The sequence below is a fragment of the Nonomuraea maheshkhaliensis genome, assembly GCF_039529435.1.
Lineage (GTDB): Bacteria > Actinomycetota > Actinomycetes > Streptosporangiales > Streptosporangiaceae > Nonomuraea > Nonomuraea maheshkhaliensis.
Genome location: NZ_BAAAMU010000005.1, coordinates 120,268 through 177,938, shown reverse-complemented (window position 1 = coordinate 177,938; position 57,671 = coordinate 120,268). Strand labels below are relative to the sequence as shown.

General features: G+C 72.4%; 48 protein-coding genes (1 of these 48 running past the window's edge). 19 read left to right on the top strand and 29 right to left on the bottom strand.

Annotated elements, in window-relative coordinates; genetic code table 11:
- Both ABFX54_RS05870 and ABFX54_RS05865 read right to left on the bottom strand, forming a co-directional pair.
- Nucleotides 1–1,223 carry the 5' portion of an ArsB/NhaD family transporter gene (locus ABFX54_RS05870; RefSeq protein ID WP_346102039.1) on the bottom strand. 64 nt of this gene lie to the left of the window's left edge, so the window shows 1,223 of its 1,287 coding nt (coding positions 1–1,223); it begins with the start codon at nucleotides 1,221–1,223; the stop codon falls past the left edge of the window.
- Between the two features lie 418 nt (nucleotides 1,224–1,641).
- Nucleotides 1,642–2,130 (bottom strand): cupin domain-containing protein, encoded by a 489-nt coding sequence (locus ABFX54_RS05865; RefSeq protein WP_346102037.1) that lies wholly within the window; start codon nucleotides 2,128–2,130, stop codon nucleotides 1,642–1,644.
- Nucleotides 2,131–2,193: 63 nt separating this feature from the next.
- Between ABFX54_RS05865 and ABFX54_RS05860 the strand changes: the two genes are divergently transcribed.
- The gene (locus ABFX54_RS05860; RefSeq protein ID WP_346102035.1) at nucleotides 2,194–2,775 is read left to right on the top strand and encodes a TetR/AcrR family transcriptional regulator; all 582 of its coding nucleotides are present in this window, start codon (nucleotides 2,194–2,196) and stop codon (nucleotides 2,773–2,775) included.
- A 15-nt stretch (nucleotides 2,776–2,790) separates the two neighbouring features.
- On the opposite strand, the gene ABFX54_RS05855 is transcribed toward ABFX54_RS05860, so the two are convergent.
- Nucleotides 2,791–3,837: a tyrosine-type recombinase/integrase gene (locus ABFX54_RS05855; protein WP_346102033.1), complete on the bottom strand. Its 1,047-nt coding sequence runs from the start codon at nucleotides 3,835–3,837 to the stop codon at nucleotides 2,791–2,793.
- Between the two features lie 97 nt (nucleotides 3,838–3,934).
- A complete protein-coding gene (locus ABFX54_RS05850) occupies nucleotides 3,935–5,134 on the bottom strand; it encodes an RNA-guided endonuclease InsQ/TnpB family protein (RefSeq protein ID WP_346102032.1) in 1,200 nt (399 codons plus the stop codon).
- Nucleotides 5,135–5,156: 22 nt separating this feature from the next.
- On the opposite strand from ABFX54_RS05850, the gene tnpA reads away from it, so the two are divergent.
- Nucleotides 5,157–5,573 carry an IS200/IS605 family transposase gene (gene tnpA, locus ABFX54_RS05845; protein WP_346102030.1) on the top strand — a complete coding sequence of 139 codons (417 nt, stop codon included), beginning with the start codon at nucleotides 5,157–5,159 and terminating at the stop codon, nucleotides 5,571–5,573.
- 135 nt (nucleotides 5,574–5,708) lie between these two features.
- Here tnpA and ABFX54_RS05840 read toward each other — a convergent pair whose 3' ends face one another.
- From ABFX54_RS05840 to ABFX54_RS05825, 4 genes are all read right to left on the bottom strand, one after another.
- Nucleotides 5,709–7,238 (bottom strand): helix-turn-helix domain-containing protein, encoded by a 1,530-nt coding sequence (locus ABFX54_RS05840; protein WP_346102029.1) that lies wholly within the window; start codon nucleotides 7,236–7,238, stop codon nucleotides 5,709–5,711.
- Between the two features lie 16 nt (nucleotides 7,239–7,254).
- Complete coding sequence (locus ABFX54_RS05835) at nucleotides 7,255–8,958, bottom strand: enoyl-CoA hydratase-related protein (RefSeq protein WP_346102027.1); 1,704 nt, start codon at nucleotides 8,956–8,958, stop codon at nucleotides 7,255–7,257.
- A gap of 682 nt (nucleotides 8,959–9,640) precedes the next feature.
- Entirely contained in the window at nucleotides 9,641–10,249 is a 609-nt protein-coding gene (locus ABFX54_RS05830; protein WP_346102025.1) for a TetR/AcrR family transcriptional regulator, read from the bottom strand.
- A gap of 37 nt (nucleotides 10,250–10,286) precedes the next feature.
- Nucleotides 10,287–10,463 carry an alpha/beta fold hydrolase gene (locus ABFX54_RS05825; protein ID WP_346102023.1) on the bottom strand — a complete coding sequence of 59 codons (177 nt, stop codon included), beginning with the start codon at nucleotides 10,461–10,463 and terminating at the stop codon, nucleotides 10,287–10,289.
- Nucleotides 10,464–10,928: 465 nt separating this feature from the next.
- Between ABFX54_RS05825 and ABFX54_RS05820 the strand changes: the two genes are divergently transcribed.
- The gene (locus tag ABFX54_RS05820; protein ID WP_346102021.1) at nucleotides 10,929–11,651 is read left to right on the top strand and encodes a fasciclin domain-containing protein; all 723 of its coding nucleotides are present in this window, start codon (nucleotides 10,929–10,931) and stop codon (nucleotides 11,649–11,651) included.
- Between the two features lie 114 nt (nucleotides 11,652–11,765).
- On the opposite strand, the gene ABFX54_RS05815 is transcribed toward ABFX54_RS05820, so the two are convergent.
- On the bottom strand, nucleotides 11,766–12,992 hold the full coding sequence (locus ABFX54_RS05815) for a GNAT family N-acetyltransferase (RefSeq protein ID WP_346102020.1): 1,227 nt from the start codon (nucleotides 12,990–12,992) through the stop codon (nucleotides 11,766–11,768).
- Between the two features lie 68 nt (nucleotides 12,993–13,060).
- Here ABFX54_RS05815 and ABFX54_RS05810 point away from each other — a divergent pair, with 68 nt between their 5' ends.
- From ABFX54_RS05810 to ABFX54_RS05800, 3 genes are all read left to right on the top strand, one after another.
- Nucleotides 13,061–15,952, top strand: coding sequence for a helix-turn-helix transcriptional regulator (locus ABFX54_RS05810; RefSeq protein ID WP_346102018.1), 2,892 nt, complete (start codon nucleotides 13,061–13,063; stop codon nucleotides 15,950–15,952).
- Between the two features lie 439 nt (nucleotides 15,953–16,391).
- The gene (locus ABFX54_RS05805; RefSeq protein ID WP_346102017.1) at nucleotides 16,392–17,240 is read left to right on the top strand and encodes an oxidoreductase; all 849 of its coding nucleotides are present in this window, start codon (nucleotides 16,392–16,394) and stop codon (nucleotides 17,238–17,240) included.
- Complete coding sequence (locus ABFX54_RS05800) at nucleotides 17,240–17,854, top strand: TetR/AcrR family transcriptional regulator (protein WP_346102016.1); 615 nt, start codon at nucleotides 17,240–17,242, stop codon at nucleotides 17,852–17,854. The genes ABFX54_RS05805 and ABFX54_RS05800 overlap by 1 nt, the downstream gene beginning before the upstream one ends.
- A 10-nt stretch (nucleotides 17,855–17,864) precedes the next feature.
- Here ABFX54_RS05800 and ABFX54_RS05795 read toward each other — a convergent pair whose 3' ends face one another.
- The 5 genes from ABFX54_RS05795 to ABFX54_RS05775 form a co-directional block, all read right to left on the bottom strand.
- A complete protein-coding gene (locus tag ABFX54_RS05795) occupies nucleotides 17,865–18,620 on the bottom strand; it encodes a VOC family protein (protein ID WP_346102056.1) in 756 nt (251 codons plus the stop codon).
- A 93-nt stretch (nucleotides 18,621–18,713) separates the two neighbouring features.
- Entirely contained in the window at nucleotides 18,714–19,526 is an 813-nt protein-coding gene (locus ABFX54_RS05790; protein ID WP_346102014.1) for a class I SAM-dependent methyltransferase, read from the bottom strand.
- Between the two features lie 9 nt (nucleotides 19,527–19,535).
- Complete coding sequence (locus ABFX54_RS05785) at nucleotides 19,536–19,991, bottom strand: GbsR/MarR family transcriptional regulator (protein ID WP_346102012.1); 456 nt, start codon at nucleotides 19,989–19,991, stop codon at nucleotides 19,536–19,538.
- 33 nt (nucleotides 19,992–20,024) lie between these two features.
- On the bottom strand, nucleotides 20,025–20,954 hold the full coding sequence (locus ABFX54_RS05780) for an alpha/beta hydrolase (RefSeq protein WP_346102011.1): 930 nt from the start codon (nucleotides 20,952–20,954) through the stop codon (nucleotides 20,025–20,027).
- Between the two features lie 507 nt (nucleotides 20,955–21,461).
- A complete protein-coding gene (locus ABFX54_RS05775) occupies nucleotides 21,462–21,716 on the bottom strand; it encodes a hypothetical protein (RefSeq protein WP_346102009.1) in 255 nt (84 codons plus the stop codon).
- Nucleotides 21,717–22,538: 822 nt separating this feature from the next.
- Here ABFX54_RS05775 and ABFX54_RS05770 point away from each other — a divergent pair.
- Nucleotides 22,539–22,898 (top strand): hypothetical protein, encoded by a 360-nt coding sequence (locus ABFX54_RS05770; protein ID WP_346102007.1) that lies wholly within the window; start codon nucleotides 22,539–22,541, stop codon nucleotides 22,896–22,898.
- An 81-nt stretch (nucleotides 22,899–22,979) separates the two neighbouring features.
- Here ABFX54_RS05770 and ABFX54_RS05765 read toward each other — a convergent pair whose 3' ends face one another.
- The 3 genes from ABFX54_RS05765 to ABFX54_RS05755 all read right to left on the bottom strand — a co-directional run bounded on the left by ABFX54_RS05765 (nucleotide 22,980) and on the right by ABFX54_RS05755 (nucleotide 24,117).
- The gene (locus ABFX54_RS05765; protein WP_346102005.1) at nucleotides 22,980–23,354 is read right to left on the bottom strand and encodes a nuclear transport factor 2 family protein; all 375 of its coding nucleotides are present in this window, start codon (nucleotides 23,352–23,354) and stop codon (nucleotides 22,980–22,982) included.
- Between the two features lie 62 nt (nucleotides 23,355–23,416).
- Entirely contained in the window at nucleotides 23,417–23,722 is a 306-nt protein-coding gene (locus ABFX54_RS05760; protein ID WP_346102004.1) for a DUF952 domain-containing protein, read from the bottom strand.
- Nucleotides 23,723–23,793: 71 nt separating this feature from the next.
- Nucleotides 23,794–24,117 (bottom strand): DMT family transporter, encoded by a 324-nt coding sequence (locus ABFX54_RS05755; RefSeq protein WP_346102002.1) that lies wholly within the window; start codon nucleotides 24,115–24,117, stop codon nucleotides 23,794–23,796.
- A 132-nt stretch (nucleotides 24,118–24,249) separates the two neighbouring features.
- Here ABFX54_RS05755 and ABFX54_RS05750 point away from each other — a divergent pair, with 132 nt between their 5' ends.
- Both ABFX54_RS05750 and ABFX54_RS05745 read left to right on the top strand, forming a co-directional pair.
- The gene (locus ABFX54_RS05750; protein ID WP_346102000.1) at nucleotides 24,250–25,203 is read left to right on the top strand and encodes a radical SAM protein; all 954 of its coding nucleotides are present in this window, start codon (nucleotides 24,250–24,252) and stop codon (nucleotides 25,201–25,203) included.
- A gap of 100 nt (nucleotides 25,204–25,303) precedes the next feature.
- A complete protein-coding gene (locus ABFX54_RS05745; protein ID WP_346101998.1) occupies nucleotides 25,304–25,711 on the top strand; it encodes a hypothetical protein in 408 nt (135 codons plus the stop codon).
- Between the two features lie 87 nt (nucleotides 25,712–25,798).
- On the opposite strand, the gene ABFX54_RS05740 is transcribed toward ABFX54_RS05745, so the two are convergent.
- Entirely contained in the window at nucleotides 25,799–26,053 is a 255-nt protein-coding gene (locus ABFX54_RS05740; RefSeq protein ID WP_346101996.1) for a helix-turn-helix domain-containing protein, read from the bottom strand.
- Between the two features lie 83 nt (nucleotides 26,054–26,136).
- Nucleotides 26,137–26,538: a hypothetical protein gene (locus ABFX54_RS05735; protein ID WP_346101994.1), complete on the bottom strand. Its 402-nt coding sequence runs from the start codon at nucleotides 26,536–26,538 to the stop codon at nucleotides 26,137–26,139.
- 100 nt (nucleotides 26,539–26,638) lie between these two features.
- On the opposite strand from ABFX54_RS05735, the gene ABFX54_RS05730 reads away from it, so the two are divergent.
- The 5 genes from ABFX54_RS05730 to ABFX54_RS05710 all read left to right on the top strand — a co-directional run bounded on the left by ABFX54_RS05730 (nucleotide 26,639) and on the right by ABFX54_RS05710 (nucleotide 31,366).
- A complete protein-coding gene (locus ABFX54_RS05730) occupies nucleotides 26,639–27,046 on the top strand; it encodes a VOC family protein (RefSeq protein ID WP_346101992.1) in 408 nt (135 codons plus the stop codon).
- 148 nt (nucleotides 27,047–27,194) lie between these two features.
- Nucleotides 27,195–28,529: an MFS transporter gene (locus ABFX54_RS05725; protein ID WP_346101990.1), complete on the top strand. Its 1,335-nt coding sequence runs from the start codon at nucleotides 27,195–27,197 to the stop codon at nucleotides 28,527–28,529.
- Between the two features lie 891 nt (nucleotides 28,530–29,420).
- Nucleotides 29,421–30,185 (top strand): MerR family transcriptional regulator, encoded by a 765-nt coding sequence (locus ABFX54_RS05720; protein WP_346101988.1) that lies wholly within the window; start codon nucleotides 29,421–29,423, stop codon nucleotides 30,183–30,185.
- A 51-nt stretch (nucleotides 30,186–30,236) separates the two neighbouring features.
- The gene (locus ABFX54_RS05715; protein ID WP_346101987.1) at nucleotides 30,237–30,560 is read left to right on the top strand and encodes an ArsR/SmtB family transcription factor; all 324 of its coding nucleotides are present in this window, start codon (nucleotides 30,237–30,239) and stop codon (nucleotides 30,558–30,560) included.
- Nucleotides 30,557–31,366 carry an SRPBCC domain-containing protein gene (locus ABFX54_RS05710; protein WP_346101986.1) on the top strand — a complete coding sequence of 270 codons (810 nt, stop codon included), beginning with the start codon at nucleotides 30,557–30,559 and terminating at the stop codon, nucleotides 31,364–31,366. Before ABFX54_RS05715 ends, ABFX54_RS05710 begins: the two co-directional genes overlap by 4 nt.
- 62 nt (nucleotides 31,367–31,428) lie before the next feature.
- On the opposite strand, the gene ABFX54_RS05705 is transcribed toward ABFX54_RS05710, so the two are convergent.
- The 3 genes from ABFX54_RS05705 to purB form a co-directional block, all read right to left on the bottom strand.
- A complete protein-coding gene (locus ABFX54_RS05705; protein ID WP_346101984.1) occupies nucleotides 31,429–32,469 on the bottom strand; it encodes a DUF4037 domain-containing protein in 1,041 nt (346 codons plus the stop codon).
- Nucleotides 32,470–32,657: 188 nt separating this feature from the next.
- Nucleotides 32,658–33,419 (bottom strand): GNAT family N-acetyltransferase, encoded by a 762-nt coding sequence (locus ABFX54_RS05700; protein WP_346101982.1) that lies wholly within the window; start codon nucleotides 33,417–33,419, stop codon nucleotides 32,658–32,660.
- Nucleotides 33,416–34,846, bottom strand: coding sequence for an adenylosuccinate lyase (purB, locus tag ABFX54_RS05695; protein ID WP_346101980.1), 1,431 nt, complete (start codon nucleotides 34,844–34,846; stop codon nucleotides 33,416–33,418). The genes ABFX54_RS05700 and purB overlap by 4 nt, the downstream gene beginning before the upstream one ends.
- 175 nt (nucleotides 34,847–35,021) lie before the next feature.
- Between purB and ABFX54_RS05690 the strand changes: the two genes are divergently transcribed.
- The 3 genes from ABFX54_RS05690 (at nucleotide 35,022) to ABFX54_RS05680 (ending at nucleotide 36,963) form a co-directional block, all read left to right on the top strand.
- Entirely contained in the window at nucleotides 35,022–35,225 is a 204-nt protein-coding gene (locus ABFX54_RS05690; RefSeq protein WP_346101978.1) for a hypothetical protein, read from the top strand.
- 92 nt (nucleotides 35,226–35,317) lie between these two features.
- Nucleotides 35,318–36,040: a class I SAM-dependent methyltransferase gene (locus ABFX54_RS05685; RefSeq protein ID WP_346101977.1), complete on the top strand. Its 723-nt coding sequence runs from the start codon at nucleotides 35,318–35,320 to the stop codon at nucleotides 36,038–36,040.
- Nucleotides 36,040–36,963 (top strand): NAD(P)/FAD-dependent oxidoreductase, encoded by a 924-nt coding sequence (locus ABFX54_RS05680; protein WP_346101975.1) that lies wholly within the window; start codon nucleotides 36,040–36,042, stop codon nucleotides 36,961–36,963. Before ABFX54_RS05685 ends, ABFX54_RS05680 begins: the two co-directional genes overlap by 1 nt.
- Nucleotides 36,964–36,991: 28 nt before the next feature.
- Here the strand turns inward: ABFX54_RS05680 and ABFX54_RS05675 are convergent, their stop codons facing one another.
- Genes ABFX54_RS05675 through ABFX54_RS05645 form a run of 7 tightly spaced genes read right to left on the bottom strand, consistent with a single transcriptional unit; the run spans nucleotide 36,992 to nucleotide 54,380 of the window.
- Nucleotides 36,992–39,484, bottom strand: coding sequence for a methyltransferase (locus ABFX54_RS05675; protein ID WP_346101973.1), 2,493 nt, complete (start codon nucleotides 39,482–39,484; stop codon nucleotides 36,992–36,994).
- Nucleotides 39,471–40,865 carry an ABC transporter ATP-binding protein gene (locus ABFX54_RS05670; protein ID WP_346101972.1) on the bottom strand — a complete coding sequence of 465 codons (1,395 nt, stop codon included), beginning with the start codon at nucleotides 40,863–40,865 and terminating at the stop codon, nucleotides 39,471–39,473. Before ABFX54_RS05670 ends, ABFX54_RS05675 begins: the two co-directional genes overlap by 14 nt.
- A gap of 26 nt (nucleotides 40,866–40,891) precedes the next feature.
- Nucleotides 40,892–41,683, bottom strand: a complete 792-nt coding sequence (locus tag ABFX54_RS05665) for an ABC transporter permease subunit (RefSeq protein WP_346101971.1) — start codon at nucleotides 41,681–41,683, stop codon at nucleotides 40,892–40,894.
- Nucleotides 41,680–42,615 (bottom strand): ABC transporter permease, encoded by a 936-nt coding sequence (locus ABFX54_RS05660; RefSeq protein ID WP_346101970.1) that lies wholly within the window; start codon nucleotides 42,613–42,615, stop codon nucleotides 41,680–41,682. Before ABFX54_RS05660 ends, ABFX54_RS05665 begins: the two co-directional genes overlap by 4 nt.
- A gap of 1 nt (nucleotide 42,616) precedes the next feature.
- A complete protein-coding gene (locus ABFX54_RS05655; RefSeq protein WP_346101968.1) occupies nucleotides 42,617–44,158 on the bottom strand; it encodes an ABC transporter substrate-binding protein in 1,542 nt (513 codons plus the stop codon).
- Nucleotides 44,159–44,160: 2 nt separating this feature from the next.
- Entirely contained in the window at nucleotides 44,161–50,595 is a 6,435-nt protein-coding gene (locus ABFX54_RS05650) for an SDR family NAD(P)-dependent oxidoreductase (protein ID WP_346101967.1), read from the bottom strand.
- A complete protein-coding gene (locus ABFX54_RS05645) occupies nucleotides 50,592–54,380 on the bottom strand; it encodes a non-ribosomal peptide synthetase (RefSeq protein WP_346101966.1) in 3,789 nt (1,262 codons plus the stop codon). The genes ABFX54_RS05650 and ABFX54_RS05645 overlap by 4 nt, the downstream gene beginning before the upstream one ends.
- A gap of 115 nt (nucleotides 54,381–54,495) precedes the next feature.
- On the opposite strand from ABFX54_RS05645, the gene ABFX54_RS05640 reads away from it, so the two are divergent.
- Both ABFX54_RS05640 and ABFX54_RS05635 read left to right on the top strand, forming a co-directional pair.
- The gene (locus ABFX54_RS05640) at nucleotides 54,496–55,620 is read left to right on the top strand and encodes a class I SAM-dependent methyltransferase (RefSeq protein ID WP_346101964.1); all 1,125 of its coding nucleotides are present in this window, start codon (nucleotides 54,496–54,498) and stop codon (nucleotides 55,618–55,620) included.
- A 14-nt stretch (nucleotides 55,621–55,634) separates the two neighbouring features.
- The gene (locus ABFX54_RS05635) at nucleotides 55,635–57,578 is read left to right on the top strand and encodes a phosphopantetheine-binding protein (RefSeq protein WP_346101963.1); all 1,944 of its coding nucleotides are present in this window, start codon (nucleotides 55,635–55,637) and stop codon (nucleotides 57,576–57,578) included.
- Nucleotides 57,579–57,671: the final 93 nt, after the last annotated feature.

Below are 57,671 nucleotides of genomic sequence, written 5' to 3'. Positions count from 1 at the left end.
AGCCCGTACCGGGTGAACTGCCAGAAGCTGATCGGGGTGCCGTTGCGGGCGGCGATGCCCAGGATGACCACGTTGGCGGCGGCGCCGACGGCGGTGGCGTTGCCGCCCAGGTCGGCGCCGAAGGCCAGCGCCCACCACAGCACCTGCCCGCCGTCACCGCCGGCCTGGACGAGCTGCTCGACGATCGGGCTCATCGTGGCCACGTACGGGATGTTGTCCACGATGGCCGACAGCACGGCCGAGACGCCGAGCAGCCCCATCGTGGCCAGCTCCGGCCGCCCGGCGGTGGCGGCGACCGCGGCCTCGGACAGCCCCGCGATGACGCCGGTCTCGACCAGGGCGCCCACCATGACGAACAGCCCGGCGAAGAACACCAGCGTGGGCCACTCCACCTCGGCGATGGCCTGCTCGGTGGTCACCCTGGTCGCCGCCACCAGCACGCCCGCGCCCAGCAGCGCGACGACGCTCGGCTCGTAGTGCAGCACGGGATGCAGGACGAACGCCGCCATCACCAGCGCCAGCACCGCCAGGCTCTGCCACAGCAGCCGCCGGTCCGCGATCGCCTCCCGCTCGTCCAGCGCCATGACCTCCGCCGCCCGCTTCGGGTCGTACCGGAACGAACGGCCGAACATCAGCCGGCACAGGCCGACGAACACCGCCATCAGCACGATCACCATCGGCGCCATGTGGATCAGGAAGTCGTTGAAGCTCAGGCCGGCGCGGCTGGCGATGATGATGTTCGGCGGGTCGCCGACCAGCGTGGCGGCGCCGCCGATGTTGGACGCCATCGCCTCGGCGATCAGGAACGGGACCGGGTTGACCGCGAGCCGCTCACACACCAGGAATGTCACCGGGGCGATCAGCAGCACGGTGGTCACGTTGTCCAGCAGCGCGGACGCCCCGGCGGTGATCAGCACCAGCAGCACCATGAGCCGGAACGGCCGGCCGCGGGCGCGTTTGGCCGCCCAGATGGCCAGGTATTCGAACACGCCGGTCCGCTTCAGCACTCCGACGATGATCATCATGCCGAGCAGCAGGAAGATGACGTTCCAGTCGATGCCGGTGTGCTCGGAGAAGAACGCGGCCTCGGCGCCGGTGGCGTGGACGGCCAGCATGATGCCCGCGCCGCCGAGCGCGGCGGCGACCCGGTGGATCTTCTCGGTGGCGATCAGCGCGTAGGAGGCCAGGAAGACCGCCACGCTGATCCAGGACAGGACGCTCATGCCGCGGACATCGGGGCCCGGGCCGCCGGCGCCGGGTGGCGGCGGTCGTCATCGGGCAGGGGAACACCGGCGGGCAGGTCAGGGGTGCGCATGTGAGCACATCCTTTAGGCGACGGGACGGGGACCTGCCGACCAGACTTCCCGGCGCACCTGCAGTGACCGTATCAGGACATCTCGTATCCTGCCGAACCGGAGCGCCCGGCCGGCCGCTGGGCTCAAGAGCCGGCGGGCTCAGGTGATGGCGGGCTCAGGTGATGGCGGGCTCAGGTGATGGCGGGTGAGGGCCCGTGGCGGCCGGTTGAGGCGTTCCGCTCCCTGCCCCTGTCCCGCCGAAAACAGCGGAGTCCCGCCCGCCCCGGCGGGGACGGACGGGACCGCGGCCGCCGGATCGTCGCCTGCCTCCCTGCACGCCGGGAGGTTACGGCGCGAATTCGGTGGACGGTTCGGTGGCGTAGTTCTTCCAGATCGGCGCCATGGTCTCGCGGGTCATGGGCCGGCCGGACTCGACCATGGCCTTGAGGTCGCGGAAGTACTGCACGTACAGGTCCGGGGTGAAGGTGGTGAGCATGACCGCCGGCTCGTCGCCCGGGTTGGCGAAGGTGTGCGGCGCGCCCGGCGGGACGGTGACCCACGTGCCGGGGCCGACGTCGTGGTCGTCCACCCCGATGGTGAAGCGCACGTTGCCCGACAGCACGTAGAAGCCTTCGTCGTGCTGGGCGTGGCGGTGCTGCGGCGGGCCGGGGGTGTGCGGGGGGATGACGACCTCACCGATTCCCAGGCGGTGACCGGTGTTGCTGCCGTCTTCGAGGATCCGGATGTGTGCTGGGCCGTTGGCGATGAGCTCGCCGTCGCCGGGGCCGACGATCGACACCTTGACCATGAGGAGACCTCCCAGAAGTGATTTCATCTTGTGCAATCATCACGCTAGCATCCATGAATGCACATTGTGAAGTCGCGTTAGACTCGTGGCATGCCGCGATGGAAACCGGGCGCCGTCGAGCGCCTGCAGACCGCCGCGCTCGAGCTCTTCGACGAACAGGGCTTCGAGCGCACGACGGTCGCCGAGATCGTCCAGCGAGCGGGGCTCACCCAGCGAACGTTCTTCAACCACTTCGGCGACAAACGCGAGGTGCTGTTCGGGCTGAGCTCGGAGCTGCAGCAGGAGATCATCGGCGAGATCGCGGCCGGCGACGAAGCCTTGCCGCCGCTCGACGTCGTCATGCGCGCGCTGGAGACCGTCGCCGACAAGATGTTCGAGCACCGCCGGGCCGTGGTGGCACACCGTTACGCCGTCATCGCCGCCAACCCGGAGCTGCTGGAACGCGAGCTCGGCAAGAACGCCGCACTCACCGAGGCCATCGCGGCCGCGCTGCGCGCACGGGGCGGCGACCCGCGAGCCGCCTACCTCGCCGCCGGCCTCGCCATGCTCGCCCAGCAGGTCGCCTTCCGGGCCTGGACGCGGCCGGGCGAGACCAGGGCCCTGCGCGACCTGCTCCCGCAGGCGCTGAGCTCCCTGCGCGCCACCCTCGCCCACGACCCGGAGGCAGGCTGAGGGGCTCGCCCGCGATCAGGTGGGCGGGCGGTCGCGGAGCAGGGGGTGGGTGCGCATGGCGACCTCCAGCTCGCCCGGCAGGTCGTCGCGGTAGCGGCCGAGCGTGGACAGGTCGCTGTGGCCGAGCACCCGCCGTACCGCGTCCATGTCGACGGCGTCGGCCAGCAGATGGGTGGCGGTGGTGTGGCGCAGGCCGTGGGGGGTGACCGTGCGCCGCTGATCGGGGTCCACCCGCCGCTGCACGCGGTCGATCACGGCCTGGACGTCGCCGCGGGCCAGGCGCCGGCCGCGCCAGGACAGCAGCAGCGCCTTGTCCTGCCCGTCCGGCCGCCCGCGCGCCAGGTATTCCTGCAGCACCAGGGCCACGTCGCCGGGCAGCGGCACGTCGCGGGTGCGGCCGCCCTTGCCGAAGATGCGCCAGTAGCGGACGCCGTCGTTGGTGAAGAAGTCTTCGACGTTGGCGCGCACCAGCTCCGACACGCGTGGCCCGACGGTGGTCAGCAGCAGCACGATCACCGCGTCGCGCAGCTCCGTGCGCTGGTCGCGGCGTTTGTTCTGGCCGGTCTGGGCCTGGGGGAGTTCGCGGGCGGCCCCGATCAGGCCCTGGGCCTGCTCGCGGGTCAGGGCCCGGCGTTCCGGCCGTAGCCCGCCGCGTTCCTTGGCGGTCACGGCCGAGCGGGTCATCGGGTTGAGCTGCACCCATCCGGCCAGGGCGGCGTGTTTGAACAGCGCGGAGATCGAGCGCCGGAAGCGTGCCTGCGACGACGGCGACTGCCCCGGTCCCACCCCTTTGGCAGCGGTGCCACTCGCCGATCGGCCAGCCGTGGTGCGGCCGTCGGGTTTGCGGGCGAAGGCCAGCAGGATCGCGTCCACGTCGGCGCCGGTCAGGTCGTCCAGCACGACGTCGGCCCCGGCCAGCTCCACCAGCGTGCCGACGTCACGCGCGTAGACCTCGGCCGTGGCGGGCGACAGCGCCCCCGTCAGCGTCCTGGCCCGCACCAGCTCCACATAGCGGTCCGCCGCCTCCGCCACCGTCAACCGGTCGAGCTCCGCAGGCCGCACCGGCAACCCCCTTCTCCTCGCGTCACGAAGATCCAAGGACGACGTTGACGCGCTCGCTGGGCTGAAGCCCGACGATTCTGGCCTGTGCCGCTGTCGTTCACGCGGCGGCACTTCCTTGGCTTCCTGCTTCGACGGGCCGTGCCGGGCTCGCGCCCGGTCTTACCGGCCCTCCACAGGCGTTTTGCCTCTCCGCCCGTCCGGTGGCGAGGATATCGAGCGCGGCGTTGATGTCCCGGTCGTGGGTCGCGCCGCGGGAGCAGGTCCACTCCCGCACCGACAGGGGTATGTCCTGCCGTACCGCTTCGCATACCGAGCACAGCCTGCTACTTGGGAACCAGCGGCCGACCTTGACGAAGGTCCTGCCGTACAGGCGCGCCTTGCACTCCAGCATGGCCACGAACGACGACCAGCCCGCATCATGCACGCTCCCGGCCAGCCGGGTGCGCGCCAAGCCCTTGACCGCCAGGCCTTCCAGGTACACCGCTTGGTTCTCGCGGATGATCTGGGTGGAGAGCCGGTGGTGGAACTCGCGGCGCGTGCCGGCGACCCTGGCGTGCCGCCGGACGACCACAAGCGGGGCCTTGGCCCGCTTCTTGGAACCTTTCTCCTTACGGGACAGGGCTTGCTGCGCCCGCTTGGGTTTCCTCTCCGCCCGGCGCAGGAACCGGGGCGAATCGATCTTCCGCCCGTCCGACAGGGCGGCGAAGCGTCCAAGACCCAGGTCGATCCCGCTCTCGATCCCGCTTTCCGGCAGGGGTGAGGCGCTGGCCTCCACGACAAAAGACGCGAGATAGCGGCCCGCCGCATCCTTGATCACGCTCACGCTGGACGGCTCGGAGGGCAGCTCCCGCGACCAGCGCACCGCCACGTCTCCGATCTTCGGCAGGCGCGGCTTTGCGCCCGGCGTGATCGAGAATCGGGAGTTGCGGGTGAACCGGATCATCTGCCGGTTGTCCTTGCGGGACCGGAACCGGGGAGCGCCCAGCTTCTGACCTTTCCGTTTGCCCGACAACGAGGCGAAGAAGTTGCCGAACGCCCTCATGCAGTCGGCCGGCGCCTGCTGGAGCACCACCGCCGACACCTCGCCCAGCCACACGCGGTCGGGACGCTTCTTCGCCTCGGTGATGACCTGGCGGGACGGGTCGGCGTCGGTGACGAACGGCAGGCCGGCCTCATGTGCGGCGTTACGTAGCCGCAGAGCGTCGTTGAACACGACACGCGTGCAACCGAACGCCTTGGCGAGCTCGATTCGCTGGCCCGGTGCCGGGTCGAGGCGGAAGCTGAAACGCAGCTGCACACGATCACCCTACTGTTGGTTTATGGCCGAGTACAGCGATATCAGGACCGGTAGGCACTGCGTTTTCGTCCTGCACGCTCACTTGGTTTTCGTGACCAAATTCCGCCACCGGGTCTTCGACGGCGAGCATTTGACACGGCTGGAAGAGATCATGGGGGATGTGTGCGCCGACTTCGAGACCGAACTACGTGAGTTCAACGGCGAGAGCAATCACGTCCACCTGCTGGTGAACTTCCCACCCAAGATCGCCGTGTCCAAGCTCGTCAACTCGTTGAAAGGGGTGTCCTCGCGGCGGATGCGCCAGGAGTTCCCCGAACTGGCCGCCCACTACTACCGGGCGAACAAGCTGTGGTCGGGCTCCTACTTCGCCGGGTCGGTAGACGGCGCTCCCATCAGTGTCCTGCACCAGTACATCGAGCAGCAGAACCGGCCGGTCTGAGCGGCAAGGACAGCCGGTCCGCCTGGCGGCGAACCGGCTGTCCTTGCCCCGCTGTGCGGGACGGTCGGCTTCACCCCCGGCCTGAAGACCGGAGCACTACCGACGATTCCGGTAGCGGTTTTGTGCCGCCGGAAGTCAGATGTCGCGGAAGGTCTCGATCCTGGCGCCCAGCGCGTTCAGCCGTTCGGCCAGGTCCTCGTAACCGCGGTTGATGACGTAGACGTTGCGCAGCACCGAGGTGCCCTCGGCCGCCATCATGGCCAGCAGCACCACCACGGCCGGCCGCAGCGCCGGCGGGCACATCATCTCCGCGCTGCGCCAGCGCGTCGGCCCCTCCACCAGCACCCGGTGCGGGTCCAGCAGCTTGACCGACGCGCCGAGCCGGGTCAGCTCGGTCAGGTAGATGGCCCGGTTGTCGTAGACCCAGTCGTGGATCAGCGTCGAGCCTTGCGCCGAGGCGGCGATGGCGGCGAAGAAGGGCACGTTGTCGATGTTCAGGCCGGGGAACGGCATGGGGTGGATCTTGTCGATGGGGGAGATGAGCTTCGAGGGCCGCACCGTCAGGTCGACCAGCCGGGTACGGCCGTTGGCCGCCGGGTATTCGCGCCCCCGGTCGTGGTCGAGCCCCATCTCCTCCAGCACCGCGAGCTCGATCTCCAGGAACTCCACCGGCACCCGGCAGATCGTCAGCTCCGAGGAGGTCACCACCGCGGCGGCCAGCAGGCTCATCGCCTCGACCGGGTCCTCCGACGGCGAGTAGTCGACGTCGCGCTCGATGGAGGCCAGCCCGTGCACCGTCAGCGTCGTGGTGCCGATGCCCTCGACCCGCACGCCGAGCTGCTCCAGGAAGAAGCACAGGTCCTGGACCATGTAGTTGGAGGAGGCGTTGCGGATGACCGTCACCCCGTCGTGGCGGGCCGCGGCCAGCAGCGCGTTCTCGGTGACGGTGTCGCCGCGCTCGGTCAGCACGATCGGCCGGGCCGGCGCCGCGCCGCGGTCGACCCGCGCGTGGTAGAAGCCCCCGGTCGCGGTGATGTCGAGCCCGAAGTGGCGCAGCGCCGACATGTGCGGCTGCACGGTACGGGTGCCGAGGTCACAGCCGCCCGCGTAGGGGATCTGGAACTGCTCGGTGCGGTGCATCAGCGGCCCCAGGAACATGATCACGCTCCTGGTGCGCCGGGCCGCCTCGGTGTCCATCGCCTCCAGCTCCAGCCGGGCCGGAGGCACGATCTCCAGGTCGCTGCCCTCGTTGATCCACCGCGCCCGCACCCCGATCGAGGCGAGCACCTCCAGGATGCGGTAGACCTCCTCGATCCGGGCGACCTTCCGCAAGATCGTACGGCCGGAGTTGAGCAGCGACGCGCACAGCAGCGCCACGCACGCGTTCTTGGACGTCTTGACGTCGATGCTGCCCGACAGCCGGCGCCCGCCCACCACCCGCAGATGCATCGGCCCGGCGTAGCCGAGCGAGACGATCTCGCTGTCGAGCGCCTCGCCGATACGGGCGATCATCTCAAGACTGATGTTCTGGTTGCCGCGCTCGATCCGGTTGACGGCGCTCTGACTCGTCGCCAGCGCGTCGGCCAGCTGCAGCTGTGTCCATCCGCGATGCTGGCGCGCGTCCCGGATCAGCCGCCCGATCCGCACAAGGTAATCATCTGCCACAACAGCAGACCATATCTCACATATGAGATGCCCCGGTGTCGCTGGGGGCCGACGCGCCGGACAACTCCCGATGACGCGCCAGATGCTCCGGCGTCGCCTGCGCCTTCACCTTGTGCACGAACGCCCGCCGGGCCTCACGGAACCCGCTGCGGTCGTCGAACATGTCGCGGCTCATCTCGGCCAGCTCCTCGGCGCGGTAGGCGTCGAGCGGCTTGCGGCGCTCGTCGACCTCGCGCACCGACCGCCGGCCGGCCAGCAACCGATCATAACCCGGATCGGCGGCCAGCCGCTCGGCGTACTCCAGCACCCGCCGCTCGAAGTCCAGCCGCGACCCGCTGAGCGCCCGGTCGGCCAGCCCGCACTCCACCGCCTCGGCCGCCCCGATCGGCAGCGCGTCCTGGGTCAGCCGGCGCGCCCGCTCGGCGCCCACCCGGCGCGGCAGCGTGTACGTCCACAGCTCCGACCCGAACAACCCCATCGTGCGGTAGTGCGGGTTCAGCACCACCGACTCGCGGATGATCACCCGGTCGGCGCCCAGCCCCATCATCACCCCGCCGGCGCCCGCGTTGCCCCCGATCGAGGCCACCACCAGCTGCGTCGTGCACGCCGCGATCTCCCGGCACACCGCGTTGATGGCGTTGATGTTCATCCACGCCTCCAGCTCCGGATGGCGGGCCGCGTCGATCACGTTCAGGTGGATGCCGTTGCTGAACACCTCCCCGCCGCGCACCACCAGCACCCGCGTGTCTTGCGCCACCGCGTAGCGCAGCGCCGAGGCCAGCCGCCGGCACTGATCGGTCGACATGGCCCCGTTGTAGAAGTCGAAGCTGACCACGCCGACGCCCTCGCTGCGGTCGTAGGTGATCTCGCTGTAGCCCGACCGCTTCGGCACCTGCGCCACTAGCTCGCCCAGCGCCATCGCCGCCGGCAGCTTGATCGCGCCCTCCTTCTCCAGCCTCAGGTGGCCGACCCACACCGTGCCGTCGCCGGTGTGCACGAGCACCGCGCCCTCACGCCGCGCCGCCACCTGACCGGGCGTGCCCTCCAGCTCGGGCCCGCGGTAGACGTCGAACACCCGTACCGGCAGGTCGCACAGCCGCGCCCGCCCGCCCGGCGCGCCGTCGGCCGCCCGCACCCGGCGCACGATGTCCTGCGTCGGCTCCTCCCAGGCGAACTCCCGGTCGGAGTGCCGCATCGCCCGCCGCAGCCGCCCGCGCACGTCGGGGGAGCGGTAGTCCAGCGGTTCCGGCACGAACGAGGCCTCGCTCGCCTTGGCCGCCACCTCGGCCACCAGTTCCACCGCGGCGTCGGCCACCGGCCCGTTGTACAGCGCCGACTTGCGCGGCGGCTCGGCCGGCATCGGGAACGTGCGGAACCCCCAGATCGGGCCCGCGTCCATCTCCTCCACCGCCTGCAGCGCCGTGACCCCCCACTCCGGCTCGGCGTCCGCGATCGCCCAGTCCAGCGAGGAGGGCCCCCGGTCCCCGGGAGGCCCCGGGTGGATGATCACCGTACGGTAGGCCCGCCACAACCCGTCCGGCACCCGCTCCTTCAGGAACGGGCAGATGATCAGGTCCGGCTTGGCCAGCTCGGCCGCCTCCACCATCGCCTCCTGCGAGACGGCCAGCTCGACGCTCACGTCATGACCGGCCCGGCGCAACTCCAGCCAGGCACGCTGGGTCAGGCCGTTGAAGGAGGAGCAGAGCAGCAAGATACGCAACGCGGGACTTCTTTCCAGGCAGGGGGAGCAGTGGCACCGGGGCGGGGACTACCGGGCGGACAGCCGGTGGTCCCACCGGTCACACCCATTTACGGCAATCCCATATGACCCATACATGCCATCGATGCTGACACGAATCCTCTACTGCTCGTGACGATTCACCGCAAAAAACCGCACCACGCGGACCCAAATGACCCACTTTGTCGGAAAAATCCCACAGGGTGGGTGCGGCCTCCGCACGTGCCCCGGCCGTCCCGCGGCCGAAAACCCCGGCCCGCGCGGGGCCGGACCCGCCGGTCGCCAGAGACCCCGCCGAAAGGAGCGCGCCGGCGGGCCCGCGAAGGGACTCCACCGTCAGGGACTCCACCGTGAGAGGCCCCGCCGAAGGAGCCCGGGCGGGGGAGCTGCCCGGGCCCCCAGCGATGACACGCCCCCTTGAGGAGCGCACCACCCGCGCCGGAGACCCGCCCGCTTCGTCACCCCGGCGATGCGGCGTGCCCCGGCACACCCCCAGCATCGCCCCGCGGCGCATCTTCACAGGTCACGACCAGGGAAGGAGTCGCCGTCAGGGCCTTGGAACAACCCCGCCCAACCGCGATCCAAACCCCCGCCCCCTCAACGACACCCCGCCCGCGCCACGATCCGCCCGCACCTCGTCGCCCAGCGTGACCGCCGCTCCCGGTCAGGACGACGGCTCGGGGCCGAACAGGTGGTCGAGCTGGTAGGCGACGATCTCCATGGCGGCCCGGTGATCGCGCTGCCCGCTGAGGACACTGGAGGTCAGGCCGTTGGCCAGGGCCAGCAGGGCGGCGACCTCGGTACGCGGGTCACGGCCCGGCGGGATCTGCCCGGCCCGCTGCGCGTCGGCCAGCCGTGCGGTGAGGACGTTCTCCAGCGCGCCGGGCAGGGCCAGCCCGGCCGCGGCGAGCGCCGGGTCGGTGAGCGCGGCGGTGAAGTAGGCGGTCCAGGCCGTGGAGTCCAGGCGGCTGTCCTCGTCGCAGGGCACGATCGCGGCCAGGACGGCGGCCAGCACGCCCCGAGCCGTCAGCTCGCCCGCGGCGGCGAGGCGCTGCCTGAGCCGGCGGTCCATGCGGGCGCCCAGCTCGGCGAGCCCGGATTCGAGCAGGGCCTGTTTGCCGGCGAAGTAGTACTGCACGACCCGCAGCGACACCCCGGCCTCGGCGGCGATCTCCCGCATCGACACCGCCCGCAGGCCGCGGGTGCCGGCGAGGCGCAGCAGCGCCACGGCCAGCCGGCGCCGCCGCGCCTCGTGATCCACCTGCCGGGGCATGCCCGTCCCCTTCCTACCGTGCCTCTCACGGCGTCTCTCACGGCGTCTCGTGCCGCGTCGCGGCGTCACCGTACCGGACGGGAAAGGCGAGGATCCGCTCGGCGATCAGGCCCGGAGCCTCGACGGGCGGCGAGTGCCCCGTGCCGGGCACGATCTCCACCCGCCACGACGGCGCGACGCGGGCCGGCCGCGCGGCCGGCTCACCGCGGCCCACACCGCGGTCCAGGCGCCGACGGAGCCGTGCCGGCTCAGCGCGTTTCCCGCCGGCGCCGGCCGCAGCTCGGCGCGGACCCGTCGTAGACGGCGTGGTAGCGGTCGCGGGCGGAGCCGGAGGAGAAGGCGGACGGCCGGTCGGGAGCACGCGTCGGGGCCTCGTCCCTGGTATGGATACAGTCGTATCCTAACCCGGCGCCGCCTGCCCGGCCAGGCCGCCTCGTCCCGCGGGCCTGGCCGCCGGACGTCTGTGGCGGGCCGCGAAGAAGGCCGCCGGAAGGGGGTTTGAACGGCGATCCCCGTCCGCGCATTAACCGACCATTACCTACTTTGTCGCCTCATAGCGGGCACCGTACTTGGGCTTCTCCTGCCAGCACGGACACTGGAAGCACTCGCACGATGAGTTCTGCGTCGATCGGAGCCGCAGCGGGCCCGCCCGCCGGCTCGAAAGATTCGGGGGACACCAGTGAAACGAGTGCTTCTCGCAGCGGCACTGGCGCTGACCACCGCCACCGCCGGGACCACGGCCGCCTCCGCCCTCACCCCAGAGCCGGAAGGCTCACCGGTGCCGGGCGAGACCACCACCATGCCGGGAGAGACCGAGACCTCACCCGAAGAGACCTCACCCGAAGAGACCTCACCTGAGGAGACCGCGCCCGAGGAGACGGCGACCGAGGAACCCGCCCCGGGCGAGACGACACCGGGGGAGAGCACACCCGGCGCCACCGCGAGCCCGTCCGGCCCCGGCTGCGCCCCGCTGGAGGAGAGCCTCACCGGCAGCGCCGACCAGCCCGTCGCCACCGCCCTGTCGAAGGTCACGGACCTGTCCATGCTGTCGGAGGCGATCAAGCAGGCCGGCCTGGAGGAGAAGCTCAACTCCGCCCAGGACATCACCGTCTTCGCACCCGACAACGCCGCCTTCGAGGCCATCCCGAAGGACACCCGCGACAAGATCATGGCCGACAAGACCATCCTGACCAAGGCCCTGTCCTACCACGTCGTCGAAGGCAAGCTCGGACCCGACGACCTGAAGGAAGGAGCCACGCTCAAGACACTCGAGGGCGGCGAGCTGACCGTCAAGGGCACCGGCGACGACCTGACCGTCAACGACGCCAAGATCGTCTGCGGCAACGTGCCGACCAGCAACGCCACCGTCTACATCGTCGACAAGGTCCTCATGCCCCAGTGAGGCGCCCGCGGACCTGACCACCCGTAAGAGGCACGGCCACCGTCACAGGCGGCCGTGCCTCTCCGGCTCCCGGCCGGACGTGCTCCCGGCCGGACGTGCTCCCGTCCGGACGTGTCAGAACGCGGGGAAGGCCGCGCCCGAGGGGTGGAACGGCTCCCGCTCCCCGCGAAAGGCCGCCGACGTCGCCGCCACCGCCCCGGGCCGCAGCTCCTCGACCCGGCCGGCCGCCGCCAGGGACGACAAGGTGGTGCCGCCCAGGTACGCCGCGCCCAGCTCGGCAGAGGTCAGCCGCAGATCGGCAGCGGCCCGCGTACGTTCACAGGTGACCGCCTCCCCACCGGCCCGCAGCCGGTAACGGCCCGCGTTCCACGGGCAGAACGCATCCCGCACCTCCACGACCACGTCCAGCGGCGCCGAGTAGCGGCGGACCGCCAGCGCCCGCGGCACGTCCACCAGCCGCACCCACAGATTGTCGACCACCGTGGTGTGAGCCGCGCGCGGATCGGCCAGCAGGTGCTTCAACGGCTCGTCCACCGCGCCGTCGTAGCTCAGGCCGGTGTGGGCGTCGAGGTCGATGAGGAAACGCCACAGCGCGGCGTACGCCTGCCGCGTGGTGGACACGAGCTCCACGACCCGCACCACCTTCTGCCGCGAGCGATAAAGGACATACCCGCTCACCTCCCCGCCCGGCTCGGTGTGCACGGCGAAACGCAACGCCGTCCCGCCGCCCTCACGCACCCGCTCCCCGTCGGCCAGCCGCGCCCGCCAGAACCGCTCCGTCCGGTCCACCCACCCGGCCCCGCCCCGCCGCGCGACGTCGTAGGTCTTCTCCAGCAGCGGCAGCGCCTCCTGCCGGCCCAGCAACCGGATCGTCCCGTCACCGAGATCGGCGCCGGGCCGCAGCGCCATGAACCTCTTGTCCCCCCGGATCTCGGCCACCTGGCTGGCCACCCCGTACCCGAACCGCCCGTAGATCGTCGCCTCGGCCGCGTTGAGCGCCGCCACCGGCTCGCCGCCCGACTCGTACAGGCCGGTGAGCTGCTCGCGCATCATCGCGGTGAGGATGCCGCGGCGCCGGTGCGTCGGCAGCACCGCCACCAGCGTGATCCCGGCGACGGGCACCGTCGCGCCGGGGACCGTCATGACGCGCCCGTAGACGGACGCGCCGCCGACGATGTCCCCGCCGTCGAAGGCGGCCAGCGTGCGGCCCGGATCGAGGGAGACGGCGGCGTTCCTGAGACCGCCCTCGATCCAGTCCTGGCCGTACGTCGTGGTGACCATGCGAGCCCACGCGTCGACCTGATCGGCGGTGATGACCCGCAGCGGGTAAGTCGTTGTCATGCCTCGCAGCCTGACCGGGTAAACAGGCGCCGCGCATCAGGCGATCTGCCTATTTATATGCTGGCGCGGTGGTGGCGGAACGCGTGGTCAGCCCGGTGTTCGTCGGCCGGGGCGAGGAGTCGGCCGCCCTGGCCGCGGCCCTGGAGGCCGCCGTCGGGCAGGGGCCGGCGGTGGCGCTGGTGGCGGGGGAGGCCGGGATCGGCAAGTCACGGCTGCTCGCCGAGTTCGCCCGCTCACTCGGGCCCGGCGTGCGCGTGGCGGAGGGCGCCTGCGCCGAGCTCGGCAGCGACGCCCTGCCGTACGCGCCGTTCGTCACCGTGCTGCGCCGCCTGATCCGCCTGGACGGCGTGCTTCCCGGCCCCTACCGGCAACTGGCCCGCTGGTTCCCCGAGCTCGGCGAGCCGGGCGAGGCGGAAGGCGGCAAGCACCGCCTGTACGAGGAGATCCTCACGCTCGTCGAACGGGTGGCCGCCGACCGGCCCCTCGTCGTCTTCATCGAGGACCTGCACTGGGCCGACGCCGCCACCCGCGAGCTGCTCGGCTTCCTGGCCAGGAACCTCACCCAGCCCGGCGTCCTGCTGGCGATCACCCACCGCCCGCCCGGCCCCGCCGACGGGCAGCTCGGCCCCCTGCTGGCCGAACTCTCCCGGCGCCCGCGCACCACCACGCTGCGCCTGGAACGCCTCGACCGCCACGACGTCGCCCGCCAGCTGGCCGCCATCCTCGGCACCGAACCCGCCGCGGACGCCGTACGCCGCGTCCACGCACGCAGCGACGGCAACCCCCTGTTCGTCGAGGCCCTGGCCCGCGCCGGCGAACGCACCCCCGACAGCCTGCGCGACCTGCTCCTGTACGGCCCCCGAACACTCCCCGGCCCGGCCCGCGACCTGCTCCGCGTCACCTCCGTCGCGGGAGGCCGCGTCGCCCACCGCCTGCTGGCGCGGGTGAGCGGCAAGGACGGCGCCGCACTCGACGCCCTGCTGCGCGAACTCGTCGACCGCAGCCTCCTGCTCACCGCAGGAGACGGCTACGACTTCCGCCACGCCCTCATCCGGCACGTGGTCTACGAGGACCTCCTGCCGGGCGAGCGGGCCCGCCTGCACGCCCGCTACGCCGAAGCCCTGCACGGCACCGGCGCCCACGCCGAACTGGCCGCGCACGCCCACGCCGCCGGCGACCACCGCACCGCCCTGACCGCCGCCTGCCACGCCGCCGACCAGGCCCGCGCCTCCTACGCCTACGAGGAGCAGGTCCGCATGCTGGAGCAGGTCCTGCGGCTGTGGGACCCGGACGTGCCCCTGGGCCGCGACAGGATCGACGTCCTGACCGACGCCGCGCAGGCGTGCATGCTCAGCGGCGACTACGCCCGCGGCATCGGCCACGCCACCGCCGGCCTCGCCGCCGTGGACGGGCGCGGCGATCCGGCGCGGGCGGCGCAGCTGCTGGAGCATCGTGGCAGGCTGCGCCACCGCCTGAACGGGACCGGGGTCAGCGACTGGGAACAGGCCCTGCGCCTGCTGCCCGCCGGCTCGGCCGGTCCCGGTGCGACCGCCGGTGTCCAGCGCGGGCAGTTGCTCGGCGTGCTCGCCATGGGCCTGTTGCCGGAGGAGGACAGGGCCCGCGCCTCGTTCGAGGAGGCGCTGGCCATCGGCGCGCTCACCGGCGACGCCACCGTCACGATCCGCGGCCTGCTCGGCGTCGCGTCCATGACCGGCGACCTCGGCATGCTGGCCGAGGCCCGCACCCTGGCCGGCCGCCTCGACGGCCACGACCTGCTCATGACCGTCCCCATGTACGAGGCCACCCTGCGCACCAAGGCCGGCGACCACCCGCGCGCGGCCGAGGCGGCCCGTGACGGCATCCGTCACGCCCGCCGGTACGGGCTGGGCCGCAGCCGCGGCGCCGAACTCGCCCGTTACGCCGGCCGCAGCCTGGTCCTGTCCGGCCGGTGGGAGGAGGCGGACACCGTCCTGCGTGAAAGCCTCCAGGAGGATCCGCCGCCGCTGTCGCGCCACGCCCTGCTCGTCCTGACCGGCTACCTGGCGCTGCTGCGCGGCGACGTTCCCGCCGCCGCCCGCGCCGCGACAGACGCCGCGACAGACGCCGGGGCCGCGTCCACGGCAGAACCCGCGCCGGGCATCGCCAGCGAGGCCGCGTCCGCCGTAGAAGCCTCGGCCGGTATCGAAGCGGACGCCGGTGCCGGGCACTGCGCCGAGCGCTCCGGCAGTGCGAGCCTGTTTCCCCGCCACCAGCTGCTCTGCCTGCTCGCCGTCGCCCAGGGCGACCCGGAGCGCGCCGACCTGCTCCTGGAGCGGGCCCTGGCCGATCCGGCCCTGTACCGCGTCTACAGCAGCGACGCCCGCCCGGTCCTCATCGCCGGCGCGCTCGTCCAGCGGGCCCGCCTCGCCCACGGTGCCGGCCAGGAGCTGCGGGAGCGGGTGGCGCCGCGCCAGGCCGATCTCGCCGCTGCCGACGCCGCGCTCGGCGTGGACGGGCGGCTCGACCGCGTCTGGCGGATCATGCTGCACGCCCTGATCGGCGACGACGGCTGGGACGACGCCGCACGCGCCTTCCGGGAGCTGCGCCAGCCGTACGAGCTGGCCCAGAGCCTCTACCACGGCGCACGGGCCGCACTGGAGGCCGGTGACCGGCCCGGCGCGACGGCCCGCCTCAGCGAGGCCGCGACGCTGGCCACAGACCTCGGCGCCGCGACGCTCACCCGCGACATCGCCCTACTCACCCGCCCCAGGCAGGCCGCCGACGGGCTCACCGAGCGCGAGCACGACGTCCTCAGGCTGCTCGCCGGAGGGCTGAGCAACCGGCAGATCGCCGCCCGCCTGCACATCTCACCGAGCACGGCGGGCGTGCACGTCTCCCACATCCTGGCCAAACTGGGCGCGGTCACCCGCACCGAGGCGGCGGCCATCGCCTTCCGCGACGGCCTGACCGGCCCCGCCTGACCCGCCGCGCCCTCGCCTGAAGGCGCTCCCGCCGGAAGGCGGCCCGAGCACCGCCCCGCACGCCTCCCCGGCATACCCGGACCCCATACCCGAGGCAGGAACAGGTACCCGAGATCGGCCTTGCCCACCGCGGCCGGGCTGTGGTGCTCGGCCGCCCACCTGAGCTGGACCAGCCCGATCATCTCCCCGCCGAGCTCGACGACGAAGCTCCCGGCCGAGCGCCCCGGCACGTCGGGCAGCTCCCGTTCCAGCTCCGCCCGAGGCCGCGCCCCGGCGAGGTAGGTGTGCACCCGCTGGGACACGAGCAGCTCGAGGAACGTCGTACGGTCGCGCGCCCGCACCCCCAAAATCGGCACTGTGATGACAAAAATCGACATGGTGTAGAATTTCATCGCAGGGGAGCAGCTCAGCCCCCTCGACACCCCGCACGGAGAAAGCGATGCACCACCAGAACTGGCTCATCACCGGCGTCAGCACCGGCCTCGGACGCGCCTTCGCCCAAGCCGCCCTGACCGCCGGCCACACCGTCACCGGCACCGTCCGCACCCATGACGACCTGCGCGCCTTCGAAGCACTCGACCCCGGCCACGCCCACGCCCGCATCCTCGACGTCACCGACGGCGACGCCGTCCCTGCCACCATCGACGACATCGAACACACCATCGGCCCGCTCGACGTCGTCATCGCCAACGCCGGCTACGGCCTGGAAGGCATCTTCGAAGAGACCCCGCTGACCGAGGTCCGGCGCCAGTTCGACGTCAACGTCTTCGGCGCCATGGCCACCCTCCAGGCGGCCCTGCCCCACATGCGCCGGCGCCGCCGCGGCCACCTCATGGCCGTCACCTCCATGGCCGGCCTCATGGCCGTGCCCGGCATGTCCGCCTACTGCGGCAGCAAGTTCGCCCTCGAAGGCGTCCTCGAAGCGCTCGGCAAGGAGGTCGCCCCGTTCGGCGTCCACGTCACCGCCATCGAGCCCGGCAGCTTCCGCACCGACTGGGCCGGGCGATCCATGACCCGCGCCGGCCGCTCCATCACCGACTACGACGAACTGTTCACCCCGATCCGCCAGGCCCGCCGCAAGGCCAGCGGCAACCAGCTCGGCGACCCGGCCAAGGCGGGCGAGGCCGTCGTCCGCATCGCCTCACTCGAACACCCGCCCGCCCACCTCGTCCTGGGCTCCGACGCGCTGCGGCTGATCGGCGCCGCCCGCACCGCCGTCGACGACGACATCCGTACATGGCAGACGCTCTCGCGCAGCACCGACTTCCCCGAAGGCGCCCAGCTCTGATGCCCGCCCAGCACCCCCCGCGCGGCCGCCGCGCCGGCGAGCGCAAAGGCGACCTGCGTGAACGCGCCATCCTCGACACCTGCGAAGCCCTCCTGGCCGGCAAGGGCTACGAGGCGATGACCGTCGGCGACATCGCCCAGGGCGCCGGCATCACCCGCGGCGCCCTGTACTTCTACTTCGGCTCCAAACAGGAAGTCGTCACCGCGCTCGTGGCCCGGACCGTCCAGCACCTGTGGGAACGCTCCCGCGCCACCGCCGCGAGCGACGACCCGCGCCAGGCCATCACCGCCGCCATGCGCCGCACCGTCGAACTGTGGAACGAGCACGGCCTCGTCATGCGCACCGCCATCGACCTGTCGCTGACCGTCCCGGAGATCGGCGACCTGTGGCGCCACACCGCCGACCTGTTCATCACCGCCATCACCGCCGTCCTCCAGAAAGCGGGCGTCCCGCCCGGCACCGGCCCCGGCCAGGCCGCCGCCATGGCCCGCGCCCTGTGCTGGATGATCGAACGCAGCTTCTACCACGCCTCACAGGAACCCGGCGACAGCCTCGAACGCGCGTCGGCGACGTGCGAGCACATCTGGCTGATCACCGCCGGCCTGACCCCCTGACAGCCCGCGATCACAACGGCGCGGAGGAACCCCGCCCCAGCACACAGAACTCGTTGCCCTCCGGGTCGGCCAGCACCACCCACGGCACCTCACCTTGACCCACATCAGCGCTCCTGGCGCCCAGCGCCCGCAACCGGGCCACCTCCGCGGCCTGCTCCTGCCCACCCTCCGGCAGCAGATCGACATGAATCCGGCTCCACACCGGCTCCGCCCCCGGCGCCTGCCGCACGAACTCCAGGAACGGCCCCACATCCCGGCCCGAACGCAGCACCGCCCGATCGTCACCCACCTCGCGCACGACCCAGCCGACCGCCTCACCCCAGAACCCGGCCATCACCCGCGGATCCGCACACCCCACCACCACCGCCGCGATCGGCCCCGTGTCCCGACACCCCTCCCGCGGCTCCCGCACACAGAACACGTTGCCCTCCGGGTCGGCCAGCACCACCCACGGCACCTCACCTTGACCCACGTCCACGGGCGTCGCCCCGAGCTCCCGCAACCGCGCCACCAGCTCCGCCTGATGCCGCGCCGAGACGGTCGCGAGATCGAGATGCACCCGGTACCGCACCGCCTCGGGATCCGCCACCCGTACCAGATCGACATAGAAGCCGTCAGGATCCGGCCACGAGACACCCTCCGGTTCGAGATTGCTCACCCCGGGACCCTCGCTCGACATGCGGTAACCGAGCGCCTGCGCCCAGAACCGGCCGAGCGCCACTTCATCACGGGCCTTGACATTCACCTGAACCAGCCGCAGCGCCATGGCGCCCCACCCTAAGCCCTCCCACCGGGCCACGACCAACCACACGCCCGCCTCCTCGCCCTGATGACACCCGCCACCGCCGCCCGCACGCGCTCAGAACCGGTAGCGGAGAACGCGTGCCCCTTGCCGGGACAAAGCCGTGCTGCGGGCAGTGAGACGGGTCAGCGTACGCAGGGGTTGCGGGAACCGGGCCACTTCCGGAGCGCGGGTGAGGATCTGCTCCTCGACCAGTTCGAGACCGGCGCCCCAGGACTCGGGTTCGCGGGGGTCGTCGAAGCCCTGGGCGGCCCTGATACCGAGCGCCTTGATGGTCGGGTGGTACTTCATGGCCCACGCGGCGAAGCGGGTGTAGCCGTTGAGCGCGAGTTCGCCAGAAGGGAAATGGCTGGTCAGCGCGCGGGTCATCGTGTGGAAGGAGTCGCCGGGCATGAAGGGGAGCAGCCCCTCGGCGACGATCACCGCCGGCCGGTCACCGGGGATGGCCGCGAGCCAGCCGGAGCCGGTGAGGTCGGCTCCGACCAGGTGGGAACGTCCGGGCAGGCACGCGGATCGCAGGCTCACCACTTCCGGGAAGTCGACGTCGAACCAGTCGACGCCGGGCGGGGGATCACAACGGAACATCCTGGTGTCCAGACCGCAGCCCAGATCCAGCACCACACATCCGGGATGAGCGGCGACGAAGGAACGCACGACGCCGTCGAGCTTCCTGGCGCGCAGTGCCGTGGTGACGACGAGGCTGGGCTTGACCTTCAGCTTGGCGAAGTCGTAGTCGATACGGCCCGCCAGATCGGCGGAGAGCCTGTCACCGAGAATCGGGCCGGGCCGGGCGGCGTCCAAGGCCCTGGCGTACAGAGTGAGCAGCAACGTTTCCTGAATCAGCCCGAGCTCGGGTTGCCAGCGGTCCATGGGGGTTCCTTAACGGCGTAGCGGATGACGGGCCGCGAGATTCTGCAGCCACGTCAGGGAGTCGTGGGCGGCCTTGATGCGCTCGGTGCGGTGTCCCTCGCCGCCCGCGATGCCGAGCCCTTCGTCGGCGATCTCGCCGAACGCGCTCAGGCTTTCGAGCTTGCGCTGGATGACCTTCTGCCAGGCGTCGTCCTCGATGCGGTAGTAGGAGACACGATCGCCGGGCCTTCTCACCTTCTTGACCAGGCCGATGGCCGTGAGGAAGCGCATGTTCGAGGTGAGCGAGGCCCGGCTGGCCTGGATCACGTCCGCGATCTGACCGGCGGACTGCTCGGCCGGATCGCAGATCATGAGCCAGCCGAGGATGCGCCCCGTGATGGGCGGCAGCCCCCACTCCTCGACGCAGAAGGCGGCCACCCGTTCCACCCAGCGGAGCAGCCGGTCCTGCTGTTCCTCACCGCTCATCGTCGCGTCCTCCGTTGTTGATCGTGTGCCGGTTCACTGTGTCATGGCGGCCACCGACTCGTAGGAGGGCGCCGGAGTGATGTCCGCGAGCCGTGTCCTACGCAGGTGCAGGTCGAACCAGTCGATCGCGAGCGCCATCGCCTCCTCCAAACCCGGGCCGGTGTAGAGGCCGAGCACGTCGTAGGGCAGCACCACCAGCCGCTTGGGCTCACCCGCCCTGGCGAAGGCGCTCTGCGCCTCCTCGAGCATGTGGTACGGATCCCAGCCACCGTTGGCGACCATCAGCAGCGGCGTCGGCGCGAGCCGGTGGATGAGGTTCTCCGGCGCGAAAGTGAGCAGATGCTCGGCCGAGTCGAGACTCTTCTCGTTGCGGTAGGCGGGAAACAGGCGCGCCGACATGTCCGGGGCGTCCTTCACACTGTCGCCCTCCAGCGTCAGGTGCGGCACCCGAGCGCTCTGCCCGCCCTCGTAGCGCCGCTCCCAATCCTGCTGCAGCCGCTCACGCAACGCGTGGACGCCGGCGCGGCCCAGGAGACGCTCCAGGTACCGCCACCCGTTCCACACACTGGGACTCTGCACCACGACGCACTTGATGCGCCGATCCAGCACGGCGGCCTGGACCGCCACCGAGCCGCCGATGCTCACCCCCCACACCCCGATCCGCTCCGGCCGCACTTCGGGACGGGCCCGCAGGTAGGACACAGCGCTGCGGAAGTCCTCCGCCTGCCGCTCCGGGTAGTCCAGGCCGCGCGGCTCGCCTTCGCTGGAACCGACCGTGCGGTAGTCGATGGCCAGCACCGCGAAACCGGCCTTGACGAAATACGGCGCGAAGAACGCCAGCGCCTCTTTGACCATCACCCCGCTGTGCCCGAGCACCAGCCCGGGGACCGGAGCGCTCGACTCGGGCAGGTAGAGGTCACCCGCGCAGCGGGTGCCGAGACTGTTGAAGGTCACGTGTTCCATCGCTTGCTCCGCAACTGTTGGCTAGTTATTTCAAATATGACTGAAATAACTAGCAATGTCAATCCAGAAGGCCGCACAGGGAAGAGGCGACGCCCCGCCGCGAGGCGGCCCGGGGGAGCCGCACATGACATCTCGCCGGCCTACAGCACCCAATGCGGGGCAAAAGGGACACGCGTTCGCGTGGCGGAGCCTGCCACCCAGCAGGGGAGCGGCCCAGCCCGGCCGCGACCGGAACGCCGTACGGAGCGGGGGAGACGCACACCCGCAACGCCTCGGCAGACCCGCCGATTTCCACAGGTCAAAGCACTGCGACGAGGAGTCACCACCCCAGAAACCGCCCACCCGGCGAGGGCCGGCGAACCGCTGCGGCCGGCGAACCGCAGGGCTCAGCGCATCGCCGCCACCGGGCCGCAAAAACGTGCATTCAGCATGAAATCTACCCATACCATACAGAAGCCCCATTCTGTTCGGTATGACATCGAAGCCTGACCCGGCGCAGGCGAGGGGTCACAGCCGGTTGACGAAGCGGGCGGCGGCGCGCTGGCTCATCCCGGTCTCACCGCGCACGAAGAACACGGCTTCCTGGATCTGGCCGAGCGCTTTCAGCTCGCGCACCTGATCGACAAGATCGACGCTGACGCCGGGACGGTTGCGCGGGCTCTTGGTGAGGCGTACCGCGAGGATGATCAGCCAGATGGCGCCGGCGGTGACGACGGCGGTGAGCGCGACGAGGCTGGGGGCGGCGATGTCGAGCGGGAGCATGCGCTGCGCCTGCCCGCGCGGGCGCGGATTATTCGGACCGTCCGGTGCTTCCGTGGTTGCTTGATAATGAACATTATGTCAAGTAACCGCTGTGAGGAGGGGCCGGACGCTCCCCTCCGGCGGGCGAGCGCCCCCGGCTTCACATCCTCGCCGGGCGGGACGGGTGCGGCGGGTGGGAAGATTTTTCCGCCCTCTCCGAACGGTCTCTGAGGGTGGCGGGGTGGGCTGGGCGGGTGTGGTGAGCGGGGGTTTCGCGGTTGGGCGTGATGGTGTGGCGGGCTCCGGGGGGCGTTGACGGGCGTTTTGACGTTGTGTTGATTCGCTGTCCTTGGCGGGAGATGTGGTTTTAGGGTGGAAGTCCTGCTATTCGCGCCGCGAGAGGAGCAGCACGTGGGGAACCAGTCGGTTTTATGTCCGATGTGTCGGGGGGTTCTGCCCGCTTCCGGTAAGGAGTCGTACACGGCGTCGCGGGGGCGGCTGATCGTGACCAACGGGTACTGCTCGGGCGGGTGTGCCGAGGCGGTGGGTCAGGCGCAGCGGGTGACCCGGCAGCAGGCTCAGGAGGTGACGCAGCAGGTGGCGCGTCCGCGGCCGGCCCCCTCCCCTGCTCCGGCGCCGGTTCCGGTTCCGGCCGCTGCGGGTGCGGGGCGTGCGCCGTTGCGGGTGGTGCGCTGATCTCTGGGGGTGGCCCGTCCGGGAGGGGGACGGGTGGCCGCTCTCTTTCTGTCCGGTACGGCTCGTCGCGCGGGGCGCGGCGGGCCTTTGTCATGGGTGGGAGCCGATTCTCAAGATCCCGGGCCCTCTACGGCTTATGAGCGGCGCGTGGTGGCCGGCTCGCTCAGGGTGCCCTTCTCCCCTGCGCTGGAGCCGGGCCGGGTGACGGAGGGTGCGGAGGTCGTCGCTCGGGTGCTCGCGGTCGCGGGATGGGTTCTCGCTGCCGCAATCGCCGCAGCTGCTGTACGCATGCTCCACCGCGTTCCAAAAGTGGCGGGTCACTGCTGGTGGCGGAGGAGTTTCTCCAGGAGTCGCTGGCGTTCGTCGCGTCTGACGCGCCTGGCACGTCAGGCGGAGGGCATCCTCGTCATCGAGGGCGCACGCCACTACGAGATGTACGACGAGCCCGAGTACATCGCGCAGGCGGTCGGGCGCCTGCGCACGTTCTTCGGCAAGCATCTGGCCTGAGCCTTCAGCCGAGGCGGCTTTCCGGCTCCGTGGGCGCCCCGGCTGAGGGCGGTGGCGTACGGCACCCCGAGGCGCCGGTGTCTAGTGGTGGCCGTCGGTGGTGTGCCAGTAGTCGCGCGTCTGTACGGCGAGGCCGCCCGCGTCGAAGCGGGCGAAGACGCAACCCGCCAGGGTGATGGGGCGGCCGTCGTCGTAGGCGTGCACGCGGAACTCGATGGCGGCCTGGTCGCCGTCGACGACGGGGGTGGCGAAGGTGACGTGGGGGTCGGTCTCGCCGGTGAAGGACCAGGTGATGTAGTCGGCGATGGCCTGCCGGCCGTGGTGCGGGGGGCGGAAGGGCATGCTGGTGTGGACGGCGTCGTCGCGGTAGAGGGCGGTGATGGCGGCGACGTCGTGGTGGGTCCAGGCGTGCTGCCAGGTGTCGGCGAAGCGCCGGGCGGCGGCGCGGGTGTCCATAGGCGGCCTCGCGTCCATGAGCGGCGTCGCGTCTGCGGGCAGTGTCGGGTCTACGGGCGGTGTCATGGGGTGGCCGGGCCGGGGTAAGGGCGGGTGGCGGTGACGCTGGTCAGGGGCAGCGGCCCGTACAGGTGGGGGAAGCCGTCCTCGACGCGGACGTCGAGACCGGCCGGGTCGATGTCGAGGACGATCAGCGGTTCGGTGAGGTGGCCGTAGAAGGCGGTGTGGACGCCGTGCAACTGGGCCAGGTCGCGGCTGCAATGGATGTAGCCGACCTGGTCGAGGGTGCGGCCGAGGGTGGAGATGCGGTACTCCCCCGCGGCGCGGGCGTTGTCCCAGTCGGTGCGCAGGGCGAGGTGGTGGATCATGGTGTCCGTTCGCTGAGGGAGGGACGGGCCGCGCCGCCCCCGGCCGGCCAGGCGCGCGGGTCCGCTGTGCTTCAGTGGCCGCCGGCGAGGTTGAGGACGACGACGCCGGCGATGATGAGCAGGATACCGCCGGCCTTGACGAGGGTGAGGGTCTCGCCGAGGAAAGCGGCCCCGATGAGAGCGATGGCGGCCGTCCCGGCGCCGGACCAGACGGCGTAGGCGGTGCCGACGTCGAGCTGGAGCTTCAGGACGCGGGCGAGCAGCAGGAAGGAGATGATGTAGCCGGCGGCGACGGTGATGCTCCAGCCGAGGTGGGTGAAGCCGTTGCTGAGTTTGAGCGCTGTGGTGGCGACCACTTCGGAGGCGATGGCGAGGGCGAGCAGGATCCAGGCCATGTGCGGGGCTCCAGACGAAGGCGGGATGGGGCGGGTGTGCCGCCAGTATCGTGGGTCCGCTCCCCCGCGCGGGCGGGCGGGGTTGGGGGGAACGGCTTGAAAACGGAGTCGAATGCGTGTTCCACTGGTGATGTGGGTTGGGACGCGCTTGCGCTTGTCGACGCCGCCGATGAGCGTCCGCTGATCGAGCGGCGCGCGGTGGTGCGCGACGGCTTCTACGAGATGCAGGCCCGCACCGTGATCGAGCGGGTGCCGCAGGTCGCGGGCATCGCCCAGCGGTGGGCGGTCTCCCCCTACCGTGGTTGCGCCCATGCCTGCCGCGGCTGCGGCGCCCGCGCGGGTCACCGCCGGCTCGGCCTCGATGCGGGTGCCGACTTCGACACCCGCATCGTGGTCAGGCCCAACGTGGTCGAGCGGCTGCGGGCCGAGCTGACCCGCTGGGACGGCGCGGAACTCGCGGTCGGGCTGAGCGGCGACTGCTACCAGGCGGCGGAGGAACGCTACCGGCTGATGCCCGGCGTGATCGGGGCGCTGGCGGGCGCGGGGGCGCCGTTCACCGTCTACACCAAGAGCGCGCTGGTGCTGCGGGACGCGGAGCTGCTGGCGCGGGCGGGCGCGCGGGTGGCGGTGTCGATCGCGTTCGTGGACGAACGGATCCGGCGCGCGGTCGAGCCCGGAGCGCCGTCGGCGCAGGCCCGGCTGGAGCTGGTGTCGGCCCTGGTGGAGGCGGGGGTGGAGTGCCGGGTGCTGATGTCGCCGGTGCTGCCCTTGCTGAGTGACGCGGCCGACCAGCTCGCGGCGACCGTACGGCGGATCGCGTCGGCGGGCGCGGCCGCGGTGGAGCCGGTGGTGCTGCGGCTGCCGCCGGGCACCCGGGAGTGGTACCTGAGCTGGCTGCAGGAGGCGCATCCGCAGCTGGTGGAGCGGTATGAGGAGCTGTACGACCGGGCGGGGCTGCCGTCCGAGGGGTACGAGGGGCGGATCACGGGGCAGATCGCCCAGTTGTGCCGCATGTACGGGATGGGGTGCGGGGCGCCCGTGGCCGAGCGGCGTGAGCCGGTGGCGGCGCAGCTGGCCCTGGTGTGATCGTCGCGGCTGAGTGTGGATTTCTGCGCAGACCGGCGCCTTGACCGGCTCTAGCGTCGGCCTGGTCCAGATCGCAGGATTCCACGAGAGGAGAGACCTCATGACCGCGAAGGCCATACGTCGTGGCCTCGCCGTCGCCGTCGCATCCCTCGCCGCCGCGGGCGTCCTCGGGGCGCCTGCCGCGAGCGCGTCGGCTCATCCGGTGCCGGGATGCACGAGCAGGACGTACCCGGGGTATCAGGTCCGGCACGTGCACCTGTACCTGAGCGATCCGGCCGTGGCCGTGTGCAAGGCGTTCAAGCGGATCGGGGGCGGCAGGTTCCAGGTGTTCTACAAGATCAAGGGGCGCGGCGGCCCCCGGCAGGCGCAGGTCCGCAACGACGGGACGCTCGTGCGCACGTACTTCGTGCGCGGCGGAACGGGGACGATCAGGGGCCGGCTGCAGGGGCAGCGCACGTTCTTCCGGGCGTGCCGCCCGGACGGCACCGTGTGCGGGCCGTGGCTGTGACGCCCGCCCGCGAAACGGCCGCGATCGCGTAGACCGGCCCGACGGTGCGCCGCGCGTTCCTGGAGGGGGCGTGCGGCGCCGGCCGGGTCAGGGGGCGGCGGCCGGGGTGGAACGGGTGACGAGATGGTCGAGGGAGATGCCGAGCACGTCGGCCAGAGCCGCGATGGTGAAGAACGCCGGTGTCGCGATCCGGCCGGTCTCGATCTTGCGGAGCGTCTCGGCGGACATGCCGGCGGCCGCGGCGACCTCGACGATGCTCCGCTCCGCCCTGGCCCGTCGCAGCACCATGCCGAGCTGCTCGCCACGCAGGCGTTCTTCAGGGGTCAGCGGGGGTCGCACCATGACACCCATGCTATACCCCGGGATAGAAATACCGGACCAGACCGGTAGCCGCCCTCCCCCGGCGAACGTCACACCGGCCGGGGTCAGCGGTCGAACCAGCGGGCCGCGGGCGCGGTGAGCAGCGCGCCGGCGACCCCCAGCGGCAGGAGCACGCTCAACGGCAGCGACGCCCACATGACGGTCTCCGCCAGCAGCATCGACACCAGGTTGCCGACGCCCAGGATCGCTTCCACCGCCACCGCCGCCCACCGTACGAACGACCGCCGCGACCCCCACCGCACAACCAGCCACACCATCACCACCAGAACGACGGCCGGTAGCAGGAACAGCAGCAGGAACAGCGACGGGGCGCCCGCCGCGGCCGCCAGCACCCCGCCCATCACGACCAGCCCCAGCACACTGGCGACCACCTGCACGATGAGCACCACCCGCGCGGTCCGCACGAGAGCGGGCATGGGCTCCACCGGGACACCGTCGCTCGTCACCCGATCATTCTGCCGCACCCCCGCCCCACCCGGCGCGGGGCGGGGAACCGGGCAGGAATCGAGAAGCACCCCGCACCGGCCCGCGCCTAACGTGAGGGCCATGGACATCACCATCCACGCCAGCTTCCTGCCGCACGACGACCCGGACGCCTCCCTGGCCTTCTACCGCGACCTGCTCGGCTTCGACGTACGCGACGACATCGGCTACAACGGCCTGCGCTGGATCACCGTCGGCCCCGCCGGCCGCCCCGGCGCCTCCCTCGTCCTGCAACCGCCCGCCGCCGACCCCGGCATCACCGCCGCCGAACGCGCCACCATCGCCCAGATGATGGCCAAGGGCACCTACGCCGGCATCCTGCTGGCCACCGACGACCTCGACGGCCTGTTCGAACGGGCGCGCGCGGGCGGCGCGGAGGTCGTGCAGGAGCCGGTCGAGCAGCCGTTCGGGGTACGTGACTGCGCTTTCCGCGACCCGGCCGGCAACATGGTCCGCGTCCAGCAACGCTGATCCCCCTGCGCAGTGCACGCCACCCGCCCGCCGGGCGCCGGGCCCAACTCGCCGGTCCAGAATTGACGGGGCCGTGTGGGAGGGTGGCGCCACCGGCGCCGGCCCCGGCGGCCGGGCACACCCCCCCTGCGTGAGAGAGGCGCCTTCCGTGCGAGGTCCCGGCCGTGCCCACCCCACCGGCGGCAACCCGGACCGCGGCGGCGCCGGTGAGGAGGACCGTCCGCGCCCGAAGGCCGGGGCGCGGATCGCCTCCGCCTTCTCCCCCCTGGCCGCGCCCGGCTTCCGCCGCTACTACCTCGGCCAGACCGCCTCCTTCTTCGGCGACGCCCTGACCCCGCTCGCCGTCGCCTTCGCCGTGCTGCACCTCACCGGCTCCGCCGCCGACCTCGGCATCGTGGTCCTCAGCACCCGGCTGCCGATCATCGCCCTGACCCTGCTCGGCGGAGCAGCCGGCGACCGCTTCTCCCGCCGCTCCGTCATGCTGACCGCCGACCTCACCCGCCTGGCCGCCCACGGCGCCACCGCCGTGCTCCTGCTGACCGGCAACGCGCACCTGTGGACGCTGGTGGCCCTGCAACTGATCGCCGGCGCCGGATCGGCGTTCTTCAACCCGGCCGCCGTCGGGCTCGTCGCCTCCCTGGCCGGCAAGGAGGACCTCCAGGCGGCCAACAGCCTCCTCTCGATCTCCCGCAGCACCGTGTCGATCGTCGCGCTGGGCGTCGCCGGAGCCCTCGTGGCGTGGGCCGGGCCGGGGTGGGCGATCGCGATCGACGCGATGACGTTCGCGGTGAGCGCCGCGTTCCTGGCCCGGCTCCCCCGCGACCTCCCCGAGGGCGGACGCGTCCCGGCCCGCGGGCTCCTGGCCGGCATCGGCGACGGGCTCGCCCAGGTGCGCGGGCGCACCTGGCTAGGGGTGTGGATCGTCCACCTCGCCGTCGCCAACGCGTTCGTGATCTCGCCCATCCTGGTGCTCGGCCCGTACGTCGCCGACCGCTCCCTCGGCGGCGCACCGGCCTGGTCGGCGATCGGCATCGCCTACGCCGCCGGCGGGCTGGCCGCGGGCGTCGTCAGCGCGCACTGGCGGCCCGCCCGCCCCATGGTGGCCGCCCTGCTGGCGTTCCTGCTGATCGCCCCGTTACCGGCCCTGCTCGCCGTGCCCGCGCCCCTCTGGCAGCTCATCGTCGCGGCCGTCGCCGCCGGCGGGCAGGTGACGGTGCACAACGTCATCCAGACCACGGCCCTCCAGCGGCACCTGCCCGCCGATGCCGTCGCGCGGGCGGCCTCCGTCAGCATGCTCGGCGCTCTCGTGGCGGCGCCCGTCGGCATGGGGCTGGCCGGGCCCGCGGCCTCCTTCTTCGGCACGCGGCCCGTGCTGATCGCGTGCGCCGCGACCGCCGTGCTCATCACCGCCGTCACCTTGCCGGTGCCGGCGGTCTGGCGGATCCGGGACGACTCCAGCCCGGTCCCGTCAGCGTCCGGGTGATAACGCGCAGAATGATGCAGGCGTGCGCCCGGGTAATAACTGGTGCTCCAGGCACACGGCGGATCCGTGGCCGAGCTGCGCGCGTCCGCGCGGGTCCGCGCCGTTCGCAGTCATGGTGTCCGGGCGGCGGGCAGGCTCGTTCGCCCGGCCCGCGGGCTGCGGGACCACCGCACCCGCTCCTGCCCTGACGGCTCCGCCCGAGCCCGGCCCGGCAGGCCGTAATAATCCGGTGGCCGGTCGCGTCCCGCGGCCGAGCCGCCGCAGCCGGGCAAGAAGCCGGCCCCGCGGGCGCGCGCTTTCCCCGGCATCCGCCACCGGGCGTCCCCGGCCGGCCCGTACGAACCTGTCCGGACGGTCACCGGGCCGCCGCCCGGACGGACCTCCTCCAGGACGGGCCCCGCGCCGCACACCGGCGCGCCCCGCCACAGTTCTTCTCGCGAGCACAGGCGATAACTCCACTCCATCAGCGCCCGCACCACCCGCGGCCAGGGCGGCACGGCCCCGGACCCCGGACAGCGGCAGGCGGGAACGGTCAACGACCCAGGACGAAAGCGCACAGGGCACGACGAAGCGGAGCCCGGCCCCGGCCACCTCGTGCCGGCGCCCGACGAAACGTCTCACCTCGGCCGGCCGGTCGCCCGCACGGCGCCCCCGGGAGGTCCTGATCGTCACCGCTGTCATGGTGCCTTCTGCCGACGCGGGAAGCGGGTCGCCATCTGCGCCGCGACCCCGTCGTCGCACCCAGGCTATGTCCCCGCGACGGCGCGAGTGTCCCCTGGTCAAGAAGCCACAGCAAGTTTTGACCTGGTCATGAGGTTCGCCCGGTAAGCCGTTGAATCCGGCGCTCCCCGGCTTGACCCGCACGCCACGTCACCCGGCAAGCTGGACCCTATGAGCCACTCCGTCGGACGGGTCGCCAGGATCGCCCGCATCACCGTACGCACCCTGCACCACTACGACGAGATCGGCCTGCTCACCCCCAGCGAACGCACCAACGCCGGCTACCGCCGCTACACCGACGACGACCTCACCCGCCTGCAGCAGATCCTCCTCTACCGCGAACTCGGCTTCCCCCTCGACGAGATCGCCGTCATCCTCGACGCCCCCCACACCGACGAACTCACCCACCTGCGCCGCCAGCACGAACTCCTCACCCGCAAGGCCGAGCACCTGCACGAGGTCATCCAAGCCGTCGAACGCGCCATCCACGCCCGCCAGGCCGGCATCTCCCTCACCCCGGAAGAACGCTTCGAGATCTTCGGCCACTTCCGGCCCGAGGACCACGACGCCGAGGTCGAACGCCGCTGGGGACACACCCCCCAGTACGAACAGAGCCGCCAGCGCGTCGCCTCCTACACCAAGGCCGACTGGCTCCAGCTCAAAGCCGAGTCCGAGGCCATCAACGACGACTTCGTCGCCGCCTGCGAGGCCGGCCTGCCCGCCGACGGCCCCCACGCCATGGACCTGGCCGAACGCCACCGCGGCCACATGAACCGCTGGTTCTACGACTGCGACCACGAGTTGCACGCCTGCATCGGCGACCTGTACGCCGAAGACAGCCGCTTCATCGAGACCTTCGACGCCCTCCACCCCGGCCTCGCCGCCTACCTCGGCCATGCCTTCCGCGCCAACGCCCGCCGCGCCGCCACCTCCTGACCCCATTACATGCACTTGCGGGCATATAACCAATCCGGTATGTTCACCGCCATGCCCTTCGACGTGCTAGCCGAACCCGCACGACGCCACATCCTCGACCTCCTCCTCCAACGCCCCCACCAGGTCAACGAACTCACCCACCACCTCGGCCTCACCCAACCCGGCACCTCCAAACACCTGCGCGCCCTGCGCCAAGCCGGCCTCGTCACCGTCCGCAAAGACGCCCAACGCCGCTGGTACGAACTCCGCCCCCAACCCCTCGCCGAAATCGACGCCTGGCTCACCCCCTACCGCCACCTCTGGAACACCACCCTCGACCGCCTCGAAACCCACCTCGACACCATGCGAGACCACCCGGGAGACCACACCCCATGAACGAGACCCTCACCCTCCATCCCGACGGCCGCACCACCCTCCAACTCCAGCGCCGCCTCCCCCACCCACCACAAAAGGTCTGGCGCGCCATCACCACCCCCGAGCACCTCTCCGCCTGGTTCCCCGCCGACGTCACCATCGACGGCGACCGCATCACCTACGGCTTCGGCCCCGACGGCCGCATCACCGAAAACGACCCACCCCGCACCTTCGCCCACACCTGGGGCGACGACGAACTCCGCTGGCACCTCCAGCCCGACGGCGAAGCCACCCTGCTCACCTTCACCCACACCTTCACCGACCGCCACGGCGCCGCCAGCTTCGCCGCAGGCTGGCACACCTGCATCAAGGCCATGCTCGCCCACCTCGACGACCGCCCCATCCGCCTGCCGCAAACCCCCGACCCCGCCACGTCCGCACACCTGCACGAGGACTACATCGCCATCCTCGGCCTGCCCTCCACCACCCTGCACACCACCGCCGACGGCCGCGCCGGCGTCCGCGTCGAACGCCAGCTCACCCGCCCCGCCCAAGACGTCTGGCACCTCCTCGGCGGCGCCGCCGCGCGGACCGGCAGCCCGCCCCCCGAGGCGTTCACCGTCCCCGGCCTCAAGGCCGGGCCCGTCACCCGCGCCGAGACCGCCGAGTTGCTCGCGTACGACACCCCGGAAGGCGGCGTGCGCTGGGAGTTCGCCGAGGGCACCGGGCAGGGCCCCCGCCTCGTCGTCACCCACACCGGCGACACGGCCTTCCTCGACGCCTGGCGCGTCCGCGTGGAAGACCTGGCGGCCTCCCTTGTCGAATAGGGTTTTCGGCTGTCAGGGTGTCTGTGTTTTGCGTCCACCCTCGGCCTTTACACTGTAGATCACTACGTGGTGAGGCTCAGCGCGGCCGCCGTCACCGCCCGCGCCCGCTCCGGCGCCACCAGCAGATCCGTCGAATCCGTCAGCTGATCCACGCACCCCAGCAGCGGCAGCCCGGCCACCGCCACATCCCCCACCGCCGCCATCAGCGCCCCCGCGAACCGCTCCCCGTCGATCACCCGGAACGGCCGCTCGAAGAACGGCCGCACCCGATCGTCCAGCCGCTCGGCCAGCCCCGCCCGGTTCTGCCAGCCCGCCACCCGCGCGTACGCGGCCGACAGCCCCTCCTCCCGATCCCGCCACGACCGCGCCGCCACCGCCGACCCCAGCGACTCGGCCAGCTCCGCCGAGCCCGGCATCCGCGCCAGCGCGCTGCCCAGCCATTTCGCGTACGGCGGATAGCGGCGGCGCAGCAGCAACGCCAGCCGCATCACCTCCCGCGCCAGCCGCGCCCCCACCACGGCCGAGCCCAGCTCGTCACCCACCTCCGCGCACCGGCCGGGGAACGGCTCCTCCTGCCAGATCCGGCGCCACTGACAGGCCAGCACGTACCGCCACACGTCCTGCGGATACCAGCGCAACGCCGCCCTGGCCGCCTCCAGCCCCCGCTCCCCCAGCCCGTCGCAGAACACCTCGCCCCGCGTCACCTCCGCCAGGCGCTGCCACGGCACCGACAGCCAGTCCAGCAGGCTCACCCCTTCGCGCGGATCGAAACCGAGCCGCCCGCGCAGCCACCCGCCCAGCTCCGTCACCGTCACCCCGGGCCGCACCGCGCCGTGGTAGCCGAACACGGTGGGATAGCCGGCGAAGCGTTCCGGCAGCCCCGCCGCCACCTTCGCCTCCACCTCGGCCACCCGCTCCCCCGGCACGAACAGCAGCACCCTGGGACCCCAGTCATGGTCCGCCGAACGCGCCGTGTCGAACTCCAGCACCTCCGAGCCGGGCCCGATCAGCGCCGCCCCGTGCGCGACCCCCGTCAGCAGAGGGGCCACCACTTCGCCGTAGAAGGCGCGCGACAACTCGATACCAGGTACAAAATCGGACATCACTCCGCCAACTTTGCACCAGCGCTTCCGGAACCACATCCGGTTTTTCCGCCGCCGCCCGGGACCGCCGCCCAGGGCACCGTGACCAGGCGTGGCCGGGACGCGGTCGGGGCGGCGGTCGGGGCGGCGGTCGGGGCGGCGGTCGGGGCGGCGGTCGGGGCGTGGTGAGTCGTGGTGCGTACGAGTGGTCAGGGGGCGACGTGCGCGGCCATCACCGGCCGCCGCCGGTAGCCGATCCGCTCGTACACGCCGATCGCCGCGGCGTTGACGTCGTCCACCATCAGCGCGGCCCGCCCGTACGCCGCCACCAGCTCCAGCGACAGCCACCGGCACACCCGCTCGGCCAGCCCCCGCCCCCGGAACGCCGAAGTGGTCGCCACCCCGGCCAGCAGGCCCACCGTCGGAGCCGACCACGCGTCGGCCGCCACGGCGGCGATCACGCCGTCGACGCGCACGCCCGCCCACCGGCTCACCCCCGCCGCTCCTGGAACGGCGTAGGAGTGCGGCGCCGCGGCCGCCAGCAACGCCGCGACCTCGCCCTCCGCCTCCACCCAGCCCACCTCGTCGCCCTCGCCAGAGACGGGAGAACGGACAGAGGCGAGGGCGGCGGCTGGGGCTGCTGCGGGCAGGCTCATCCACGAGAACCGGCCGGCCTCGTCCACCCCGTCCAGCTTCGCCGTCACCGCGCCCATCAGCTCCACCTCCCCCAGCGGCCGGTACGAGGGCCCCAGCTCACCCAGCGCGTGCCGTACCAGCTCCACCGCACACGAGGCGTCACCCCACACCGCCAGCCGGTCACGCCGCGAGATGTCGGGGCTGCCCGCCACGACCGCGTCACCCAGCGCCCAGGCCCGGCCCGCGCCGGTCAGGCCCTGCGCCGCCCACATCACCAGGTCGTCGTCATCGCACGCCGAGCCGAGCTCGCGGACGGAGCGCAGCTCGGTGATCACAGGATCGCGCCGGGACGGTACGCGGCCGCCTCCGGATGCGCCGCCACGACCTCGCCCACGGCCCGCGAGACCGCCTCCACCTGATCGGCCGCCGCCCCCGTGAACGACACCCGGTCGGCCAGCAACTCCTCCAGCCGCTCCCGGTCCAGCGGGAACCGCTCATCGGCGCCGAGGCGATCCAGCAGCTCGTTGGCCGCCCCGCGCGAACGCATCGCCAGCGCCGCCGCCACCGCGTGCTCCTTGATCAGCTCGTGCGCCTGCTCGCGGCCCACCCCGGCCCGCACCGCCGCCATCAGCATCTTCGTCGTGCCCAGGAACGGCAGGTAGCGGCTCAGCTCGGCGGCGATCACCGCCGGGAACGCCCCGAACTCCTCCAGCACCGTCAGCATCGTCTCCACCAGCCCGTCGAAGGCGAAGAACGCGTCCGGCAGCGCCACCCGGCGCACCACCGAGCAGGACACGTCGCCCTCGTTCCACTGATCGCCGGCCAGCTCGCCCACCATGGAGGCGTAACCGCGCAGCACCACGGCCAGGCCGTTGACCCGCTCGCAGGAGCGGGTGTTCATCTTGTGCGGCATCGCCGAGGAGCCGACCTGCCCCTCCTTGAAGCCCTCCGTCACCAGCTCCTGGCCGGCCATCAGCCGGATCGTCTTGGCCAGCGACGACGGCGCCGCCGCCAGCTGCACCAGCGCGGTGACGACCTCGAAGTCCAGCGAACGCGGATAGACCTGCCCCACGCTGGTGAAGCGGTGCTCGAACCCCAGATGAGCGGCCACCCGCCCCTCCAGCTCGGCCAGCTTGCCGCGGTCGCCGCCGAGCAGGTCGAGCATGTCCTGAGCGGTGCCGACCGGGCCCTTGACGCCGCGCAGCGGATAGCGGGCGATGAGCTCCTCCAGCCGCCGGTAGGCGACCAGCAGCTCGTCGGCCGCCGTGGCGAACCGCTTGCCCAGCGTCGTCGCCTGCGCCGCCACGTTGTGCGAACGACCCGCGATCACCGTCGCCTCGTGCTCCTCGGCCAGCGCCGCCAGCCGGGCCAGCAGCGCCACCACCCGGTCGCGCACCAGCAGCAGGCTGTCGCGCACCTGCAACTGCTCGACGTTCTCGGTCAGGTCACGCGAGGTCATGCCCTTGTGCACCTGCTCGTAGCCGGCCAGCGCGTTGAACTCCTCGATGCGGGCCTTCACGTCGTGCCGGGTGACGCGCTCGCGCTCGGCGATGGAGTCGAGGTCGACCTGCTCGACCACCTTCTCGTAGGCGGCCGGCGCACCCTCGGGCACCGCGACCCCCAGCTCGGCCTGCGCCCGCAGCACCGCCAGCCACAACCGCCGCTCAGCGATGATCTTGTATTCGGGCGACCACAGGCGGGCCAGCTCCGCCGAGGCGTAGCGGCCGGCCAGGACATTCGGGATACGCGGCTTCGACGTCACGTCGCACAAGTCTATTCACCCCGCCCGGCCACCGGATCAGCGGCCAACTGCAGAACGTACGCTTCGTCCAGGCTGACGCGACCACGTGGAAGCCTCACGACGGCCACCCGTACGACGTGGTGCGAGGAGCGGCTGGGCGCCTGGCTGATCGCCCGCGGGGCTGACCGAGGTGAAGGTGACCCGCGCCCCGCTGCACCTCCCCCTGGACGCCGCGCTCGCCTGGCAGGTGGCGCTGGGCAGCGGCTTTCGCGGCATGCTCGCCGGGCTGCGGGATTCCGCCGTCGAACGGGTGCGCACGACCCTCGCGCAGCTTCTCGCCGAGCGGAAGATGGCCGAGCTGGACGCCACCTCCCTCATCGGGTCGGGCCTGCGCCCATGACGGGCGGCAACGCGGGCTCTTGACGGCTGCTTCCTCGTGTCCGTAATCTCACAAAATGATTATGATTATCACTCTAATTCGAGAGGGTGCGCGTGGCCGACGAGTATGAACGATCAGCGGAGTTCATCGATGTGATGATCGCGCCGCACTGGGCGGTCCTGGGGCCACCGCTGGAAGAGGCGTTATGCGGCGTCACCGATCCGGTGGTGGACGTCGGGGCCGGTGGAGGACACGGCACCCGGATGATCGCCAAGGCGTGTGATGGAGAGATCGTGGCGGTCGAGCCGTCACCGGGTCTGCGGTCCGTCCTGATGGCCCGGGTGAACGAGGCCGCCGAACTGCGTGACCGGGTGACCGTGCTGCCGGAAGGCCTGCTCGACGCCGGCCTGCCGCACCGGCTCGGCGCCGTCGTCGCCATGAACGTCCTCGGCCACTTCCCCCCCGCCGACCGGCAACGCATCTGGGCCCTGCTCGCCGAGCGCCTCGTGCCCGGCGGCCGGGCGGTGCTCAACCTGCAACCCCCCACCGAACCGGCGGCGGTGCCGCAAACCCGGTCCGCCGACCTACGCCTGGGGAGACGCCGCTACGAGGGCTGGGCCCGCGCCGAACCCGCCGGTCCCGACCGCGTCACCTGGCACATGACCTACCGCACCCACCACGACGACCAGCTCGTCGGCGAGGTGACCGCGGCCTACGACTGGTGGGTCCTCGACGAGCGACAGCTCACCGCGGAGCTCGCCCGGTACGACCTCAAGCCCGTTCGCACCGGCCCCGCCGAACTCGGCATGTACCTCATCAGCAGAGGAGACGCGTGATGTACGAAGTGATCGTGGTCGGCGGCGGGCCGGCAGGGCTCAGCGCGGCGCTGGTGCTGGGCCGCCAGCGCCGCCGCGTCCTGGTGGTGGACGCCGGGCAACCCCGCAACGCGCCCGCCGCGGAGATGCACATGTACCTCGGTAGGGACGGCGGGTCCCCTGCGCGCCTGCTGTCAGACGGGCGCGCGGAGCTCGCGGTGTATCCGACGGTGGAGTTCCGACAGGGACGCGTGACCTCAGTGGCAGGTGAGTCGGGTCGCTTCACGGTGATTCTGGCGGACGGGGAACGCGTCGAAACGTCACGCCTGATGCTGACGAGCGGACTGACCGACCAGCCTGCCGATGTTCCCGGGCTGGCTGAGCGGTGGGGTAAGAGCGTCTACCACTGCCCCTTCTGCCACGGTTACGAAACGAACGGCAAGGTGCTCGCCGTCATTGGCAACGGCGCCGACGCGATGCTGGCGGCCTACGTCGCCGACCGCTACAGCGACGACGTGGTCCTGTGCACGAACGGTCCTGCCGCCATGCCGGAGCCCGTCGCCGAAGTCGTCAAGGCCCGCGGCATCCCGGTGAAGGAGACGCCCCTCACGGGCATCGACGGCGAGCTGGACGCGCTGACCCTGCGGTTCGCCGATGGGACGGCTCTGACACGCGAGGCCGTCTACCATCGCGCCCCCACCCGGCCGAACACCGAGCTGGCTGTACAACTCGGCTGCGAGCTGCTGCCGGACGGCTGTGTCAAGGTGGACGAGTACGGCCGGACCGGCGTCGCCGGTGTCTACGCGGCCGGCGACGCCGCCCATCTGAAGGCCGTGCCGGATCCGGTGACACTGGTGGGCCCGAGCGCCGCCGACGGCGTACGGGCGGCCGTGTGGCTGGAGCAGGAACTGTTCCGTGCGGGGCTGCCGGTGGCGCTAGGTTGAACGGAGGGGCGGGAAACCGCCCCTCCGTTCAGAGCTTCGCTGCGACGAACAGGTGCTGAGCCGGGGCAGCCAGCGGCGAGGCGGCTCCCGGCAGTTCCAAAATCGGGCGCAGTCCTGCCTCGGCCAGTTCCGCCGGCAACTCCCGCCCGGTGAAGAAGACACGGCCCCTGCCGCCGCGCCGGTCGCCCATGCCGAGGTCCGGCTGACCCTCGCGCGGGGACATCAGGAACTGCATCGTGGCGAGCACTAGGTAGTGCTCGCGAATCGCCTCAGTCACCACCACCAGGCCACCCGGCGCCAGCAGTTCCCCGATCCAGCGCAGCGACCGGCCCGCGTTCCGCGCGCAGTGCAGGACGTTGGCCGCGATCACCACATCGACGCCGCCGCGTCGTGCTCCCTGGGCGACGAGATCGGCGTTGATGTCCAGCAGCGCGTAGCGCAGCCGGTCGCCGAACCGGTCCTTGGCCGCCATGGTGAAGAATCGCGACACGTCGGAGAACAGGTAGTCCACCTCCGAGTTCCCGAGCCCGTCCAGCGCGGCCATGGTGCTTCCTCCGGCTCCCCCGCCGAGTTCCACGACACGTAGCGGCCTCGCCCGAGTGCCCGCGGCGCGGGCGAGGACGTGCCCAAGGGCGGCGTTCAGGTAGGTGTTGCTGACGTTGTGCTGGTCCTTGCTGAGCGAGGTGAGCAGGTCGCCATCGGGAAAGAGCAGCGCCTGGGCCGGGATCTCGTCCCGCAGCAGCTCGGGCAGGTGGGTCAGGGCGGTGCGGAAGAAGACCGCCATCTCGTCGGGGTAACCGAGCGCGGCGCAGGCGCGTGCAAGGTCGTCCCCGTCGTCCCGGGCTCGGTCCGGAACGGCCGTGACCTCGTACCGGCCGCCGGAGTCACGTCGCAGGAGCCCTTCCGCGCTGAGGACCTCCAGCCAGCGTCTGACGATCCATTCATGCCGTGGCGCCGTGCCGAGTGCCGCGATGAGATCCTCGGCCGTCCGTGAGACCCTCTGGGGCAGGACACCGCTCATCAGGGTGACCAGTGCCCGCAGGGCGATCTCGTCGAAGGTCCGGATGGCGTGCGGGAGGTGCGCCAGCGCAGGGTCGGGCACCGGTTCCGCCGCCTGATCGGCGGGCAGGCGCGCTCCCGTTCTGCCGGTCCGCGCGAGCGCGAGGCGTCCGGCTCGGTCGGCTTCCGCGGCATCCTCGGCCAAGCTGATGGTGTCCCGGCCCGCGCCGTCGGGAATCCGCGCGGCCAGCTCCCCGGGAACCGGCAGTCCGGCGCGGCGGAGCTCTCGCCTGGCCACCTCGACGAGCCTCGCGCGGGCGAAGGCGCCCAGCGGCTCGTGTGGCCTGCCCACCCCGGCCAGCGAGTCGACGGGCATGGCGGCGGCCCAGGCGGGCGCCGCGACCTGCAGAAGCGTCGGGTCGGCGGGATCAAGGAGCACGGCGCTGCCGGTGCCCTCCAGCATCGAACGCAGGCTCGTCCCCGACTCCGCTCCCGGAACGGGCCGGAGCAAGCCGTTGGGAATGCCCGTCACCCGGACGGGATCGTCCCCGGCCGCCAGCGCGGCCAACGCAGCCGCCCGGTCGGGTCCCAGCTCGTTCCAGGCGTGCACGGTGGCCGCGGGGCTCGCCGGCGCGTCCACGTGCAGCACGGCGTCGAACCGGTACCGGGTCAGCTCGGTGTCGGCTGTCAGAGTCTTGGCGTGGAAACTGATGGTGACCCGCCTGTTCGTGCCCGCGGCAACGGCGGCCAGCGTCGCCGGGTCGAAGAGCAGCTCGGTGTCGGCTGCGGCCCGCTGCTCGGCCGCGTCCGCCGTCGGTTCCAGGCGGCGGCAGTGCTCCCCGAGCAGCCCGGAGTGACGTACGTCGCCGACGATCACGACTCCTCCGGGGGCCACGGCGTCGATCGCGTCGCGAAGCACGGCCGCCAGGTACGCCACGCTCGGGAAACACTGGGTGACGGAGTTGAGCAGCACGCAGTCGGGCCGTTCGCCGAGGCCGGCCAGGGCGGACCGGACCGCCTCGCCGTTGATCTCGTGCGCCGCGGCTCGGACCACCTTGACGCCGGGCAGCCCGAGCGCGTCGAGGCGGGCCACGACCGGCTCGGCGATGTCGGTCCCCACGTAGCCCTTGAGGTGAGGGTGGAGGCGGTGCAGCAGCATCCCGGTTCCGCAGCCGAGTTCCACTACCTGGGAGGGCCGGTGCTGGAGCACGAGCTCGGCGGTGCGGTCGGCCCATTCCGCCATGTGCTCGGCGGGCAGCGGCTTGCCGGTGTCCGTGGCCCGCCAGCCGGACAGGTCCAGGTCCGGCCGGTTGGTGTCCCGGCCGGAACGGTAGGTCCAGTCGTAGACCTCGCCCCAGTGTTCGAGGTGCTCGGCCACCAGGTCGCCCAGGACGGGCAGATGTCCGGGTTCGTGTCGTACGGTCAGCGTCGTGGGCTCGGCGGTGACCGCGAGGCCGCCGACGCCGGTGTGGTCGACCCGGGCGATCCACGGGTGGGCGAGCAGGAGTTCATCGGGCGTCAACGGGAGGCCTCCGATCGTCGTGGTGGGCATGGGAGTGGCGCAGCCGACCTTCCTCGATCCGCAGCACGCGGTCGGCGCGGGCGGCCACGAGGGGGTCGTGGGTCGCCGTCAGGACCGCCAGTCCGGTCTCGCGGCGCAGCGTGTCGATCAGGTCGAGGACGAGGTCGGCGGTCCGGTCGTCGAGGGCGGCGGTGATCTCGTCGGCCAGCAGGACGGCCGGGCCGCCGGCGAGTGCCCTGGCGAGCGCGGCTCGCTGACGTTGCCCGCCGGACAGCGCGGCCGGATGGCGGCGCGCCAGTTCCCGCGGCAGGCCGACGGCGGCCAGCAGCCGGAAGGCCTCCGCACGGGACTCCTGCCGGGACAGTCCGCGCAGCGTACGCAGGGGACGAAGGAGTGCCGCTCCGACCGTGCGCGCCGGGTTGAGCGCGTCCATGGGGTTCTGGCCGACGAGAGCGAGCGAGCGCAGTGCGGCCGCATCGCGGTCCGCCACCGCCCAGGAAAGCGGTTCGCCGAGCGCGGTGGCGTGGCCGTGCTCGGCAGGGTGCAGTCCGGCCAGCGCGCGCAACAGCGTGCTCTTGCCGCTGCCGGACACGCCGAGCCCGGCCACGGACTCCCCCGCCGTCACCGTGAGGCCGGCGTCCGAGAGCAGCTGCGCGCCGCCGGGCTGCTGCGCGAGTGTCAGCCCGCGTACCCGCAGTGTCACCGTCGAGTTCCCGGCCACGTGCCGGCGGTCGCGCACGGCGGGGCGGGCCTGGCCCCGTTGCGCGCCCAGCCGTACGACGTGGTCTGCGATCTCGCTCACCACGCCCATGTCGTGCGAGACGACGAGCGTCACCGACCGACCATCGCCACGCCGGCGGCGTACCAGGTCCAGCGCGAGGCCGAGCGCGGAGGGGTCCAGCGCGCTGGTGGGTTCGTCGAGGACGAGCAACTCCGGATCGGCCGCCAGAGCTCGGGCGAGCGCCACGCGTTGTGCCTGGCCACCTGAGAGCTGGTGCGGGCGACGGTGACCGATGGCGGCCGGGTCCAGGCCGACCCCGGCGAGCGCCCGTTCCGCACCGCTCACCCGTGCGGCTCTGGGCAGCGCCTCTCCCACCGACGCCCGCGCGTCCATCAAAGGATGCAGCGCCGAGGCCGGGTCCTGGCCGAGGAATCCGACGGTCCGCCGCCGCCAGCGCCGTGGCGCCCGTACGGGAGCCCCGTGCCACTCGATCACGCCGGCCGTACGCGTCAGCCCATCGGGGAGCGCACCCAGCACGGCGCGCAGCACGGTCGTCTTGCCGGATCCGGACGGGCCCGCCAAGGCCAGCACCTCTCCTGGGGCGACGCGCAGGTCCAGCCCGTCCACGATGACCATCCCCAGCCTGTCGGCGACGGTCAAAGCCCGGACAGTCAGCCCCTGCCCGCTCACGAGGCGCCGTCCCGGCTGGTCAGGGCGTGCGACAGAGCCGCGACGCTGCCTGTCAGGACCGCCAGGGCCAGAGCGGGCACGGTCGTCGCCGCGGGATTGAGGCCGAGGCCCGGCAGGTTCTCGCGCAGCATGGCCGCCCAGTCCGGCGCCGGAGGTGCCGGCCCGAAACCGAGCACGTTGAGGGCGACGGCGAGTTGCACGGACAGCACGAACCGCTGGGCCAGGTCGGCGCCCACGATCCCGGCGTGCGCCGGGAGGACTTCGCGTATCAGGACGGATCCTGCACGTTCCCCGCGCGACAACGCCGCCTCGGCGTATCCCGCGTACCTGGCCCCCGCCGTGGCGTCGGCGACCACACGCAAGGTCAGCGGCGTACCGCCGAGGACAGTGCCGACGATCACCGCCGCCGGTCCTGGCAGGGCGACCACCGCGAGCAGCGCGAGCAGCAGGAGAGGCAGCGCCAGCAGCAGGTCCGCTGTCGCGGTGACGGCTCGTGAGAGCCGGCCGCGGTTCCATCCGGCCCAGAGCCCACCTGTGACACCCAGGGCCGAGGCGATTAGGGCGGCGGCCAGCGCGGTCAAGGTCAGGTCCTGCCCGCCGGCCAGGACCCGGGACAGCACGTCGCGGCCCAATCCGTCGGCGCCCAGGGGCATACCGGGGGCGGGCCCCGACCACGGTGGCGCCCCGATGGCCGCCGGGTCATGCCTGGCCAGCGTCCGGCCGCCGAGCGCCACCAGGACGGCGGCGCCCGCCGATGCGGCGAGGATCAGCGCGGTGCGGCGCCTCACGAACGGGCCGCCCTGGGCGCGACCGCGTCGGCGACGAGCAGCCCGGTGACCACGACGGCCGCGGCGAGCAGGGCGACGCCCTGGACGACGGGCACGTCCCTGGTCGAGATGGCGGTCACCAGCAGCTCACCCAGCCCGGCCAGGCCGAACAGGATCTCCACCACCGCGGTTCCCGCTACCAGCCCGCCGAGGAGCACCGCGAACAGGCGGGTGGCGGGCGCGGCGATCACCGGCAGCACGTACCGGAGCAGGACCGCGGTGGGTGACACACCGCGGAGTTCCGCGTCGCGCACGTACGGCTTGGCGACCACGTCGGCGATCGCCCCGCGCAGGAGGGCGGCGCCGTATGCGGCGGTCGGCAGCGCCAGCGCGAGAACGGGAAGCACGAGCAGGTTCGGCTGGTGCCACGGCGGTTCTCCGGCCGGCAGCATCGACACCGGAGGGAACACCGGCCACGCCGCCGACAACCAGGCGACGAATGCGGCGGCCACCACGGCCTGGGGCAGCGCCGCACAGGTGAGGATCAATGTGGTCACGGCCGGCCGCAGCCATCTGGGCCCGCGTACGGCGGCCCAGGCCAGGGCCGTCGTGAGCGGGATGCTGAGCGTCAGCGCCGCCACGGCCAGGGCCAGAGTCACCGCGACCCGCTCGGCGACCAGCTCGGCGACCGGCCGGCCGGTGATGAGCGAGACGCCGGGCTCGCCGGTCAGCACTCCCGACAGCCAGTCCAGGTAGCGGACGGGCAAGGGACGATCCAGCCCCTGCTCGGTGCGCAACCGGGCGAGTTCCTCGGCGGTGGCGCGGCCGCCGCCGAGGACGTCGGCCGCGTCGCCGGGCAGCGCCGCCGTGCACAGGAAGATCACCATGGAGGCGGCGGCCAGCAGCAGCGCCGCTCTGACCAGCGCGCCGACCGGCCGTGGCAGCTGGAGCACGTCAGCCGCCCAGGCTCACCTGGTCGATGAACGCCGAGGCGAAGCCGATCCCCTCGGGCACGCCGCTCAGCTCCGCCTTCGCCAGATCGAGCCGGTCGCTCAGTGCCCAGATCGCGTAGCCGCCCTGGTCACGGAGCTTGGCCTGCAGGTCCGCCAGGAGGGAGCTCCGCTTGGCGTCGTCCGGCTCGGCCAGCGCCTCGTCGAGGCCGGCGAACCACGCGGGATCCTTCCAGGCCGTCTCGTTGGTGGGCGAGCCGGGCGTGAGCGCCACCCTGACCACGTCGAGGAAGGGGATGCCGCCCAGGTAGCTGAGGTAGAACGGCTTGCGCCCGTAGATCTCGGAGAAGTACGTGTCCGCCGGCTCCAGGCTGACCTCGGCCCGGATCCCGATGCCGGCGAGCTGCTGGGAGATCAGGGTCGCGGCGCTGTCCATGCCCGGGTAGGCGGTGGTGGTGTGCAGGGTGAGATCGACGCCGCCGGCCAGTCCCGCGTCGGCCATGAGCTTCTTGGCCCGGTCGAGGTCGCGGGCGCGCTGGGGCAGGTCCGCCGGGCTGGAGGAGTCCTTGGGGGTGATGAGGTCGTTGCCGACCTGGCCGTACCCGAGGAAGACGGTGTCGAGGAGCTGCTTGCGGTCCAGCGCGAGCCGGACGGCCTCACGGACGCGGTGGTCGTCGAAGGGTTCGGTGTCCATCCGCATGACCAGGGGGTACAACGTGGCGCCGGGCCTGCGGAGCAGGCGTACCGCGCTGTTGCCCTCCTGCTGCTTGGCCAGTGTGGCGGGCACGCCTCCGGCCAGATCCACCTGGCCGGACAGCAGAGCTTGAGCGCGCGCCTGGGGGTCGGGAACCGCGCGCACCTCGATGAACCTGGACGGCGGCTGGGGCCCCCACCAGTCGTCGTTCCGCTCGTACACGACCGCCTGTGCCCCGCCCTTGGCGGTCGGGCGGAACGGGCCGGAGCCGGGCACCGGCTTGCCGAAGTCGTCACTGCCTTCCGGCACCACGAAGGTGGCGCCCTCCAGCGCCCTGCCCACCTCGGCGTAAGGCTTCTGGGTCACCAGCTCGAAGGCGCTGTCATCGATCACCTTGGAGGCATCGAGGTCGAACATGGCCATGCGGCCGAAGTTCTCCGCCGCCTTCTCGCCCATGCGGCGCAGCGAGAAGAGCGCGTCGGCGGCCTTGACCGGACGGCCGTCGGAGAACTTCGCGTCGTCGCGGATGGTGATCCGCCATTTGGTCAGGGTCTTGTCGGGCTGCCATTCGGTCGCCAGGCGCGGCTGCGTGGAGCCGCCGGCGCCCGGGACGGTGAGGACGTCGTAGGTCAGGGCCATCCTGACCATGTCGCTCTCCCCGGGCAGCAGGCCGTGCGGGTCGGTGACGGCGTTGGAAGGGGAACCGGGCGCCGCGTAGCGCACGGTGTCACTCGCCGCCGCCGGAGAGCCGGCGGGGGCGGGAGCGGCTGCGGGTGCGTGGCCGGCGCAGCCCGCCAGGACGGCGACCGCGGTGACGACCGCCGCCGTCGAGCGGCGGAACTGGGAGTGCATGGTTACCTTTCGCGAAGTCGCGCCAGCGCGGGGTCGAGCGCGGCGTTGATCAAATCGGCGACGGCGGGCAGCACCGGAGGATGCAGCAGGCCGTAGTGGTGGGCGTCGACACCGGCGGACTGGACCACTCCGGCCAGGTGGCGTCCCCAGCCGAGGTCGGGCCGGCCCGGCGGGGTGTCGTCGACGCCCATTCCGATGCCGGAGTTACGGGGAGAAGGGCGATCTGCCCTGATCAGCAGGGTTGTCGTGTCCGGATCTGGCAGGTATCGCGGGGTGTGGGCGGCCAGCGCGCGCAGGTGCCTGGCGAACACCCCCAGACGCGCGGCCAGGTCCTCGCCCCGGCCCAGCAGCCGGTGCCCGCGCAGGCGGTCGGCCACCGCGGTCATGCGCCGTTCCGGGGGTACGGCGGCCAGCGCGGCGCCGGCGTCCAGGTCGATGCCGAGATACGCCTCCAGAGCGTGCAGATGCCGGAGCGCGACCTGCCAGGCGATCTCCTCGGCGTCACGGCCGGGGACGTCGCGGATCAGCGCCGGATCGTTGGAGTCGAGCATCACCAGCAGGGCGGTGCGCCGGCCGCTCGCGTGCAGTTGCCGCGCCATTTCCTGGGCTACCGTGCCGCCCATGGACCAGCCGCCGAGCAACCACGGGCCTGGGCCGCCGGCCGCGTCGATCGCCGCTAGGTACTGCCCGGCGATGCCCTCGACGGTCTCGGGGCCCGGCCCGGCCGCTCCCGCCAGTTCGGGATCGGCCAGCGCGACCACGTCCACCCGAGGATCCAACAGCCGGGACAGTTCGGCGTAGCAGAGCACGTCGCCACCTGAAGGGTGGGCAAGATACAGAGTGGGCCTGGGGACACCACGGGACTCGGCGCGCAGCGGCAGCACGATGTCGCGCACGCAGGCCCGCACCCTGTCCGGCACGGTGGTGATGGGGGCCTGTGGGGGCCGGCCATCGGTCCACGTGGCCGGTTTCTCCGCCAGGTCCCGCACCTGTGCGGCGTGCTCGGCGATCACGGCGTCCAGTTGGTCGGCGGGCAGGACGCCCTCAAGCGCGTCCCATTGCAGCCGCAACTCGCCGTCGTGCTCCAGCACCTGGTGGTCGAGCCAGGTCTGCGGGGTCTGGGAGAGCGCGTACACCTGCTCACCGGCCCATTCCAGGGCCTCTTCCCCCTCCAGCATGTCGGCGATGCCGAGCGCGCTGGTGAACACCACGGGCACCGGGCGTACCTCACCCGTTCTGGCCGCCTGCTCGGTGAGCACGTCCAGGGCGGAAAAGCCCCGGTGGTCCAGGTCGTCGAACATCCGAGCCTGGGTGGCAGCCGCCCGTTCGGCGAAGCTGGCGGCGGGCGTGGCCGGCACCTCGTGCAGCAGCAGCGAGGTGAAGTCACCGACGACCCGGTTGACGTGCGGGTGAATGGGCGGCCGATCGAAGAGGGTCAGCGTCACGCAGAAGCCGGCCGACCCCGCCCAGCGAGACAGCACGTCGGTGTAGACGGTCAGCAGCACCGCCGCCGGGGTGACCCGGTGACGAGCGGCGGCCGCCCGCAACGCGGCCCACGCGTCGCCATCCAGCCGTGCGGCACGCCGCACGAAGCGGGGCGCCGCGCCGGCCGGGTCGCCGACCGGGAGGCGGGGCGGGCCAGGAAGCGTGTCGAGCCGTTCTCTCCAGTAGAGAGCGGCACGCTCGTCCTGCCGTTCCAGCGCGGCCACGCAGTCCGCCGGGTGAAGGTCGAGTCGCGGCAGGGCGGCGTCCGGGTCCCGGTAGAGGGTGCGCAACTCGGACTCGATGATCCACCAGCTCGCAGCGTCGCAGACGAGCACGTCGACCCCGATGAACAATCGCACCACGCCGCCGGGCAGCCGGGCGGCCTGGATCTGCGCCAGCGGCCAGCGGTCGGGCGGCCCGGGTCTGGTCGACAGGCGCTCCCGCAGGGCGGCCAGCCGCTCCGCTCTGCGCTCCTCCGTCGTCGAGCTCAGATCGTGCACCCGGATCCGGTACCGCGGCAGGCTTTCCAGCACACGGAACTCCCCCTCGGGGGTGGTCACGGCGCGCAGCATGGGATGCCGGTCCACGACCCGGTTCCAGGCTCGCTCGTAGCGGCCCAGGTCGAGGCCGGGGCAGTCGTATTCGAGGGAGAAGTGGCAGGGCAGGTCTCCCCAGCGGTAGCCGCCGTCCCGGCCGACCCAGTACGCGTGCTGGACGCGGGTCATCGGGAAGGTGCCGCCGGGATCGGCGGTGAGCCCGGGCGGCAGGTGCTCCGCTGCCGTCCGCTCTCGCGGGCCCGCCGATGCGACGAGTTCGGCGATGCCGGCCACGGTGGGTGAGGCGAGCAGTTCCCGCATTCCGGGCTGGACACCGAAGCGTTCGCCCAGCGCGGCCAGCATGCGAACAGCCAGCAGGGAATGTCCGCCGAGCGAGAAGAAATCGGCGTCCGGATCGGTCACGGGAGTGCCGAACAGCTCGGACCAGACTTTGGCCACCGCCCGCTCGCTCGTATCGAGCCGCGTGGCGTCCCCGGCGGCGGCGACCTGCTTGGGGCGGCCGGCCTCGGCGATCCGCGGGTTGAGGTCGGTCGCCGCGATCATCACGGCGGCGGGCAGGTGGCCGGAGTCCCGGGCTGCCAGGAGCCGGTCCAGCGCATCGGTGCCGGTGGCCGCGTCCAGCGCGCCGGCGAGCACCACGGCCGCCTCCACATTGTCGAGCCCCACCCGCCAGCCGTCCCACACCGCGCTGACCCACTGGGTGGGACCGGTCACGGCACGGGCGAAGGCGTCCATCGCGGCGTTGGCCGCCGCGTAGGGGCCCATGCCGACCCCGCCCACCAGCGTGGTCACCGAGGACATGAGCAGGACGATCCTGGGACGCCTCGCCTCGGGCAGCGCGGCGATGGCGTCCCGGAGCGCCTCGGCACCGCCGAGCTTGGCTCGCACCTGTCCGGTGACCTGCTCGGCTTGCAGGGAGCGCAGGGGGTCCAGCCGCGCCCCGGCGATCACCCCGGCCGCGTGCACGACGAGTTCGAGCGGCCCGTCGGCGGACAGCTCCTGGACCAGTGCTGATGTGGCGGCGGGGTCGGTGGCGTCGCAGACACGGACGTCCACGCCGGCCTCGCCGAACGTCCCGCTCCGCCCGGCCGTGCGCGAGGTGACCACCACCCGGTGGCCACGACCGGCCAGGTGCCTGGCGAACAACTGGCCCACCGCGCCCAGCCCGCCGGTGATCAGCACGGTGCCGAGTGACGGCATCCGCTCGCCTCTGTCGGGCCGCCAGGAAGTCATGCCGCGCCGCCACCGGGTCCCACCGCGCAGGGCCGTCTCGGTTCCCGCCGCTGTCCCGCCCGCCAGCGCGGCGAGCTCGCGGAGCACCGCCCCCGCCTCGGCTCCGGGATCGGCGGGCGTGCCGAGGTCGAGCGTGCCCCACCGCAAGCCGGGCTGTTCCTGGCCGAGTACGCGCGGCAGCACCTTCACAGCCGCCCGGGCCGGATCGGGAGCCGGATCGCCCGCCACCTGTTCGGCGTTCCGTGTGACCAGGAACAGGACCGGCTGCTCAGCCTGTGCGGCCGACACGCCCGCGACGGTGCCGAAGTCGAGGACGGCAGCGGCGACACCGTCGGGAGAGACGTCACCGTCCTCGGTGACCACGACGACCAGCCCCGTCAGCGACTCACCGGCGGCCGGAAGGTCGTCCGCCGCCAGTTCCGCACGCAGCGCATCCGCCAGGGCGCCGGTTCCGGTCACAGCCCATCGGCCCTCGGGCGCCGAGGCCGGCGCGGCCGGGAGGACCTGGCTCCAGACAGGCAGTTGCAGCGGCTCATCCTCGGTGATCTCGGGATGCTCTCCCGGCATGCCCGAGGCCGGCGGATCGATCCACAGGCGGCGGCGCTGGAAGGCGTACCCGGGTGCGTGCACCCGCCGTCTGGCCGGTGCCGACAGTGCGGCCAGGTCCACCGGCGCGCCGTGCGCCCACAAGGTTCCTGCCGTCTGCCGCACTCCTGCGATCTCGGCCTCGTCCGGCGTCATCGTCGTCACGACCGAGCGCACGCCGGGCAGGACGTTCCTGCGGGTCAGCGCCGACAGGGTGGTTCCCGGGCCGACCTCCACGACAAGGGCCTCCCCCTCGTCGCCGACAGCCGCCCGCAGGGCCTGCCCGAACAGCACCGGCTCGCGCAACTGCCGCACCCAGTGGGCGGCCTGGGCCAGCTCTGCGCCGACCGAGGCGCCGGTCACCGTACTGAACACGGGGATGGCAGGGACGCCACCGGCCAGTCCGGCGAGCGCCTTGCCCAGGCCGGGAAGCTCCGGCTCCATCAGCCGGGAGTGCATCGCCGCCGTCACCCGAAGTCTCGTCCCCGCCCGAAGCTCACTGGTCAGCCGGTCGATGGCCGCCGCAGGACCGGACACGACGCAGGCGCCCGGTGCGTTGACGGCGGCGAGGTCGAGCTGGGGATGACGCGACAGCAGCTCGCGGACGTCGCCCTCGCCGAGCGGCACGGCCAGCATCGCGCCGCCACCGGCCGCGCGGGCGGCGGCCGCACAGCGCGCCGCCACCAGCATGGCGGCCTCGGCGATGGGCAGCGCGCCGCCCACCACCGCGGCCGTGCACTCGCCCAGACTGTGCCCGACAAGGGCGTCGGGCCGGACACCCCAGGACTCCAGCAACCGAGCCGCGCCGTACGACACGGCAAAGATGGCCGGCAGCCCGAAGGCGACGTCGCTGACGCGCTCCTCGGCGATCTGCGGGTCCATGGCATCGCGGACGTCGGCGCCGAGCAGCGGGAGCAGCAGGCGTGCGCACTCGTCGACGGCTTCGGCGAAGACCGGCTCGTCCTGATAGAGCGCACCGCCCATGCCGGGATATGCGCTGCCCGCGCCGGGGAAGGCGAACACCACACGCGGGGCGGGGCTGATCGCCTCGATCGGTGACGCCGCGGCGAGCCCGTCCCGCCCCACCCCCGCCACCCGGTAGGCCAGCTCGGAGCGGCCGACCGCCAGTGTGTAGGCCAGGTCGGCCTCGTCAGGGTCCGTCCGGGCCACGAGGACCCTCGCCGTGGCCCTCGCCGCCTCGGGGGTGGCCGCCGATACGGCCAGCAGCTGAGGTCGCCGGTCGGCCGGGACCGGCGGGCGGCGCGGGGCCGGCCCCAGCACGGCATGGCAGTTGGTGCCACCCATGCCGAACGAGCTGACCCCGGCCAGTGAAGGAGTGTCCCATTCCCTGGCCGCCGTGATCACCTCGAACGGCGATCCCTCCAGACCCAGGAGCGGGTTGAGCGGGTGGGCGTGCAGCGTCGGGGGCAGCACGCGGTGATGCACGGCCAGAACGGCCTTGATGAACGAGGCGATACCGGCGGCGGAGTTCGCGTGACCGATGTTGCCCTTCACCGAGCCGAGCCCGCACCACGCCGGGCCGTTGTCCCCGAACACCCGCCGCAGTGCGGCCACCTCGATCGGGTCGCCCAGCGGGGTGGCGGTGCCGTGCGCCTCGATGAGGCCGATCTCACGTGGCGCGACACCCGCGACGGCGAGCGCCTCGGCCACCGCGCGGGCCTGACCGCGCAGGGACGGTGCGGTGAACCCGGCTTTGTCGGCCCCGTCGTTGTTCATCGCCGAGCCGTGCAGCACGGCCAGCACGGGATCTCCATCAGCGAGCGCGTCGGCCAGGCGGCGCAGCGCCACCACGCCGACGCCCTGGCTGTAGACGATGCCGGTGCCCTGCTCGCTGAACGGCCGCACCGTGCCGTCCGCCGCGTACACACCGCCGGCGACGTGCACGTACCCCTGCCCCTGGGGCACGATCAGCGACACCCCTCCGGCGAGGGCGGTGTCGCATTCGCCGGCCAGCAGCGACTGCGCGGCCAGGTGCACGGCGACCAGCGAGGTCGAGCAGCTGGTCGCCACCGCCACCGCCGGCCCGGTGAGGTCGAGCCGGTAGGCCGTCTGCAGGGGCAGGTAGTCGGCCTGCGTCGAGATCGCGGCCTGCAAGCTGCCGAGCGGATCCCGGCCGGCGCCGGTCGGATCCCACCGGCCCGCGAGATTGCTCGCCAGGTAGGCACTCTGCATGGCGCCCGCGAAGACCCCCACCGCGCCCGCGCCGCGCCCGCCGCCGTGGCCGGCGTGCTCCAGCACGTGCCAGGCGCATTCGAGGAACAGGCGCTGCTGGGGGTCGAGGAGAGCCGCCTCGGCGTCACTGAGCCCGAACGGCTCCGGGTCGAAGTCCGCCTGGCCGTCGATGATCCCGCCGACCGGCACGTACCCCGGATGCGTGCGCAGCCGTCCGGGCACTCCGCGCTCGGCCAGCTCGCTCTCGGTGAACCTGGTGAGTCCCGCTCGGCCGTCGCGCAGCAGCTCCCAGTAGGCGTCGGCGTCCGGGGCGCCGGGGAATCGGCAGGCGAGCCCGACGACGGCGATCGGCCCCGGCTCGGTGGTGTCCGGCACGGCGCTCATCCGGCGAGCTCCGCGGCGCGTGCCCGCGCCGCCCGGCGGGCGGCGGCCCGTCCAGCGGCGGGATCGGGTTCGGGTACGGGTCTCGGCCCGGCCTGGGATACCTCCCTGCGGGAGGTGATGAACGCGGCCAGCTCCCGTACGGTCGGCCGGGCGAACAGGTCGACCACAGTGAGTCCCTCGTCCACCTCAGCTCTCAGCGTGCGGTGGGCGAGAACGATGGTCAGGGAGGACGCCCCCAGCCGGAAGAAGGGCGTGGTGACGTCGACCGGTGTCTTGAGCAGCTCGCTGAACACCCGGGCCACGGCCCGCTCCACCTGAGGATCCGGCTCTGCCTGCCCTTGAGCGCGAGGCGACTCGGGAACCGGTGCCGGAAGCGGTTGCGGCTGGGCGGTCGGGGTGATGGTCCGCGCGGTGTCGCCCACGTCGCCTTCCACCACCAATTCCATCACCCCGTCGGCCGACACGGTCAGGCTGAGCCGCAGCCCGCGCGTCACCGTAGCGGTGAACGCGCGTCCGCCGGCTTCCCGCCGATCGGCCGGTGCGGTCTCGGACAGGGCCGGTTCCTGGGCGGGCGGCGCGGCCTCTTCGAACGATCGGTGGTACGGGTCGGCGAGCTCCTTGTAATCGATCTTGCCGTTGTCGGTGATCGGCAACGCTTCCGTGAAGAGGAACCTGTTGGGCACCATGAAGGCGGGCAGGCTGGCCCGCAGCGCCTCTATCAGGTCGTCGTCCGACGGCGGCGCGGCAGGATCCGCAGGCACCACGTGACAGACCAGCCGGGGCCGACCGTCGGGTCCGGGCACCGCGCGAGCCACGGCCTGCCGGACCGCGGGTAGCCGGTCCAGCGTGGCCTCGATCTCACCGAGCTCGATCCGATGCCCGCGGATCTTGACCTGCCGGTCGAGCCGGCCGAGGAACTCGATCGTCCCGTCATACCGCCAGCGCCCCAAGTCACCAGTCCGGTAGAGGCGACGGCGCAGAATCGGGTGCGCGACGAAGCGCTCGGCCGTCTGCGCCGGGTCCCCGACATAACAGCGGGCCAGCCCGTCCCCGCCGATGTGCAACTCTCCCGGCTCACCGACCGGGCAGGGCCGGCCGTGCTCGTCAAGGATGTGAAAGGACTGTCCCCGCAGCGCCCTGCCGTACGGGATGCTCGGCCAGGCGGGCTCGACCTCGCCGATGGGGTGACAGATCGACCAGATGGACGCCTCGGTCGCGCCGCCCAGGCTGACCACTTCGGCATGCGGGGCCAGCGCCCGCAGCCGATCCGGGAGCGTCACGGGGATCCAGTCGGCCGACAGGAACACCAGCCGCAGCGTGGCCAGCGCCCGCCGAGTCGCCTCCAGTTCCAGCTCGGCGTACTCCACCAGCATCTCCAGCAGTGCCGGAGCGGTGTTCCACACGGTGACGCGATGGCGCGCCATCAACTCCAGCCAATGGCCGGGGTCGCGCTGGCGAGAGGCTTCGGGCAGCACCACGGCGCCACCCGAGCCGAGCACGGAGAAGATGTCGTAGACCGAGAGGTCGAAGCTGAACGCGGACAGGGCGAGCACCCGGTCCTCGGCGCCGAGGGGAAAGCGTTCGGCGAGGTCGTCAAGGGTGGTGCGGACCGCACGGTGTTCGATGGCCACACCCTTGGGCCGTCCGGTCGAACCCGACGTGAAGATCGCGTAAGCGAGGTCGTCGGGTTCCGGACGCCGGGACTCGGCCTCGGGGCCGATGAGCCCGCCGTCGCCGTCCAGCCGATGGACAGTGATCTGTTCCGGCCACAGTGTGGCATCGGCCTCCGGGGCGAGCAGTGCGTGCCGGATGGACGCCTGCTCGCACAGCGAGGCCACCCGGCCGGCCGGCCATGACGGTTCGACGGGCACGTATGCCGCTCCGCCGGCGAGCACCCCCAGCAGCCCGGTGACCTGTGCGATGCCCTTGTCCGCCGCCACCGCCACCAGCTCCCCCGGCCTGAGCCCGAGGGCGGCGAGCGCCCGGCCGCTGCGCGCGACACGCTCGGCCACCTCTCCCGCCTGGACGCTGCGCACCGGGTCGAGCAGGGCCGGCGCGGCGGGGTTCCGCGCGGCCGCGGCGCGCAGCGGGTCGTCCAGGAGCGGCCCGGCCTCACCGAACGCCCCGCCCGGCACGTCCTCGTCACGGATGAACGACGGGTCCCAGCCGAGGGCGGGATCGATCCACAGCTCCGGCTCGGTGGCCAACCGCCGCAGCAGGCGGACGTGCGCGGCCAGCATCCCGTCGACGAACCCGTCGGGCAACGCCCCGTCCACGGCGTCCCACGCGATGCGAAGCCGGCCGTCCTCGTCCCACACGATGTGGTCGAGCAGCACCTGCGGCGTCTGCGACACGCCGAAGACCTCCGTGCCGAGCCAGGCCGCGGGCGCCTCCCCCGCCCCCGCCAGCCCGACACCGCTGGTGAAGACCACGGTGTGCGTGGGCAGGGGCAGCCCGGTGGCCGCGTCGGTCACCCTGGGCCGTTCCCCCGCCTCGATCACGGCGCGCAGCGCCTCCATGCCGGAGACGGCCCGATGGTCGAGGTCGGTCCAGAACTGCCGGTTGACGGACGCGGCATAGCCGGCGAAGCCGTACCAGCGGCCCGGGTCCGCCACCGGGATCTCCACCAGGACGGTGCTGGTGAAGTCGCCGACGACGCTCTCCAGGCCGGGGGTGTCGTCGCCGAGCGCGAGGTCGTCCCGATCGAACAGGGTGGTGTTCAGGCAGAAGGGCTCGCGGGCACCCCACCGCTGCAGCACCAGGCCAAAGGCGGCCAGCAGCACCCCGGTCGGGCTCAGCCCGTGCGCCGCACCCTGCTTGCGCAGCTGCGTCCACTCCTCGGCGGACAAATCGGCGGCATGCCGGGTAAGCCGGTGCCCGCTGAACTCCGCCGGGCCCCGGCTCCAGGGCAGCGCCGGCCCGTCCGGCAAGGCGGGCGCACGGCGCGCCCAGTATGCCGCGTCCGTCTCGCGCCGCCGCCGCTCGGCGGGGTCGTCCGATCTGCGCCGTACGAGATCCGCGAAGCCGAGCGGTGGAGCGGGCAGTTCCAGGGCAGGGTCGGCCACGAGCCGGCCCCACTCCCTCATCAGCCGCATCCAGCTCATGAGGTCCAGGGCCAGCACGTCCACACCGACGAACAGCCGGGTCCGGCCGTCCCGCAGCAACGCCGCGCGCAGGTCGAACAGCGGCCAGCGATCGACGGGAAGCACCTGATGGGAGCACTCGGCGCGCAGCCCGTCCAGCGCCTCGGCTGCGGCTTCGGGGGACTCCCCACGCAGGTCGGTCCTCGGGATGACGTACTCGGGAACCTCGTCGAGCACGCGCTGCCGGGCATCGGAGCCGACGACCATCCGCAGCATCGGGTGCCGCCGCACCAGCCGGTTCCACGCGCTCTGCAGCCGGTCGAGATCGGCCTCGGGCGCGCCTTGGGGCGTGCGGTCGTACTCGAAGTAGTAGAAGGTCGCCACTCCGCCGAGCGGGAACGCGGGATCCCGTCCGACCAGGTAGGCGGCCTGGATGGGAGTAAGCGGGAACGACCGCTCCTCTTTGTCCTGCTCTTCGGGCACGACGCCGGCAGCCACCGTGCGGGCGGTGGCGTCGCCGAGGAAGGCGGTCAGCGGCAGATCCAGCTCGGCGTCCTCGAGCAGCCGCCGCCGCAGGCGCACGGCGGTGAAGGACTCCAGGCCCAGGGCAGTGAGCGGGGTGTCGGGATCCAGGTCCGAAGGCCGGAGTTCCAGCACGTCGGCCAGACAGGCCAGTACTTCATCGACGGTGGCGGAACCCAAGGGAGACCCCTTCCACGGAGACTACAGAGCGAAAACGATTTTCATTGCTACACGCCTGAAGGGGTTTTGTCTAGATCTTGAAAATGATTACCGTTATTTCGTACTATCTCGCCTCATGTCGCCACTGAACGACCGAGCGGACCACGCCGGGCACACCGCGATCGCCGGAGCCGCCACCGGCGGCACCGCGGAAGCCGTTCAGGACCTGGACCGGCTGATCCTGCTCGGCATCGTGGCCGACCTGCGCCGACGCACCCGCCTGCGCGACGGCGGACCGCACGATCCCGGCGCGGTCGCGCAAGACCTCGCCGCCGCGCCACGTCATCAGTGGATCGTCGGGCACTGGCTCGCCGCCCTCCACGAGCACGGCATGGTCAGCCGCCACGACGCGGGCGGTTACCACGGACCGCACGCGCCACGCCGGGCCGAACTGGCCGAAGCCCGTGCCCGCATGGAGTCCGCGCGGGCGGCGCTCGGCTACTCCGCCGAACTCGCGGATCTGATGCTGCGGTCGCTGCGAGAACTGCCCGCGCTGTTGCGCGACGAGGTCGGCGTACAGGCACTGCTCTACCCGGACGGCGAGCCCGCCACCGCCGAGGCCGTGTACCGCGGCAACCTGATCAGCCGCTACCTCAACGCCGCCGCGGCCGACGTCCTCAGGGACCTCGCCGAACGAACCGGCCGTCCCCTCCGCATCCTCGAACTGGGCGCCGGCATCGGCGCGACCACCGCCGACCTGCTCCCCGCACTGGACGGCCATCCGGTCGAGTTCTACCTGTTCACCGACCTGTCACCGTTCTTCCTCGACACCGCGCGCCGGCGGTTCGGAGCGGGCTTCCTGCGCTACGCGTTGCTCGACATCGCCCGCGACCTGCCGCACCAGCCGGGAGGGCTGGACCTCGTCGTCGCCGCGACCATGGCGCACAACGCCCCGCACGTCGGCCGGTTGCTCGACCAGATCGCCGCACTGCTGGCGCCCGGCGGCCGGGTGGTGCTCATCGAGACCGTCCGCGAACATCCTCAGTCGCTCACCTCCATGCCGTTCGCGCTGTCCACCGCCGCCGGACCGCCGGAGCGGTACGACGGCCGTGCGGGCACCACCCGCACCTACCTGCGGCGCGAGGAGTGGCTGGCCGCCCTGGAAGACAGCGGGCTGCGCGTCGACGTGGACCTGCCCCGACAGGGAGACCCCCTGACCGCGCTGTCGCAGCGCCTGTTCGTCGCCACCGCTGATCACTGACGATGGGAGTGCCCATGAAGGAACTGGCCGCGATCTGGTCGGAGCTGCTCGACCTGCCACCCGGGGAGATCCCGCACGACACCGGTTTCCTGCGTCTGGGCGGCGACTCGGTTCTCGCGGTGCGCATGTCCGCGCTGGTGCGCAAGCGCCTCGGCGTCGCGCTCGCCCTGTCCGACGTGCGCGTGGACACCACGCTGGGCGAACTGGCCGAGCTCGTCCGGCGGCGCGCGGCCGGTGGCCCCGGGCCCCGGGCCCTGCCGATCACGGTCACCCCGCGCCCGGACCCGCACGCAGAGTTCCCCCTGCTTCCCCTGCAGCAGGGGTATTTCGTCGGTCAGCAGGACGGCTGGGAGCTGTCCTACGACTCGGCTCATTACTACCTCGACTACGCCTTGACCGGTGTCGACGGCGACGAGGCCGCCGACGCGCTCGCGGACGCGATCGAGCGGCTCGCCGCACACCAGCCCACCCTTCGCGCCCGCGTCACCTCCGACGGCCGCCAGCACGTCCTGCCCGCTGACGCGCCCGGCGCCGTACCGCCGGTTCGGGTGTACGACCTGCGCAACGCGGACGCCGGCCAGATCGCCGTCACACTGCGGGACGTACGGCAGGAGATGAGCGCCAACGGCCCCGACCCCGCCCACGGCCCCGGGCTGGACGTGCGGCTGACCTTGCTGCCGGAGGGCGAGGGGCGGCTCCATCTGGGCCTGAGCCTGCTCATCTTCGACGGATGGTCGTCCAGCGTGCTCAGCCGCGACCTGCTCGCCTTCGTCGCCGACTGGAACGCCGCCCTGCCGCCGTTGGAGATCCACTTCGGCGACTACGTGGCCTCGCTCGCCGGCCTGCCCGCGACCGAGGCCTGGCAGGCCGACCGCGACTGGTGGTGGTCCCGCCTGGAAGCGCTCCCCGGCCCGCCCGCCCTGCCGCTGGCCGCCGACCCGCAGCAGGTGCGGCCAGTCACCATGGGCAACCGCGAGCATCGCTGGAGCGCCGATCGCTGGAGCGCGTTGCGACAGCAGTGCACCGGCCGGGGCGTCACCCCGTCGACCGCCATGCTCACCGCGTTCGGCGTGGTGCTGGCCCGCTGGGCCGGACATCGCCGGATGCTGCTGAACTCCCTTCAGCTCAACCGGCTGCCGCTGCACCCCGACGTACAGCGGGTCGTCGGCGCCTTCGCCGCCACCATGCTGCTCCCCCTCGACCTCGGCCCGGCCGCCACGTTCGCCCAGCTCGCCACCGCCGCGCAGGCGACGTCCGGCGAGCACGCGGCGCACAACCTGGTCACCGGTGTGGAGGTCGGCCGGGAGCTGGCCCGCCGCCGCGGCAGCTGGCGTCCGGTCGGGCCGGTGGTGTTCCAGAGCGTGCTCGGCGTCGACGCCGCCATGGGCGGCCGCCCTCCGGAGGACGCGGGACCGCTGGGCCGCGTGGTCGCCTCCGACTACTTCCACCAGCTGCGCACCCCGCAGGTCGCGATCGAGGTGCGCTGCTTCGAGCTGGGCTCCGAGATGGTCGCGGTCTTCTCCCTCGTCGAGGAGCTCTTCGACCCCGACCAGGTGGCGGCGGCCTTCGCCGAGTTCGTCGCCCTGGTGGACGCTCTCGCCGACGGCTCAGGGTGGGACCGGGTGCCGGGTCTACCCGAAGCCGCGGAACCCGAGCCGGACGAGAGCCTGCGTATCGGTCTGCTGCCTGAAACGGCCGTCCGCCACCAGGAAGGACCGCCCGCCGACGACCTGGAACAGGCGGTCGCCGACGTCTTCGAGGAGCTCCTGGAGGTTCCCGTGCTGGACCGCGGCGCCGACTTCTTCGGCCTGGGCGGGGACTCCCTGCTCGCGGTGCGGGCCGTGGTGCGCCTGGCCAAGGAAGCAGGGACGTCCGTTCCGGTACGCGAGTTCCTGGCCGATCCGACGGTGGCCGGGGTGACACTGGCCGTCCGCGCCCGTCTCGGGGACGGACGATGATCGGGCTCCTCGGCGCCACCGGCGCTGTGGGCCGGACGGCCGCACGGCGCATCGCCGCCCACGGCCTCGGCCCGTTGCGCGTGGGCGGCAGGA

Coding starts and splice junctions, on each gene's coding strand:
- ABFX54_RS05710 (WP_346101986.1), top strand. CDS start 30,557: ATGAACGAGACCCTCACCCTCCATCCCGACGGCCGCACCACCCTCCAA.
- ABFX54_RS05795 (WP_346102056.1), bottom strand. CDS start 18,620: ATGGCGCTGCGGCTGGTTCAGGTGAATGTCAAGGCCCGTGATGAAGTG.
- ABFX54_RS05745 (WP_346101998.1), top strand. CDS start 25,304: ATGACCGCGAAGGCCATACGTCGTGGCCTCGCCGTCGCCGTCGCATCC.
- ABFX54_RS05815 (WP_346102020.1), bottom strand. CDS start 12,992: ATGACAACGACTTACCCGCTGCGGGTCATCACCGCCGATCAGGTCGAC.
- ABFX54_RS05650 (WP_346101967.1), bottom strand. CDS start 50,595: ATGAGCGCCGTGCCGGACACCACCGAGCCGGGGCCGATCGCCGTCGTC.
- ABFX54_RS05805 (WP_346102017.1), top strand. CDS start 16,392: ATGCACCACCAGAACTGGCTCATCACCGGCGTCAGCACCGGCCTCGGA.
- ABFX54_RS05740 (WP_346101996.1), bottom strand. CDS start 26,053: ATGGTGCGACCCCCGCTGACCCCTGAAGAACGCCTGCGTGGCGAGCAG.
- ABFX54_RS05715 (WP_346101987.1), top strand. CDS start 30,237: ATGCCCTTCGACGTGCTAGCCGAACCCGCACGACGCCACATCCTCGAC.
- ABFX54_RS05730 (WP_346101992.1), top strand. CDS start 26,639: ATGGACATCACCATCCACGCCAGCTTCCTGCCGCACGACGACCCGGAC.
- ABFX54_RS05635 (WP_346101963.1), top strand. CDS start 55,635: ATGAAGGAACTGGCCGCGATCTGGTCGGAGCTGCTCGACCTGCCACCC.
- ABFX54_RS05720 (WP_346101988.1), top strand. CDS start 29,421: ATGAGCCACTCCGTCGGACGGGTCGCCAGGATCGCCCGCATCACCGTA.
- ABFX54_RS05680 (WP_346101975.1), top strand. CDS start 36,040: ATGTACGAAGTGATCGTGGTCGGCGGCGGGCCGGCAGGGCTCAGCGCG.
- ABFX54_RS05860 (WP_346102035.1), top strand. CDS start 2,194: ATGCCGCGATGGAAACCGGGCGCCGTCGAGCGCCTGCAGACCGCCGCG.
- ABFX54_RS05830 (WP_346102025.1), bottom strand. CDS start 10,249: ATGCCCCGGCAGGTGGATCACGAGGCGCGGCGGCGCCGGCTGGCCGTG.
- ABFX54_RS05800 (WP_346102016.1), top strand. CDS start 17,240: ATGCCCGCCCAGCACCCCCCGCGCGGCCGCCGCGCCGGCGAGCGCAAA.
- ABFX54_RS05655 (WP_346101968.1), bottom strand. CDS start 44,158: ATGCACTCCCAGTTCCGCCGCTCGACGGCGGCGGTCGTCACCGCGGTC.
- ABFX54_RS05755 (WP_346102002.1), bottom strand. CDS start 24,117: ATGGCCTGGATCCTGCTCGCCCTCGCCATCGCCTCCGAAGTGGTCGCC.
- ABFX54_RS05865 (WP_346102037.1), bottom strand. CDS start 2,130: ATGAAATCACTTCTGGGAGGTCTCCTCATGGTCAAGGTGTCGATCGTC.
- ABFX54_RS05705 (WP_346101984.1), bottom strand. CDS start 32,469: ATGTCCGATTTTGTACCTGGTATCGAGTTGTCGCGCGCCTTCTACGGC.
- ABFX54_RS05790 (WP_346102014.1), bottom strand. CDS start 19,526: ATGGACCGCTGGCAACCCGAGCTCGGGCTGATTCAGGAAACGTTGCTG.
- tnpA (WP_346102030.1), top strand. CDS start 5,157: ATGGCCGAGTACAGCGATATCAGGACCGGTAGGCACTGCGTTTTCGTC.
- ABFX54_RS05765 (WP_346102005.1), bottom strand. CDS start 23,354: ATGGACACCCGCGCCGCCGCCCGGCGCTTCGCCGACACCTGGCAGCAC.
- ABFX54_RS05780 (WP_346102011.1), bottom strand. CDS start 20,954: ATGGAACACGTGACCTTCAACAGTCTCGGCACCCGCTGCGCGGGTGAC.
- ABFX54_RS05760 (WP_346102004.1), bottom strand. CDS start 23,722: ATGATCCACCACCTCGCCCTGCGCACCGACTGGGACAACGCCCGCGCC.
- ABFX54_RS05775 (WP_346102009.1), bottom strand. CDS start 21,716: ATGCTCCCGCTCGACATCGCCGCCCCCAGCCTCGTCGCGCTCACCGCC.
- ABFX54_RS05785 (WP_346102012.1), bottom strand. CDS start 19,991: ATGAGCGGTGAGGAACAGCAGGACCGGCTGCTCCGCTGGGTGGAACGG.
- ABFX54_RS05640 (WP_346101964.1), top strand. CDS start 54,496: ATGTCGCCACTGAACGACCGAGCGGACCACGCCGGGCACACCGCGATC.